Origin of the sequence: Stenotrophomonas sp. JAG2, assembly GCF_041080745.1 — a bacterium.
GTDB classification, from domain to species: domain Bacteria; phylum Pseudomonadota; class Gammaproteobacteria; order Xanthomonadales; family Xanthomonadaceae; genus Stenotrophomonas; species Stenotrophomonas maltophilia_AA.
This window is the reverse complement of sequence record NZ_JBEUMH010000009.1, coordinates 54,260-108,675: the sequence shown is the minus strand read 5'-3', so window position 1 is coordinate 108,675 and position 54,416 is coordinate 54,260. Positions and strand designations below refer to the sequence as shown.

General features: G+C 67.1%; 59 protein-coding genes and 1 other RNA gene (2 of these 60 running past the window's edge). 25 read left to right on the top strand and 35 right to left on the bottom strand.

The annotated features are described in order from the left end of the window. The 6 genes from fabV to queA form a co-directional block, all read right to left on the bottom strand. Window positions 1–275: the beginning of an enoyl-ACP reductase FabV gene (gene fabV, locus AB9O74_RS13300; protein ID WP_369349579.1), read on the bottom strand. 985 nt of this gene lie to the left of the window's left edge; the window shows 275 of its 1,260 coding nt (coding positions 1–275); it begins with the start codon at window positions 273–275; the stop codon falls past the left edge of the window. Window positions 276–504: 229 nt separating this feature from the next. Next, entirely contained in the window at window positions 505–1,479 is a 975-nt protein-coding gene (gene secF / locus AB9O74_RS13295; RefSeq protein WP_369349578.1) for a protein translocase subunit SecF, read from the bottom strand. Window positions 1,480–1,498: 19 nt separating this feature from the next. Then, on the bottom strand, window positions 1,499–3,352 hold the full coding sequence (gene secD / locus AB9O74_RS13290; protein WP_369349577.1) for a protein translocase subunit SecD: 1,854 nt from the start codon (window positions 3,350–3,352) through the stop codon (window positions 1,499–1,501). A gap of 58 nt (window positions 3,353–3,410) precedes the next feature. Beyond that, window positions 3,411–3,755: a preprotein translocase subunit YajC gene (yajC, locus tag AB9O74_RS13285; protein ID WP_019183141.1), complete on the bottom strand. Its 345-nt coding sequence runs from the start codon at window positions 3,753–3,755 to the stop codon at window positions 3,411–3,413. Between the two features lie 155 nt (window positions 3,756–3,910). After that, entirely contained in the window at window positions 3,911–5,041 is a 1,131-nt protein-coding gene (gene tgt / locus AB9O74_RS13280) for a tRNA guanosine(34) transglycosylase Tgt (RefSeq protein ID WP_369349576.1), read from the bottom strand. 66 nt (window positions 5,042–5,107) lie between these two features. Then, the gene (gene queA, locus AB9O74_RS13275) at window positions 5,108–6,139 is read right to left on the bottom strand and encodes a tRNA preQ1(34) S-adenosylmethionine ribosyltransferase-isomerase QueA (RefSeq protein WP_369349575.1); all 1,032 of its coding nucleotides are present in this window, start codon (window positions 6,137–6,139) and stop codon (window positions 5,108–5,110) included. Window positions 6,140–6,386: 247 nt separating this feature from the next. Between queA and AB9O74_RS13270 the strand changes: the two genes are divergently transcribed. Then, entirely contained in the window at window positions 6,387–7,883 is a 1,497-nt protein-coding gene (locus tag AB9O74_RS13270) for an aminotransferase class III-fold pyridoxal phosphate-dependent enzyme (RefSeq protein WP_369349574.1), read from the top strand. Window positions 7,884–8,120: 237 nt separating this feature from the next. Beyond that, window positions 8,121–8,714 (top strand): TIGR00730 family Rossman fold protein, encoded by a 594-nt coding sequence (locus tag AB9O74_RS13265; RefSeq protein ID WP_123729018.1) that lies wholly within the window; start codon window positions 8,121–8,123, stop codon window positions 8,712–8,714. 21 nt (window positions 8,715–8,735) lie between these two features. Here AB9O74_RS13265 and AB9O74_RS13260 read toward each other — a convergent pair whose 3' ends face one another. Further along, entirely contained in the window at window positions 8,736–11,585 is a 2,850-nt protein-coding gene (locus AB9O74_RS13260; RefSeq protein WP_369349573.1) for an EAL domain-containing protein, read from the bottom strand. Window positions 11,586–11,788: 203 nt separating this feature from the next. On the opposite strand from AB9O74_RS13260, the gene AB9O74_RS13255 reads away from it, so the two are divergent. The 5 genes from AB9O74_RS13255 (at window position 11,789) to AB9O74_RS13235 (ending at window position 15,937) form a co-directional block, all read left to right on the top strand. Continuing rightward, window positions 11,789–12,343, top strand: a complete 555-nt coding sequence (locus tag AB9O74_RS13255; RefSeq protein WP_369349612.1) for an RNA polymerase sigma factor — start codon at window positions 11,789–11,791, stop codon at window positions 12,341–12,343. Beyond that, the gene (locus tag AB9O74_RS13250) at window positions 12,340–13,263 is read left to right on the top strand and encodes a hypothetical protein (RefSeq protein ID WP_369349572.1); all 924 of its coding nucleotides are present in this window, start codon (window positions 12,340–12,342) and stop codon (window positions 13,261–13,263) included. The genes AB9O74_RS13255 and AB9O74_RS13250 overlap by 4 nt, the downstream gene beginning before the upstream one ends. Window positions 13,264–13,307: 44 nt before the next feature. Beyond that, window positions 13,308–13,916, top strand: a complete 609-nt coding sequence (locus AB9O74_RS13245; RefSeq protein WP_369349571.1) for a YigZ family protein — start codon at window positions 13,308–13,310, stop codon at window positions 13,914–13,916. Continuing rightward, window positions 13,909–15,675, top strand: coding sequence for an ABC transporter transmembrane domain-containing protein (locus AB9O74_RS13240; RefSeq protein WP_369349570.1), 1,767 nt, complete (start codon window positions 13,909–13,911; stop codon window positions 15,673–15,675). Before AB9O74_RS13245 ends, AB9O74_RS13240 begins: the two co-directional genes overlap by 8 nt. A 67-nt stretch (window positions 15,676–15,742) precedes the next feature. Further along, on the top strand, window positions 15,743–15,937 hold the full coding sequence (locus tag AB9O74_RS13235) for a hypothetical protein (RefSeq protein WP_176989748.1): 195 nt from the start codon (window positions 15,743–15,745) through the stop codon (window positions 15,935–15,937). A gap of 147 nt (window positions 15,938–16,084) precedes the next feature. Here AB9O74_RS13235 and AB9O74_RS13230 read toward each other — a convergent pair whose 3' ends face one another. The 6 genes from AB9O74_RS13230 to hrcA all read right to left on the bottom strand — a co-directional run bounded on the left by AB9O74_RS13230 (window position 16,085) and on the right by hrcA (window position 23,280). Continuing rightward, a complete protein-coding gene (locus AB9O74_RS13230; protein WP_369349569.1) occupies window positions 16,085–17,197 on the bottom strand; it encodes a prephenate dehydrogenase in 1,113 nt (370 codons plus the stop codon). Continuing rightward, the gene (pdxY, locus tag AB9O74_RS13225) at window positions 17,194–18,102 is read right to left on the bottom strand and encodes a pyridoxal kinase (RefSeq protein ID WP_019183153.1); all 909 of its coding nucleotides are present in this window, start codon (window positions 18,100–18,102) and stop codon (window positions 17,194–17,196) included. Before pdxY ends, AB9O74_RS13230 begins: the two co-directional genes overlap by 4 nt. 108 nt (window positions 18,103–18,210) lie before the next feature. Further along, entirely contained in the window at window positions 18,211–19,347 is a 1,137-nt protein-coding gene (gene dnaJ, locus AB9O74_RS13220; RefSeq protein WP_121042065.1) for a molecular chaperone DnaJ, read from the bottom strand. A gap of 164 nt (window positions 19,348–19,511) precedes the next feature. Next, on the bottom strand, window positions 19,512–21,440 hold the full coding sequence (dnaK, locus tag AB9O74_RS13215) for a molecular chaperone DnaK (RefSeq protein ID WP_369349568.1): 1,929 nt from the start codon (window positions 21,438–21,440) through the stop codon (window positions 19,512–19,514). Window positions 21,441–21,614: 174 nt separating this feature from the next. Next, complete coding sequence (gene grpE / locus AB9O74_RS13210; RefSeq protein WP_369349567.1) at window positions 21,615–22,130, bottom strand: nucleotide exchange factor GrpE; 516 nt, start codon at window positions 22,128–22,130, stop codon at window positions 21,615–21,617. Between the two features lie 82 nt (window positions 22,131–22,212). Beyond that, window positions 22,213–23,280 carry a heat-inducible transcriptional repressor HrcA gene (hrcA, locus tag AB9O74_RS13205; protein ID WP_019183158.1) on the bottom strand — a complete coding sequence of 356 codons (1,068 nt, stop codon included), beginning with the start codon at window positions 23,278–23,280 and terminating at the stop codon, window positions 22,213–22,215. Window positions 23,281–23,405: 125 nt separating this feature from the next. Here hrcA and recN point away from each other — a divergent pair, with 125 nt between their 5' ends. Further along, complete coding sequence (recN, locus tag AB9O74_RS13200) at window positions 23,406–25,067, top strand: DNA repair protein RecN (protein WP_176989743.1); 1,662 nt, start codon at window positions 23,406–23,408, stop codon at window positions 25,065–25,067. A 70-nt stretch (window positions 25,068–25,137) separates the two neighbouring features. Here the strand turns inward: recN and AB9O74_RS13195 are convergent, their stop codons facing one another. Together AB9O74_RS13195 and fur are read right to left on the bottom strand one after the other, a co-directional pair. Then, window positions 25,138–25,647, bottom strand: coding sequence for a CPCC family cysteine-rich protein (locus AB9O74_RS13195; protein WP_369349566.1), 510 nt, complete (start codon window positions 25,645–25,647; stop codon window positions 25,138–25,140). Between the two features lie 110 nt (window positions 25,648–25,757). Continuing rightward, on the bottom strand, window positions 25,758–26,165 hold the full coding sequence (gene fur, locus AB9O74_RS13190) for a ferric iron uptake transcriptional regulator (RefSeq protein WP_070470227.1): 408 nt from the start codon (window positions 26,163–26,165) through the stop codon (window positions 25,758–25,760). A gap of 104 nt (window positions 26,166–26,269) precedes the next feature. Between fur and AB9O74_RS13185 the strand changes: the two genes are divergently transcribed. Then, window positions 26,270–26,662, top strand: coding sequence for an outer membrane protein assembly factor BamE (locus tag AB9O74_RS13185; protein WP_121042056.1), 393 nt, complete (start codon window positions 26,270–26,272; stop codon window positions 26,660–26,662). A gap of 16 nt (window positions 26,663–26,678) precedes the next feature. On the opposite strand, the gene AB9O74_RS13180 is transcribed toward AB9O74_RS13185, so the two are convergent. Together AB9O74_RS13180 and AB9O74_RS13175 are read right to left on the bottom strand one after the other, a co-directional pair. Beyond that, window positions 26,679–26,939: an RnfH family protein gene (locus AB9O74_RS13180; RefSeq protein ID WP_176989740.1), complete on the bottom strand. Its 261-nt coding sequence runs from the start codon at window positions 26,937–26,939 to the stop codon at window positions 26,679–26,681. A 3-nt stretch (window positions 26,940–26,942) separates the two neighbouring features. Beyond that, complete coding sequence (locus tag AB9O74_RS13175; RefSeq protein ID WP_176989739.1) at window positions 26,943–27,371, bottom strand: type II toxin-antitoxin system RatA family toxin; 429 nt, start codon at window positions 27,369–27,371, stop codon at window positions 26,943–26,945. 57 nt (window positions 27,372–27,428) lie between these two features. On the opposite strand from AB9O74_RS13175, the gene smpB reads away from it, so the two are divergent. Both smpB and AB9O74_RS13165 read left to right on the top strand, forming a co-directional pair. Next, window positions 27,429–27,932, top strand: a complete 504-nt coding sequence (smpB, locus tag AB9O74_RS13170) for an SsrA-binding protein SmpB (RefSeq protein ID WP_179459174.1) — start codon at window positions 27,429–27,431, stop codon at window positions 27,930–27,932. Then, window positions 27,932–28,360 (top strand): GNAT family N-acetyltransferase, encoded by a 429-nt coding sequence (locus tag AB9O74_RS13165; RefSeq protein WP_369349565.1) that lies wholly within the window; start codon window positions 27,932–27,934, stop codon window positions 28,358–28,360. Before smpB ends, AB9O74_RS13165 begins: the two co-directional genes overlap by 1 nt. 5 nt (window positions 28,361–28,365) lie before the next feature. Here the strand turns inward: AB9O74_RS13165 and AB9O74_RS13160 are convergent, their stop codons facing one another. Next, on the bottom strand, window positions 28,366–28,665 hold the full coding sequence (locus AB9O74_RS13160; protein ID WP_369349564.1) for an ArsR/SmtB family transcription factor: 300 nt from the start codon (window positions 28,663–28,665) through the stop codon (window positions 28,366–28,368). A gap of 155 nt (window positions 28,666–28,820) precedes the next feature. Between AB9O74_RS13160 and AB9O74_RS13155 the strand changes: the two genes are divergently transcribed. Both AB9O74_RS13155 and AB9O74_RS13150 read left to right on the top strand, forming a co-directional pair. After that, entirely contained in the window at window positions 28,821–29,246 is a 426-nt protein-coding gene (locus AB9O74_RS13155; protein ID WP_346477949.1) for a YeeE/YedE family protein, read from the top strand. Beyond that, window positions 29,243–29,680, top strand: coding sequence for a YeeE/YedE family protein (locus AB9O74_RS13150; protein ID WP_346489170.1), 438 nt, complete (start codon window positions 29,243–29,245; stop codon window positions 29,678–29,680). The genes AB9O74_RS13155 and AB9O74_RS13150 overlap by 4 nt, the downstream gene beginning before the upstream one ends. Here the strand turns inward: AB9O74_RS13150 and AB9O74_RS13145 are convergent. Then, a complete protein-coding gene (locus AB9O74_RS13145; RefSeq protein ID WP_369349563.1) occupies window positions 29,659–30,399 on the bottom strand; it encodes a hypothetical protein in 741 nt (246 codons plus the stop codon). The genes AB9O74_RS13150 and AB9O74_RS13145 overlap by 22 nt on opposite strands. Window positions 30,400–30,566: 167 nt before the next feature. Here AB9O74_RS13145 and AB9O74_RS13140 point away from each other — a divergent pair, with 167 nt between their 5' ends. Both AB9O74_RS13140 and ssrA read left to right on the top strand, forming a co-directional pair. Next, the gene (locus tag AB9O74_RS13140; RefSeq protein WP_121042052.1) at window positions 30,567–30,920 is read left to right on the top strand and encodes a hypothetical protein; all 354 of its coding nucleotides are present in this window, start codon (window positions 30,567–30,569) and stop codon (window positions 30,918–30,920) included. Between the two features lie 106 nt (window positions 30,921–31,026). Beyond that, window positions 31,027–31,429, top strand: a transfer-messenger RNA (tmRNA) gene (ssrA, locus tag AB9O74_RS13135). A 90-nt stretch (window positions 31,430–31,519) separates the two neighbouring features. On the opposite strand, the gene AB9O74_RS13130 is transcribed toward ssrA, so the two are convergent. From AB9O74_RS13130 to AB9O74_RS13115, 4 genes are all read right to left on the bottom strand, one after another. Beyond that, the gene (locus AB9O74_RS13130; protein ID WP_369349562.1) at window positions 31,520–32,362 is read right to left on the bottom strand and encodes an alpha/beta hydrolase; all 843 of its coding nucleotides are present in this window, start codon (window positions 32,360–32,362) and stop codon (window positions 31,520–31,522) included. A 97-nt stretch (window positions 32,363–32,459) separates the two neighbouring features. Then, window positions 32,460–32,771, bottom strand: coding sequence for a hypothetical protein (locus AB9O74_RS13125; protein WP_369349561.1), 312 nt, complete (start codon window positions 32,769–32,771; stop codon window positions 32,460–32,462). Window positions 32,772–32,826: 55 nt separating this feature from the next. Further along, a complete protein-coding gene (locus tag AB9O74_RS13120) occupies window positions 32,827–33,378 on the bottom strand; it encodes a TetR family transcriptional regulator (protein ID WP_369349560.1) in 552 nt (183 codons plus the stop codon). A gap of 4 nt (window positions 33,379–33,382) precedes the next feature. After that, the gene (locus AB9O74_RS13115) at window positions 33,383–34,888 is read right to left on the bottom strand and encodes an MFS transporter (RefSeq protein WP_369349559.1); all 1,506 of its coding nucleotides are present in this window, start codon (window positions 34,886–34,888) and stop codon (window positions 33,383–33,385) included. 213 nt (window positions 34,889–35,101) lie between these two features. Between AB9O74_RS13115 and AB9O74_RS13110 the strand changes: the two genes are divergently transcribed. Beyond that, window positions 35,102–35,374, top strand: a complete 273-nt coding sequence (locus tag AB9O74_RS13110) for a hypothetical protein (protein WP_369349558.1) — start codon at window positions 35,102–35,104, stop codon at window positions 35,372–35,374. 4 nt (window positions 35,375–35,378) lie between these two features. Here the strand turns inward: AB9O74_RS13110 and AB9O74_RS13105 are convergent, their stop codons facing one another. Next, window positions 35,379–35,714 carry a hypothetical protein gene (locus AB9O74_RS13105; protein WP_194243709.1) on the bottom strand — a complete coding sequence of 112 codons (336 nt, stop codon included), beginning with the start codon at window positions 35,712–35,714 and terminating at the stop codon, window positions 35,379–35,381. A 126-nt stretch (window positions 35,715–35,840) separates the two neighbouring features. Next, the gene (locus AB9O74_RS13100; RefSeq protein WP_369349557.1) at window positions 35,841–36,017 is read right to left on the bottom strand and encodes a hypothetical protein; all 177 of its coding nucleotides are present in this window, start codon (window positions 36,015–36,017) and stop codon (window positions 35,841–35,843) included. Window positions 36,018–36,288: 271 nt separating this feature from the next. Here AB9O74_RS13100 and AB9O74_RS13095 point away from each other — a divergent pair, with 271 nt between their 5' ends. Beyond that, on the top strand, window positions 36,289–36,699 hold the full coding sequence (locus AB9O74_RS13095) for a g-type lysozyme inhibitor (protein ID WP_369349556.1): 411 nt from the start codon (window positions 36,289–36,291) through the stop codon (window positions 36,697–36,699). A 55-nt stretch (window positions 36,700–36,754) separates the two neighbouring features. Beyond that, a complete protein-coding gene (locus tag AB9O74_RS13090; RefSeq protein ID WP_369349555.1) occupies window positions 36,755–37,423 on the top strand; it encodes a hypothetical protein in 669 nt (222 codons plus the stop codon). On the opposite strand, the gene AB9O74_RS13085 is transcribed toward AB9O74_RS13090, so the two are convergent. Further along, window positions 37,404–37,973 (bottom strand): GNAT family N-acetyltransferase, encoded by a 570-nt coding sequence (locus AB9O74_RS13085; protein WP_369349554.1) that lies wholly within the window; start codon window positions 37,971–37,973, stop codon window positions 37,404–37,406. The genes AB9O74_RS13090 and AB9O74_RS13085 overlap by 20 nt on opposite strands. A gap of 122 nt (window positions 37,974–38,095) precedes the next feature. Between AB9O74_RS13085 and AB9O74_RS13080 the strand changes: the two genes are divergently transcribed. Together AB9O74_RS13080 and AB9O74_RS13075 are read left to right on the top strand one after the other, a co-directional pair. Further along, complete coding sequence (locus AB9O74_RS13080; RefSeq protein ID WP_346477932.1) at window positions 38,096–38,332, top strand: hypothetical protein; 237 nt, start codon at window positions 38,096–38,098, stop codon at window positions 38,330–38,332. A 133-nt stretch (window positions 38,333–38,465) separates the two neighbouring features. Next, complete coding sequence (locus tag AB9O74_RS13075) at window positions 38,466–39,341, top strand: endonuclease/exonuclease/phosphatase family protein (RefSeq protein ID WP_369349553.1); 876 nt, start codon at window positions 38,466–38,468, stop codon at window positions 39,339–39,341. A gap of 90 nt (window positions 39,342–39,431) precedes the next feature. Here the strand turns inward: AB9O74_RS13075 and AB9O74_RS13070 are convergent, their stop codons facing one another. The 5 genes from AB9O74_RS13070 to AB9O74_RS13050 form a co-directional block, all read right to left on the bottom strand. Continuing rightward, a complete protein-coding gene (locus AB9O74_RS13070) occupies window positions 39,432–40,862 on the bottom strand; it encodes an efflux transporter outer membrane subunit (protein ID WP_354274232.1) in 1,431 nt (476 codons plus the stop codon). Next, entirely contained in the window at window positions 40,856–41,593 is a 738-nt protein-coding gene (locus tag AB9O74_RS13065) for an SDR family oxidoreductase (RefSeq protein ID WP_369349552.1), read from the bottom strand. The genes AB9O74_RS13070 and AB9O74_RS13065 overlap by 7 nt, the downstream gene beginning before the upstream one ends. A gap of 25 nt (window positions 41,594–41,618) precedes the next feature. Next, window positions 41,619–44,789, bottom strand: coding sequence for an efflux RND transporter permease subunit (locus AB9O74_RS13060; protein ID WP_176989719.1), 3,171 nt, complete (start codon window positions 44,787–44,789; stop codon window positions 41,619–41,621). Window positions 44,790–44,895: 106 nt separating this feature from the next. Beyond that, window positions 44,896–46,110, bottom strand: a complete 1,215-nt coding sequence (locus tag AB9O74_RS13055; RefSeq protein WP_176989718.1) for an efflux RND transporter periplasmic adaptor subunit — start codon at window positions 46,108–46,110, stop codon at window positions 44,896–44,898. Window positions 46,111–46,201: 91 nt separating this feature from the next. Next, the gene (locus tag AB9O74_RS13050; RefSeq protein ID WP_346489144.1) at window positions 46,202–46,975 is read right to left on the bottom strand and encodes an SDR family NAD(P)-dependent oxidoreductase; all 774 of its coding nucleotides are present in this window, start codon (window positions 46,973–46,975) and stop codon (window positions 46,202–46,204) included. A 367-nt stretch (window positions 46,976–47,342) separates the two neighbouring features. On the opposite strand from AB9O74_RS13050, the gene AB9O74_RS13045 reads away from it, so the two are divergent. Continuing rightward, window positions 47,343–48,365: a LysR family transcriptional regulator gene (locus AB9O74_RS13045; protein ID WP_346477925.1), complete on the top strand. Its 1,023-nt coding sequence runs from the start codon at window positions 47,343–47,345 to the stop codon at window positions 48,363–48,365. Window positions 48,366–49,103: 738 nt separating this feature from the next. Next, a complete protein-coding gene (locus tag AB9O74_RS13040) occupies window positions 49,104–49,364 on the top strand; it encodes a hypothetical protein (protein ID WP_354274231.1) in 261 nt (86 codons plus the stop codon). A 255-nt stretch (window positions 49,365–49,619) separates the two neighbouring features. Here the strand turns inward: AB9O74_RS13040 and AB9O74_RS13035 are convergent, their stop codons facing one another. Further along, complete coding sequence (locus AB9O74_RS13035) at window positions 49,620–50,315, bottom strand: OmpA family protein (protein WP_176989714.1); 696 nt, start codon at window positions 50,313–50,315, stop codon at window positions 49,620–49,622. A gap of 151 nt (window positions 50,316–50,466) precedes the next feature. Continuing rightward, window positions 50,467–51,882, bottom strand: coding sequence for a deoxyribodipyrimidine photo-lyase (locus AB9O74_RS13030; RefSeq protein WP_369349551.1), 1,416 nt, complete (start codon window positions 51,880–51,882; stop codon window positions 50,467–50,469). Window positions 51,883–52,050: 168 nt separating this feature from the next. On the opposite strand from AB9O74_RS13030, the gene AB9O74_RS13025 reads away from it, so the two are divergent. From AB9O74_RS13025 to AB9O74_RS13015, 3 genes are read left to right on the top strand one after another with little or no spacing between them, the layout of a single operon-like run. After that, a complete protein-coding gene (locus AB9O74_RS13025) occupies window positions 52,051–52,680 on the top strand; it encodes a superoxide dismutase (RefSeq protein WP_369349550.1) in 630 nt (209 codons plus the stop codon). Beyond that, entirely contained in the window at window positions 52,680–53,234 is a 555-nt protein-coding gene (locus tag AB9O74_RS13020) for a flavin reductase family protein (protein ID WP_369349549.1), read from the top strand. Before AB9O74_RS13025 ends, AB9O74_RS13020 begins: the two co-directional genes overlap by 1 nt. An 11-nt stretch (window positions 53,235–53,245) precedes the next feature. Next, on the top strand, window positions 53,246–53,572 hold the full coding sequence (locus AB9O74_RS13015; RefSeq protein WP_369349548.1) for a tetratricopeptide repeat protein: 327 nt from the start codon (window positions 53,246–53,248) through the stop codon (window positions 53,570–53,572). A 25-nt stretch (window positions 53,573–53,597) separates the two neighbouring features. Here the strand turns inward: AB9O74_RS13015 and AB9O74_RS13010 are convergent, their stop codons facing one another. Both AB9O74_RS13010 and AB9O74_RS13005 read right to left on the bottom strand, forming a co-directional pair. Continuing rightward, complete coding sequence (locus AB9O74_RS13010) at window positions 53,598–54,233, bottom strand: inorganic diphosphatase (protein ID WP_369349547.1); 636 nt, start codon at window positions 54,231–54,233, stop codon at window positions 53,598–53,600. A 49-nt stretch (window positions 54,234–54,282) separates the two neighbouring features. Beyond that, window positions 54,283–54,416 carry the 3' portion of a metallophosphoesterase gene (locus AB9O74_RS13005; protein WP_369349611.1) on the bottom strand. It continues 1,216 nt past the right edge of the window, so only the last 134 of its 1,350 coding nucleotides appear in the window; its start codon lies off the right edge, out of view; the stop codon is at window positions 54,283–54,285.

The following is a 54,416-nucleotide window of genomic DNA, read 5'->3' as shown; positions in this document are numbered from 1 at the left end:
GCGGTGTTGTACCAGCCAGCCGTGCCCGGCTTGGTCTCGGTGCCCGGGCGCTCGAAGAACACCCCCAGCGTCGCCGCATCGCTGCCGAAGGCGGCGGTGATGCGCGCAGCGAGGCCGTAGCCGGTGGAGGCGCCAAGCACCAGCACCTTCTTCGGGCCGTTGGCGATCTTCCGCTTGGACTGGATGTAATCGATCTGCTGCTTGACGGCCGCATCGCAGCCGACGGGATGGGTAGTGACGCAGATGAAGCCGCGCACACGCGGTTTGATGACCATGTAAACCTCGAGGGGGACTGGCGCAGGGCGGACCGGCGCGATGAAAGGGAGGTCGCGCGCCACCGGAGCGGCTGCGCGGAACGCAAGGGATCGTAGTGCGCAGCGCTGCGGAGTACAACCGACGGGGGTGTATGTTCCTTGTGGCCTGGGACCGGTGAGGGCGGGAGAGCAGCCAAAAGAAAGGCCGCGCAATGCGCGGCCTTTCAGCTGTTTCAAACCACCAGAACCCTTACGGACGACGCTCCAGCGCTTCCACGTCCTTGGCCTTCGGCAGCAGATCCTGCTTGCTCACCGCCAGCGCGCCCATCGTCAGCAGCGGGCAGGCAATGAAGATCGACGACAGCGTACCGATCACCGCACCGATCATCTGGCTCAGCGCCAGCCCTTCCAGCGAACCACCGCCGTACAGGTACAGCGCCAGCACCGACAGGAAGAACACCAGCGAGGTGATGATCGTGCGCGACAGCGTCTGGTTGATCGACCGGTTCATCACTTCCAGCGGCTCGACACGCAGGCTGCGGAAGTTTTCACGCACACGGTCGAACACCACGATGGTGTCGTTGATCGAGAAGCCCATCACCGACAGCAGGCCGGCCAGCACGGTCAGATCGAACTCGCGGCCACTCAGCGAGAAGTAACCGGCCACCACCAGCACGTCGAACAGCGTGGTGATGATCGCCACCATCGCGAACTTCCACTCGAAGCGGAAACCGATGTAGATCAGGAAGCCGATCAGCACGAACAGCGCCGCGTACAGGCCGTTCAGGGCCAGCTCCTTGCCGACCTGCGGGCCCACGAACTCGGCACCCACGATGGCGGCCTGGTTGCCCTCCACCGAGATCGCCTTCTGCACGGCTTCCGCGGTGCGGTTGTTGGCTTCGCCGGCATTCTCGCCAGCGGCCATCTCCTGCGGCTGCAGACGGATCAGCAGGTTGCTGCCGCTGCCGAAGCTCTGCACCTGGGCACCGGCATAGCCGGCACCTTCCAGGTGCTCGCGGACGGCATCGACGTCAGCGGGCTTGTCGAAGCGTACTTCGACCACGGTGCCGCCGGTGAAGTCCAGCGCGTAGTTGAAGCCCTTGAAGGCAATGCAGCCGATGGCGGCAATGAACACCAGTGCCGCCAGACCGATGGCCACCCAGCGGGTGCGCATGAAGTCGAACTTGGTGTCGTTCGGGATCAGATGCAACGGGAAAAGTTTCATGGTTTCTATTCGCTTCCCGTCAGATGGCCAGGGTCTTGAGCTTCTTGCGGCGGCTGTAAAGCAGCACGGCAAGGGCACGCGAGACGGTGATTGCAGTGAACATGGAGGCCAGGATGCCGACGATCATGGTCACGGCGAAGCCCTTCAGCGGGCCGGTACCGAACGCATACAACGCCACACCCGCCAGGATGCCGGTGAGGTTGGCGTCCAGGATGGTCCCGGAAGCCTTCTCGTAACCGGCGACGATGGCCGACTTGGGCGGCATGCCGGCCCGCAGCTCTTCACGGATACGCTCGTTGATCAGCACGTTGGCGTCGACCGACAGGCCGATCGACAGCGCCAGACCGGCGAAGCCCGGCAGCGTCATCGTCGCACCGAACAGCGACATCACCGCCACCACGATCAGCAGGTTGAACAGCATGGCTACCGAAGTGATCACGCCGAACATGCGGTAGTACACGGTGAAGAAGATCAGGGTGAACAGGAACGCGAAGCCGACCGCGGTCACGCCGCGCTCGACGTTCTCCGCACCCAGGCTCGGGCCGACGATGCGCTCTTCGACGAAGTCCATCGGCGCGGCCAGCGAGCCGGATTTCAGCAGCTTGGCGAGGTTGTCCGCTTCAAGCTTGTCCAGGCCGGTGGTCTGGAAGTTCTTGCCGAACACGCCGTTGATGTTGGCGACCGAGATCACCTCTTCCTTGACGCGGAAGCTGCGCACTTCCTTGCCGTCAACCACGTTCACGGTCGGGATGCGCTCGGTGTAGACCACCGCCATCGGCTTGTTCACGTTCGCGCTGGTGAAGTCGAACATGCGCTGACCGCCGACGTTGTTCAGCGTCACGCTGACCGCCGCCGAACCGTTCTGGTCGGTGGTGGCCTGCGCGGCGACCATCTGGTCACCGGTCACGATCACGCGCTTGTTGAGCAGGATCGGGCCGCGGTTGTCGCGCTGCTGGTAGACCTTGGCCTCCGGCGGGATGCGGCCGCTGGTGATCGCATCCTGGGCATTGCCCTCGACCACGGCGCGGTACTCCAGCGTCGCGGTGGCACCGATCATGCGCTTGGCTTCGGCGGTGTCCTGCACGCCCGGGAGCTGCACGACCACGCGGTCGGCACCCTGGCGCTGGATGATCGGCTCGGCCACGCCGAGCTGGTTGACGCGGTTGCGCAGGGTGTTGACGTTCTGCTCGATGGCGCCATTGGCGATCGCGGTCAGTTCGGCCTCGGGCATGCTCACGGTGATGCGGTTGCCCGCCACTTCGTAGCCCAGCGTCGGCTGCGCCTTGACCATCACTTCGCGGGCACGCGCCGCCGCATCGGCACCGGCGGACGGGCTGATGGTGGCCACGATGGTGTTGTCACCACGACGCTCGACCGACTGGTAGGCGATGCGGGCATCACGCAGGCTGGTCCGCACGTCTTCGGCGTAGGCATCCAGACGCTTGTCCAGTGCCGCCTTCTGGTCGACCTGCAGCACGAAGTGCACGCCGCCCTGAAGATCCAGGCCCAGCACCATCGGCTTGGCGCCGAGGTCGCTCAGCCAGTCCGGCACGGTGGAGGCCAGGTTCAGGGCGACCACGTAGTCCTCGCCCATCTCGTCGCGCAGGGCGTCGTTGGCGGCGGTCTGCGCCTGCAGCGTCGGCAGGCGCACGATCAGGCTGTCGCCTTCCTTGGCCACCGACAGCGGCTCCACGCCGGCCTGCTTGAGGTCACCCAGCACGCGGTCGCGCAGGGCGTCGTCGATCTGCCCGCCACGGTTGGCGGTGATCTGCACGGCAGGGTCCTTCTGGTAGATGTTGGGCAGTGCATACAACGCACTGACCGCCAGCACGATCAGGATGAGGAAATACTTCCAGCGTGGAAATTCGAGCATTGCTTGGGTCCCGCGCGGTGCCCGTCCCGGCACCGCGGTTGAACGGAAAGGGAGTGGATCAGTTGGCCGACTTCAGCGTGCCGGTCGGCAGCACATTGCCCACGGCGCCCTTCTGCACGCGGATGCGCACGTTCTCGGCCACTTCGATGGTGATGAAGTTGTCGCCGATGTCGGTGACCACGCCGGCGATGCCGCCGTTGGTCAGCACTTCGTCACCGCGCTTGACCTTCTCCAGCATGGCCTTGTGTTCCTTCTGGCGCTTCATCTGCGGGCGGATCATCAGGAAGTACATGATCGCGATCAGAATGATCGGGAACAGCAGGGTGGTCAGACCCATGCCCTGCGGCTGGCCACCGGCGGCCTGGGCGTTGGCGGTGGGAATCAGGAAGGCGAGCAGGTTCATAGTGTGTCCTTGGGTTGGGAGGCGCCCTGCCCCCTTTGAGGGTCAGGGAGTCGCCGCGAAACGGGGGTCAGCCTCGAAGTATGCCATGGCCCCGGGAGTTCGTCCTTGGGCCGTTTGGCAGGGTCGGCGCGCCGGAGCGGCCGGCCGGGGTCACTTTACAGCGCGGGCGTGACCGCACCACGGGCCGCGTAGAAAGACTCGCGGAAGGCGGTAAAGGTTCCCGCCGCGATCGCCTCGCGCATGTCGGCCATCAACTTCTCGTAGTAATAGAGGTTGTGGATGGTGCCCAGCATGGGCGCCAGCATCTCGTTGCAGCGGTCCAGGTGGCGCAGGTACGAGCGCGTGTAACCGCTGGTGCAGGCATGGCAGCCGCAGCCGGGCTCGATGGTGTCCATGTCGCGCTCGTAGCGGGCGTTACGGATGCGCACCGTGCCGAACGAGGTGAAATAGTGGCCGTTGCGGGCGTTGCGGGTCGGCATCACGCAGTCGAACATGTCCACCCCACGGGCGACGCCTTCGACCAGATCTTCCGGGCGGCCCACGCCCATCAGGTAGCGCGGGCGGTCGGCCGGCAGGATCGGATGCATGTGGTCGAGCATGGCGTTGCGCTCGTGTTCGGGCTCGCCCACGGCCAGCCCGCCGATGGCATAGCCGTCGAAGCCGATCTGCTGCAGGCCCTCGGCCGAGCGGCTGCGCAGGTCGTGATGGACACCGCCCTGGACGATGCCGAACAGCGCCGCGTCGTTGCCCAGCTCATCGTGCGCGTTGCGGCTGCGCTGGGCCCAGCGCAGGCTCAGCTCCATCGAGGCGCGCGCGACCGGCTCGGTGGCCGGGTACGGAGTGCACTCGTCGAAGATCATCACCACGTCCGAGTCGAGCACCTTCTGGATGCGCATGCTCTCTTCCGGGCCCAGGAACACGCGGGCGCCGTCGGTCGGCGAGGAGAAGGTCACGCCCTGCTCGGTGATCTTGCGGCGGTGCGCCAGCGAGAACACCTGGAAGCCGCCGGAGTCGGTCAGGATCGGGCCGTTCCAGCGCGCGAAGCCGTGCAGGCCGCCGTGGTCGGCGATCACGTCCAGGCCCGGGCGCAGGTACAGATGGAAGGTGTTGCCGAGGATGATCTCCGCACCCAGCGCGCGGATCTGCTCCGGCAGGATGCCCTTCACCGAGCCATAGGTGCCCACCGGCATGAAGGCCGGGGTTTCCACGGTCCCGCGCGGGAAGGTCAGGCGGCCGCGGCGGGCGCGACCGTCGGTGGTCTGGAGCTGGAACTGGAGTCGGGACATGGAGCGGTCATTCGGGCAAATAGTCTGCCATTGTCGCCGAAAACGGCCCCGCCTGCCCCGCCAGCCTCATTCCCCCTGCGGGAACAGCAGCATCGCATCGCCGTAGCTGAAGAACCGGTACTTCTCCGCGATCGCAGCCTGGTAGGCCTCAAACACCCGGGCCTGGCCGGCAAACGCCGAGATCATCATCAGCAGCGTGCTTTCCGGCAGATGGAAGTTGGTCACCATCGCGTCCACGCTGCGGATGCGGTAGCCCGGGGTGATGAAAATCTGGGTTTCCCCGGCGTACGGCAGCAGCTCGCCCTCGCGCATGGCGCTTTCCAGCGCCCGCACCACGGTGGTGCCGACCCCGATCACCCGGCCGCCGGCGGCGCGCGTGCGGCGCACCTGCTGGACCAGCTCGGCGCCGACGTTCAGCCATTCGCGGTGCATCACGTGTTCCTTCAGGTCGTCCACGCGGACCGGCTGGAACGTGCCCGCGCCCACGTGCAGGGTCACATGGCCGAAGTCGACGCCGGTGTCCTTCAAGGTGGCCAGCAGGGCCTCATCGAAGTGCAGCCCGGCGGTCGGGGCGGCCACCGCGCCGATCTCGCGGGCGAACACCGTCTGATAGCGCTCGCGGTCGTCCACCCCCGGCTCGCGCTGGATGTAGGGCGGCAACGGCAGCCGGCCGGCGTGCAGCAGCCACTGCTCCAGCGCCTCGGGCACATGGAACTGCAGCACATAGAACTCGCCATCGCGGCCCAGCACCTCGGCCTCGCCACCCGCATCCAGGGCGATGCGGCTGCCCGGCTTGGGCGACTTGCTGGCGCCGACCTGGGCGCGCGCCTGCTGCCCGCCGAGCAGGCGCTCGATCAGGATCTCGACCCGGCCGCCGCTGGCCTTCTGGCCGAACAGGCGGGCCGGGATCACGCGGGTATCGTTAAACACCAGCAGGTCGCCCGCACGCAGCAGCTGCGGCAGGTCGCGCACCTGGCGGTGCTCGAAGGGGGCCGGGGCCGGCGGGACCACCATCAGGCGGCTGGCCGAGCGCTCCGCGAGCGGGGCCTGGGCGATCAGTTCGGGCGGCAGGTCGTAGTTGAAATCGGACTTCTTCAAGGGAGCGCACGGCAACGTGTAGGCAATGTCGGCCATTGTACGACTGGCCCTCGGTGGCAATGCAGCTTTGAGCGAACGTCGCGCAAAATGCTGCTCTGCAACAGTTTTTAACGGGGTTATCGCGCGAAAAACCGCGTGCTAGCATCGAGCCGGAAGTCTGATGCACGAGCAGGAATGCCCGAAGCGCGCGCGAATAGACGCGCGTTTTGCTTTTCCGCCGTGCCGCCATCGTTTCAGGAGATCTGCAATGAGCTTCATCGAACGTCTCGCCCCGCTTCGCGCCCAGCCCGGCACCCGCCTCACCACCGGCCTGGATGACGCCACCCTCGAACGCCTGGCCGCCGGCCACCCCGCCCTGGTCGCCGCCATCGATGCCGCCGCCGCTGAATTCGAGCGCGTGCGCGCCGATCTGGGCGACCTGCTGGCCCTGGACGAGCGCGCCCAGATCGATGCGATGCAGGAGGGGTTCGTCAATTTCTATGCCGATGATGCGGTCACCCCGTATGTCGCCCTCGCCGCCCGTGGCGCGTGGGTCGTCACCCTGAAGGGTGCGGTGCTGTACGACGCGGGCGGCTACGGCATGCTCGGCTTCGGCCACACCCCCGAGGCGGTGATGGAGGCGATGGCCGCCCCGCAGGTGATGGCCAATGTGATGACCCCCAGCCTGTCCCAGCAGCGCTTCATCCAGGCGCTGCGCAAGGAGATCGGCCACCGGCGCGGCGGCTGCCCGTACAGCCACTTCATGTGCCTGAATTCCGGCTCCGAAGCGGTCGGCCTGGCCGCCCGCATCGCCGACGTCAACGCCAAGCTGCAGACCGACCCGGGCGCCCGCCACGCCGGTGCGAAGATCAAGCGCGTGGTGGTCAAGGGCAGTTTTCACGGCCGCACCGACCGTCCGGGCCTGTATTCCGACTCCAGCCGCAAAACCTACATGCAGCACCTGGCCAGCTACCGGGGCGAGGACACGGTCATCGCGATCGCGCCGTATGACGAAGACGCGCTCAAGCGCGTGTTCGCCGAGGCCGAGCAGAACCGCTGGTTCATCGAGGCCGTGTTCCTGGAGCCGGTGATGGGCGAAGGCGATCCGGGCCGTTCGGTGCCGCCGACGTTCTATGCGCTGGCCCGCGAGCTGACCCGCCAGCACGGCAGCCTCCTGCTGCTGGATTCGATCCAGGCCGGCCTGCGCGCGCACGGCGTGCTCTCGATCGTGGATTACCCGGGCTTCGAAGGCCTGGACGTGCCGGACATGGAGACGTATTCCAAGGCGCTCAACGCCGCCCAGTTCCCGCTCTCGGTGCTGGCCGTGACCGGGCATGCCGCGCAGCTCTACCGCAAGGGCATCTACGGCAACACGATGACCTCCAACCCGCGGGCGCTGGACGTGGCCTGCGCCACGCTGTCGCTGCTGACGCCGCAAGTGCGCGAGAACATCCGCGTGCGCGGTGCCGAAGCGGTGCGCAAGCTGGAGCAGCTGAAGACCGAGCTGGGCGGGCTGATCACCAAGGTGCAGGGCACCGGCCTGCTGTTCTCCTGCGAACTGGCCCCGCAGTTCAAGTGCTACGGCACCGGTTCCACCGAGGAATGGCTGCGCAACCACGGCATCAACGTCATCCATGGGGGCGAGAACTCGCTGCGCTTCACCCCGCACTTCGGGATGGATGGCGAGGAGCTGGACCTGCTGGTCGGCCTGGTCGGCCGCGCCCTGAAGGAAGGCCCGCGCAAGGAGCAGTCGCAGGCGGCCTGAGTTCGGCGGCCGTGCGGGTGTGAGCCCGCACGGTGGGTAGCCGACCGACGGAAGGAGAAAAGGCAGACGACCAACGGTCGGCTCTATCCCGGTGGGCGATTGGCCCCGGCGGCGCAAACGCGCGATAATCCGGCACCGCACCTGCGGAACGACACCCCGTCACGAGACCAGCGCACCGGTCATCGGCGGGGCTTTTTCGTTTCCGGTCGCTACAGATACGAACAACAGGAAGATCCAATGAAGTCGATTTGCGTTTACTGTGGTTCCAACCCCGGCAGCAAGCCGGTCTATACCGAGCGCGCCATCGCGCTGGGTGACCGCATCGCCCGGGACGGCCTGCGCCTAGTCTACGGCGGGGGCAACGTCGGCCTGATGGGCACCGTGGCCAATGCCGTGCTGGAAGGCGGCGGTGAAGTCACCGGCGTGATCCCGCAGCAGCTGGCGGACTGGGAAGTGGCCCACCGCGGCCTGACCGAGCTGGAAATCGTCGGTTCGATGCACGAGCGCAAGTCGCGTATGTTCGACCTCTCCGATGCGTTCGTGGCCCTGCCCGGCGGCTTCGGCACCATGGAAGAAATCTTCGAGATGCTGACCTGGCGCCAGCTGGGGATCGGCAACAAGCCGTGCGCGTTCCTGGATGTGGACGGCTTCTACGCCCCGCTGATCGGCATGATCGACCGCATGGTCGAAGAGCGCTTCCTGCACCCGGCCCAGCGCGCGGACCTGTGGTACGGCTCGGACATCGATGAAATGCTCGCCTGGATGCGCGCCTACGAGCCGGCGCAGGCGTCCAAGTGGATCGATGAGAAGCGGGCCAACGCGCTGCGTTGATCCACCCGCTGCCGCGACGGTTCAGGCCGTCGCGGTCGCCGCCATCGGGGCCGGCCGGCCGAGCAGGTAGCCCTGTCCGTAATCGCAGCCCAGCTGCAGCAGCGTGTCGTGCTGGGCCTGGGTCTCGATGCCCTCGCCCACGGTTTCGATGCCCAGCGTGCGCGCCAGCGACAGCACGCCCTGCACCAGCGCGTGCGTGCTCTGCATGTCCTGCCCGTGCAGGCCGGCAATGAACGATTGATCGATCTTCAGCGTCGAGATCGGGAACCGGTGCAGGTAGGACAGCGCCGAGAATCCGGTGCCGAAATCATCCAGCTGCACCAGCACGCCGCGGTCGCGCAGGGTCTGCAGGATGCGCAGCGTGCGCGGGCCATCATCGAGCAGCGCCACTTCGGTGATTTCCAGGCGCAACCGGTGCGGATCGGCGCCGGCCGCTTCGATCAGCCCGAACAGGCGGGCGCTGAAGTCGGCCGAGCGGAAGTGTCGCGGCGACACGTTCACCGACAGATAGCCGCGGCCGCCGCGCGCGAGCTGGGTGATCACCTGCTCGTACAGCAGCCAGTCCACCTGCTCGATCAGGCCGCTCTCCTCGCCCAGGTCCAGGAACGCACTGGGCAGCAGCAGCCCGCGACGCTCGTGCTGCCAGCGCAGCAGGGCCTCGTGCCCGACCAGCTCACCATCGCTGAGTCGCATGATCGGCTGGTAGAACGGCACGAAATCGCGGTTGATGATGGCCCGGCGCAGGTCCGCTTCCAGGTCCAGGCTGCGCAGCGCCTGCTCGCGCATCGCCTCATCGAACACGGCGCAGCGGTCATTGCCCTGCGCCTTGGCCCGGTACATCGCCGCATCCGCATCGCGCACCAGTTCTTCGCCGTTGCGGTAGCGCGGATTCCACATGGCGATGCCCAGGCTGCCGGACGGGAACAGCTCGCGCCCCTTCACCCACATCGATTCCTCCAGCGCCACCAGCATGCGCTGCGAGAACTCCAGCGCCGAGGCCAGGCCATCGCCACACTGGAGCAGGATCGCGAACTCGTCGCCCCCGAGCCGGGCGACCACGTCCTGTGCGGAAATCATCGAGACGATGCGTTTGGCCACCTCCACCAGCATCTGATCGCCGGCGGCATGGCCGATGCTGTCGTTGACCAGCTTGAACCGGTCCAGGTCCAGGAACAGCACCGCAAAGCCCTGCCCTTCGCTGCCACGCGCACGCGCGATCGCATCTTCCAGCCGATCCAGCAGGTGCAGGCGGTTGGGCAAACCGGTCAGCGCGTCGTGCATGGCCTGGTGGGTCAGGCGCTGTTCGGCGCGCAGGCGCTCGCCGATCTGGCCGAGCAGTTTGTCGTTGACGTCGGCCAGCTCGCGGGTTCGCTCGTCCACGCGCTTTTCCAGGTCGGCATGCGCGTTGCGCAGCCGCTCCTGGTCGCGCTGGCGGGACAGGCCGTTGCCGATGTTCTGCGCGACGAACGTCAGCAGGCGCTGGTCGTGGACGGTGAACACCACCTCCGGCGAATAGCTCTGCACCACGATCACGCCGACCACATCGTCATCGCTCAGCAGCGGCACCCCGAGCCAGCAGTTCGACCGGGCGCCGAACTCACGGACCACGCCGCTGTCGCGCAGCGCGTCGATGCGCTCGCGGGTCGCCAGCAGTGGTTGCCGGTTGCGCACGATGAACTCGGTCAGTCCTTCGCTGAAGGGGCGCGGCGCGCGCGACGGGTTGTACTCGTCCACCGAGTACACGAATTCCAGCCCATCGCCCTTTTCGTTGACCAGCGCGATGTAGAAATTGCGTGCGTCCAGCAGCGTACCGACGACGCCATGCACCTGGCCGTAATACTGCGACAGCGACTCGGCGCTCATCGCCAGTTCGGCGATGTTGAACAGGGCCAGCTGCAGTTTCTCGGCGCGGCGGCGCTCGACCACCTCCTCCTGCAGGTTTCGGTTGGCGCGCTGCAGCTCCACCGTGCGGCGCTCGACCTGGCGCTCCAGCTGCACCTGCGCCTGGCGCCGGTCCATCGCGGTGAGAATATGCTGGGCGACATAGCCCAGCAGGGTGCGGTCGGCCTCGTCATAGCGCGCGCGGTGTTCGTAGCTCTGGACCACGATCGCGCCGCACACGCGCCCATCGCGCAGCATCGGGACGCCGAGCCAGTCCAGGCTTTCCGGCCCGCGCTGCGGATCGTGCTCGTCATCGAGGATCGCCAGCAGCTCGCGCGAGGGGCCGCTCAGCGGCTCGCCGTGCCGCAGCAGCGCGAAGGTCAGGCTGCGCGGCATTTCGTGTTCTTCGTAGCTGCGGTCCGGGTCGGCGACGAAGTCGTCTTTCTGGTCGGCGAAGTACAGGAAGCGCACCCGGTGCCGGATGTCGTCGTACTCGACGATGAAACAGTTCTGCGCGTACATCAGCGAATTGAGCACGCGGTGGAAGTGGCGCAGCATCTCGGCCATTTCCAGATCCGCGCCGGCCAGATCGGCGATCTCGTACAACGCCTGCTGCAGGCGCTTGGATTCCTCCAGCGAGGCGATCTCGCGACGCTGCCGGGCCAGCGACAAGGTGCTCTGGAACAACAGGCGCGCGGCCGTCCACCAGCTGTCCGGCGGCGGGCCGGCAGCCAGCGTCACGCTCACGCTCAACCCGGCACCGTCGTGGGTCCAGCGCTGCTGCCATGGCGGCCCGCCCTGCATCGCCGCGCCGCTGCCCTCCGGATGGGCCTGGCTGCCCTCGCCCAGCAGCGGATCCGACCAGGCCAGTGCGACCGCTGCCCCGGCCGGCAACAGGGCGCACAACGCCGTGGCGACTGCGGCAGGGATCACCGCATCACCGTCCCGTTGCACTGAAGAGGTCACCATCTGGCTGGACACGTCGCTCATCTCTCGGGTGCCGGCTGCCCGGCACCTCCCCTGTCCTGCGAGCATAACGCGCGAACCGGGGGGCAGTGGAAGAGCCCCAACCCCTTCCGGCACGGCGGGACGTTCTTACTGCCATGCCCCAGGTCATCGCCATGCCAGCCCGTTCCGCCACCCGGCACGCCATCGACTATGCGAACACCCCCGCAGCGCTTACTCTGTGCGGCGTGGATGCCCTCGCCCTGCCGACCGACGAAGCACTGATGCTGGCCTGGGCCGGCGGCGACCTGCGTGCGTTCGAGGCGCTGTATGGCCGCCATCGCAGCCGCCTGTACAGTTTTCTGCTGCGCCAGCTGCGTGACGGCGCGCTGGCCGATGAGATGTTCCAGGATGTCTGGCAGCGGGTGATCGCGGCCCGTGCCGGCTGGCAGCCCGAGGCGGCCTTCACCACCTGGCTGTTCCGGATCGCCCACAACCGCCTCAACGACCATTGGCGCGCCGCCAGGCATCGTCCCTCGGCACCGATCGACGCCGACGAGCGCGTCGCGGCGATCACCGATGCACAGACCCCGGAAACCCAGCTGTCCGACTTCGAACAGCGCCGCCAGCTGCAGTTGGCGATGGAGCAGCTGCCGCCGGAACAGCGCGAAGTCCTGCAGCTGCGCCTGGAACAGGAACTGAGTCTGGAAGAGATTGCCGAGATCACCGGTGTCGGCCGTGAGACGGTCAAGTCACGGCTGCGCTATGCCATGGACAAACTGCGTGCGGGGTTGAGCGGATGAATCGCCCGGATCCGCTGACGCCCGAAGAACGCGAGCTGGCCCGGCTGCTGGGTCGGCCAAACACGACCGGCCCGGCGCCGTCGATCGACGAGGCCGTGCTGGCCGCCGCACGTACCGCGGTGGAAGCACCGGCCGCGGACGCGGCCACCTGGAAGCTGCCACCGGACGCCCCGGCACGTTCGCGGCGCCCGCGCTCGCGGCTGCCGGCGGTGTTCGGGCTGGCCGCCTCGGTGATCTTCGCCGTCGGCATCGCCTGGCAGCTCAAGCCCGAAGACCCGCCCGCGCCTCCGCTGGCCGAACCAGTCGCCGCACCCGCATCGAGCGCCGCCGTGACGGAGGCTGCGCCGGCGATGGACGCCGCGCCGTTGCCGGCCCCGGCCGCTGCACCACCGCCCGTCCCGCAGCAGCGCGCGGCGAAGGCGGCAGTAGAGACGCCGGCACTGGCCAGTACGACCGCTGCGCCGACGCGTGCGCGCGCCGTGTCTGCGCCGCGCCCCGAACCCATTGCCGCACCTGCGCCGCCCGCACCGGCACCGGCACCGATGATGTCCGCCCCCGCACCCGAAGCGGCGGCGTCCTATGCCATGGATGCAGGCGAACCGGCGCTGGACGCCGTCGCGGTGACCGGCTCGACGATCGAGCGCTCGGCGCCGGCCAAGCCCGCCCCGGGTGCTCCCGGCGTGATGCGTCGCGCCGCCGCGCCGATGGCCGCACCTGCCTCGGCAGACGATGCCGTGCGTGCACTGCACCAGGCCGTTGCCGCCGATGCCGGCCTGCCCCGCAAGCAGTGGCTCAAGCGCATCCGCGAACGCCGCGACGCCGGTGATGTGGACACCGCGCGCGCCAGCCTGGAGCGCTATCTGCAGCAATACCCGGAAGTACGCATCCCTCGCGACCTGCGCCAGCTGCTCGAGAACTGATGCTGCGCGTACGGTGACCGGGCATCCCCACTAGAATGAGGGGAATGCCCGATACGCTCGCCACCCCTGTCAGCCACAGCCTGGAGATCAAGCACAGCCGCTTCGTCGCCCATGCCGCGCCAATCCCGCATGCGGCCGCCGCGCTGGAGTTCCTGCAGCAGGTTGCCATCGTGGATGCCACCCACAACTGCTGGGCCTATCGCTACGGCAACGAATACCGCTCCAGCGATGACGGCGAGCCCTCCGGCACCGCCGGCCGTCCGATCCTGGCCGCGATCGATGGCCAGGGCTTCGATCGGGTGATGGTGGTGGTGACCCGCTGGTATGGCGGCATCAAGCTGGGCGCCGGCGGCCTCGTACGCGCCTATGGCGGCACCGCCGCCGAATGCCTGCGGGTCGCGCCGCGGCTGCCGCTGATCGCCATGGCCGAGCTGGACGTGCACGCCGGCTTCGAGGATCTGGGCCCACTGCACGCCGCGCTGGGCATGCATCTGGCCGAGAAAGTGGACGAAGGGTTCACCGCCGACGGCGTGAACCTGCACCTGCGCTTGCCGGCCGATCAGGTCGAGCCGTTGAAAAACCGCCTCCGCGACGCCACTCGTGATCGTGTCCGTATTGAATCCCGCACCGAACCAGGCCCATCGAATGACTGACGCACCCGCTCCGCACGACACGCCGATGCGCCGCCTGGGCAGCTTGAACACCCTGTGGCCGTTCGTACGCCGGCATGTCGGGCTGTTCAGTGCCTGGCTGGTGGCCCTGGCGGTGTCCTCGGTCGCCACCCTGAGCCTGCCGGTCGCGGTGCGCCAAATGATCGACCACGGCTTCACCAGTGGCGGCCAGATCAACAAGGCCTTCGCGCTGCTGTTCCTGGTCGCGGTGGTGCTGGCCCTGGCCACCGCCGCGCGCTTCTTCTTCGTCTCCCTGCTGGGGGAAAAGGTGGTCGCCGATCTGCGCAGCCGCCTGTATGCCCACCTGATCACGCTCGGCGCCGGCTTCCACGACCGCAGCCGCAGCGGCGAACTGGTCTCGCGCCTGACCGCCGACAGCGAACTGCTGCGCAGCGTGATCGGCTCGACCATGTCGGTGGCGCTGCGCAGCACCGTCACCGTGATCGGCAGCCTGGTGATGCTGTTCGTCACCAGCCCGCATCTGGCGGCGTGGTCGCTGGTCGGCATTCCGCTGGCGGTACTGCCGATCATCATCGGCGCCCGCCGCCTGCGCAACATCGCACGCGCCAGCCAGGACCGCATCGCCGACGCCAACAGCCTGGCCTCGGAAACCCTGGGCGCAGTGCGTACCGTGCAGGCCCACGCGCGTGAGCCGTATGAGCGCGGCCGCTTCAACGCCGCCCTCGGCGATGCCATCGGTGCCGCGCGTCGCCGCATCCGCGCCCAGTCGATCGTCACGGCCAGCGCCATCGTGCTGGTGTTCGGCGCCATCGTCGGCGTGCTGTGGCTAGGCGCGCACGAGGTGATCGACGGCAACATGAGCGCCGGCACGCTGGGCCAGTTCGTGCTGTATGCGCTGATCGGCGGCGGGTCGGTCGGTGCCTTGGCCGAAGTCTGGAATGAACTGCAGCGCGCGTCGGGTGGCATGGGCCGGATCGCCGAGCTGCTGCAGGAGGACGTGGAGATCACCGCCCCCGCCCATCCGACCCCGTTGCCGCAGCCGCTGCGTGGCGAAATCCGCTTCGAGGATGTGGTGTTCCACTACCCGCAGCGCCCGGATACCGCCGCGCTGGACCACGTGGACCTGCACGTGCGCCCGGGCGAGACCGTGGCACTGGTCGGTCCGTCCGGTGCCGGCAAGAGCACCATCCTGTCGATGCTGCTGCGTTTCCACGATCCCGCGGCCGGCCGCATCCTGGTCGACGGCGTGGACCTGCGCGAGGTCGATCCGGCGCAGCTGCGCGAGCAGCTGGCACTGGTGCCGCAGCAGCCCACGTTGTTCGCGAGCAGCGCGTTCGAGAACATCCGCTACGGTCGCCTGGAAGCGACCGATGAAGAGGTGCAGCGCGCGGCCGAAGCCGCCGAGGCCGATGAGTTCCTGCAGGCCCTGCCCGAGGGCTATGCCAGCGAGCTGGGCGAGCGCGGTGCGCGCCTCTCCGGCGGCCAGCAGCAGCGCATCGCGATCGCCCGCGCCCTGCTCAAGGACGCACCGATCCTGCTGCTCGACGAAGCCACCAGCGCCTTGGACGCCCAGAGCGAGCGCGCCGTACAGCAGGCCCTGGAGCGTTTGATGGCCGGCCGCACCACGCTGGTGATCGCGCACCGCCTGGCCACCGTGCTCAAGGCCGACCGCATCGTGGTCATGGACCACGGCCGCATCGTCGCCCAGGGCACGCATGCCGAGCTGCTCGCCGAGGGTGGTCTCTACGCCGAACTGGCACGCCTGCAATTCATCGATTGATGACGGGCCGGTAACACCGGCCATCGCATCCTGCAGCCCTCACTGGATGCGCTGCAGGAGGTGTTTCATGTCGTTCCGACAGTTCCCCGCCACCGACGCCAACGGCGACGATTACGTCATCATCGAGTTCAAGGATGAGCAGCCCGATGCTTCAGCGGGCAACGGCCAGAGTGCGCGCTACGAGCTGGCCGATGGCCGCCATCTGATCCGCGACGGCCGCGAGTTCCGCACGGCGGGTGGCGAGCTCACCCTCGTCACCTGAGGCGTTGAAAAAAAGTTACGCGGATGTTGGTCAATTTTTGACCAAGCATCTTGACAGCCTTTGCCCGCAAGGCGCGTACGCACTTATCCACACGTTTGTGCGCAGATCATCCACACCCCCTGTGGATGAATGCTGCAGCGCACCGTGTCAGCGGACCAGCACGCGGCCGATGCCCGAGGCATCGATCTCGATGGCCGCCGCCTGCAGCGCGAGGGCATCGCTGCCCGCCACGAAGCCCACCCGGAAGTGCACCTCACCGGCCGGGGTACGCGAGGAATGGATCGAAGCCAGGCTGACCCCATGCCGCTCGAACACATGCAGCAGCTCGCGCAGCGAACCGGGCCGGTCTTCGGGCAGATGCACGCTGATCGCGTTGCGCTCGGTCAGGTCGGCCAGCAGGTAGCCGACCCGCTCGAAGGTGTAGTTGCCATCGGCCAGCACCTCCGTCCCCATGCTGTCACGGTTGTCCAGCAGCAACTGCTGGCGGAAGGCGGTGCGCGCTGCGTCATCGCCCTGCTCCAGCTGTGCCCGCAGCTGCTGCAGCTGGGCCAGCAGGCGATCCAGCATCGGTGCCACGTGCGGATTGCCGAACTGGATGTCTTCGTAGATCGCCGGATTGAGCGAGAGGATGCGCGCGATGATCGCGGTATCCAGCTCGAACGAGGCCGACCGGTACGGCATCAGCGCCGGCAACGCGCCCAGGATCGGCGCGTACTCGCGCAGCACGCCCGCCTGCGCCAGATGCGTGGCATGCACCATCGCCTGCACCAGCGCCATGACCTGGTCGTGATGTTCGGGCGTGGCGCGCACGCACTCCGCCTCCAATGCGTCGCACAGCTGCTGCACGAACGGCTGCCACTGCGCCAGGCGCGCCTCGCAGACCACCATCACCCTGCCCTTCAGCGTGGGTGCCTTGGGCGGGGCCGTCATCGGATGCAGGCCCACCACCTCGGCCTGCGAGGCAAGCATCGCCTCCACCGGTGCGGATTTGACCGAGGTGACATCCAGCCACAGGCGACCGGCCTCACGACCCGCCGATCGCGCGACGTAGTCGGCGATCAGCGCGGGCGTGTGCCGGATCGGTGCCGAGAAGATCAGCACCTGCGCGCGCTCGAGCAGGGTCTCCGGGCTGTCCGACTGCGGATCGGCTGGATCGTGGCCGATCACCTCCAGACCCAGGCGCTGCGCCAGGAACCGGCGCAGCCAGCGCCCGTAGGCACCGTCGCTGCCGACGATGCCGACCACCGGCGTCAGGCTCACGCCAGTCGCTCGGGGACGAAGCGATCCGGCAGGGCCAGCGCTGCCGGCGCCGCCGCCAGCACATCGAACTCTTCATGGCCGTTGGCCAGGGTGGTCTCCAGCGCGACGTGCACGCCGGCGATGGCGCGCGAGATCGCCTGTTCGAAGGTTTCCCCACGCAGCAGGAAGGCGACCAGCAACGACATCAGCACGTCGCCCGTGCCCGCCACGTCCACCGGCAAATGCGGCGAGGACCAGCGCCAGATCGCGTCGCGGCTGACCGCCAGCGTGACCAGCTGGCCCGGATCGCCACCGACGCTGTGCGCCAGCACCCACTCCGGGCCACGCGCCAGCAGCGCCTGTGAGGCGGCGATCGCATCGTCCTGGGCCAGGCTGGGCATCCCGGTCAGGCGGCCGAGTTCAAAGGCATTCGGCGTGACCAGCCAGGCATGCGGCAGCAGCCGTTCGGCGAAGACCTTTTCCAGGCCCGGCTCGACATAAGGGCCGGTGTGGGTGTCGCCGATGACCGGGTCCAGGCAGTAACGCAGCTGCGGCGAGGACGGCAGCACCGCATCGAGCCAGTCGGCGAAGGCCGCACCGTTGCCAACGCTGCCGAAGTAGCCCGACACCAGCATCCGCGCCCGCTGTGGCAGGCCGCGCTCACCGGCGCCGAGCAGCAGATCGGCGAACCAGTCCGAGGGCAGCACGCGACCGCGCGTCGTTTCGTAGAACGGCGCGTTGCTGAGCAGCGTGGTGGGGATTTCGGCCACGCGCACGCCCAACGCGCGCAGCGGCGGCACGGCAGCGCTGTTGCCGGCATAGCCGTACACCAGCTGGGACTGCACCGAGATGACGTCGACCGGCGACGGACCGTCCGGGCGCTGGCGGCGGCCGTGGACCAGGTGGCTTTCGAGGGATTCGTTCATGCCGACATTTTACGCCCGGTGCCGCCCGGTAGAGGTAGAGCCGTCTGCGCACAAAAAAAGCCCCCTGTTTCCAGGGGGCCTTCGGTAGTTCACAGGAACCCGTGACGCTTACGACGTCATGCGGTCCCAGAAGCCCTTCACGCCATCGATGAAGGTCGCCGACTTCGGCGAGTGCTTTCGCGCTTCCTCACCGGTGAAGGTGGTCTCGAACTGTTCCAGCAGCTTGCGCTGCTCCGGGGTGAGGTTGACCGGGGTCTCCACCACCACGCGGCAGTACAGGTCGCCTTCGCTGCGGCTGCGCACCGAGCGCACGCCCTTGCCGCGCATGCGGAACAGCTTGCCGGTCTGGGTCTCGGCCGGAATGCGGATTTCCGCATAGCCACCCAACGTGGCCACACGGACGGTATCGCCCAGCGCGGCCTGCGAGATGCGGATCGGCACTTCGCAGTGCAGGTCGTCGCCATCGCGCTGGAAGATCGCGTGCTCGCGCACCCGCACTTCCACGTACAGATCGCCTGCCGGGGTGCCTGCCGGACCGGCCTCGCCTTCACCGGACAGCCGGATGCGGTCGCCGGTGTCGACGCCCGCAGGCACCTTGACCGACAACACCTTGTCTTCCTCGACACGGCCATTGCCGTGACAGGTCTTGCAGGGGTTCTGGATGATCTGGCCACGGCCGTTGCAGTGGTGGCAGGCCTGCTGCATCGCGAAGATGCCGCGCTGGATGCGCACCTGGCCCTGGCCACGGCAGACCGAGCAGGTCTCGACCTTGCCATCTTCCGAACCGCTGGCGTTGCAGTCATCGCACTCGACCAGACTCGGAATCTCGATGCGGCGTTCCACGCCCATCACCGCTTCTTCCAGGTCCAGCTCCATCACGTAACCGATATCGGCACCGCGACGGGCCTGGCGCGGACCACCACCGCCGGCGCCACCGCCGAAGATGTTGCCGAAGATGTCCCCGAAGATATCGCCCATGTCCGGGCCACCCGGACCACCGCCACCGCCGCCCATGCCGTGCTCGAACGCCGCGTGGCCGTGGGCATCGTACATACGGCGTTTGTTGCCGTCGGACAGGGTTTCGTAGGCTTCCTTGCATTCCTTGAACGCGGCCTCGGCCTCGTTGTCACCCGGATTGCGGTCCGGATGGAACTTCATCGCGCAACGGCGATAGGCCTTCTTCAGTTCTTCGTCGCTGGCGGTGCGGGACACGCTCAGCACTTCGTAGTAATCGCGCTTGCTCATAGCTTGAATCGGTTTCCGGAAGTCGGGATTCGTCAAAGCGGAAGAGCGGCACCAGGTCCGCTCTTTCGCCGGGCGCCCCGACAGGCCGGGATACGGCTGTCAGGACCAGAAGGGGGATACGACAACGGGACGTTGCCTGCGCAACGTCCCGTGTCATGGCCGGATCAGGACTTCTTGTCGTCCTTGACTTCGGTGAACTCGGCGTCGACCACATCGTCGTGCGCGCCGTTGTTGCCACCGGCATCCGGACCCGGCGCGGCGCCACCCTGCTCGGCCGCCGCGGAGGCCGCGAACAGGGCCTGGCCGGCTTCCTCCAGCACCTTCGACTTGGCTTCGATCTGGGCCTTGTCGTCGCTCTTCATCGCGGTTTCCAGATCGGCCAGGGCCGACTCGACCTTGCCGATCACATCGCCACCGACCTTGCTGCCGTGCTCGGTGATCGCGGTACGGGTACCGTGGATCAGCGCGTCAGCCTGGTTGCGGGCCTGGACCAGCTCATGGAACTTCTTGTCTTCTTCGCGGTTGGCTTCCGCGTCGGCGACCATGCGCGCGATCTCGTCCTCGGACAGACCCGAACCGGCCTTGATCTCGACCTTCTGTTCCTTGTTGGTCTTCTTGTCCTTGGCCGACACGTGCAGGATGCCGTTGGCGTCGATGTCGAAGGACACTTCCACCTGCGGCAGGCCGCGCGGCGACGGCTCGATGCCGGAGAGGTCGAACTTGGCCAGCGACTTGTTGAAGCGGGCCTGCTCGCGCTCACCCTGCAGCACGTGCACGGTCACGGCCGACTGGTTGTCCTCGGCGGTGGAGAACACCTGCGAGGCCTTGGTCGGGATGGTGGTGTTCTTCTCGATGATCTTGGTGAACACGCCACCCAGGGTCTCGATGCCCAGCGACAGCGGGGTCACGTCCAGCAGCAGCACGTCCTTGACGTCGCCGCCCAGCACGCCGCCCTGGATCGCGGCACCCAGTGCCACGGCTTCGTCCGGGTTGACGTCCTTGCGCGGTTCCTTGCCGAAGAACTCGGTCACGGCCTGCTGCACCTTCGGCATGCGGGTCTGGCCGCCGACCAGGATCACTTCACCGATGTCGCTCGAACGCAGGCCGGCATCGTTCAGCGCGATGCGGCACGGCTCGATCGACTTCTTGATCAGGTCTTCCACCAGCGCTTCCAGCTTGGCGCGGGTCAGCTTGATGTTCAGGTGCTTCGGGCCCGACGCGTCAGCGGTGACGTACGGCAGGTTCACTTCGGTCTGCTGGCTGGTCGACAGCTCGATCTTGGCGCGCTCGGCGGCGTCCTTCAGGCGCTGCAGGGCGAGCGGATCCTTGCGCAGGTCGATGCCCTGGTCCTTGTTGAACTCGTCGACGAGGTACTCGATGACGCGGTTGTCGAAGTCTTCGCCGCCCAGGAAGGTGTCGCCGTTGGTGGCCAGCACTTCGAACTGCTTCTCGCCGTCGACGTTGGCGATCTCGATGATCGACACGTCGAAGGTGCCGCCGCCCAGATCGTACACAACGATCTTGCGGTCACGGCCGTCGCCCTTGTCCAGGCCATAGGCCAGGGCAGCCGCGGTCGGCTCGTTGATGATGCGCTTGACTTCCAGGCCGGCGATGCGGCCGGCGTCCTTGGTCGCCTGGCGCTGGCTGTCGTTGAAGTAGGCCGGCACGGTGATCACGGCCTCGGTGACGGTCTCACCCAGGAACGCTTCGGCGGTCTTCTTCATCTTCTCCAGCACGCGGGCGGAGATTTCCTGCGGGGCCATCTTCTTGCCGTCGCTGGTCTGAACCCAGGCGTCGCCGTTGTCATGGGCCAGGATGCCGTAGGGCACGTGCGCGATGTCCTTCTGGACTTCAGCGTCGGTGAACTTGCGGCCGATCAGGCGCTTGACAGCGTAGAAGGTGTTCTTGGGGTTGGTCACCGCCTGGCGCTTGGCCGAGGCGCCGACCAGGACTTCGCCGTCCTTGGTGTAGGCGACGATGGAGGGCGTGGTGCGATCGCCTTCCGAATTTTCGATGACGCGGGCCTTGCCGCCGTCCATGATCGCCACACACGAGTTGGTGGTGCCGAGGTCGATACCAATGATCTTGCCCATGAGGGAGACTCCTGAAGTTCTGGGTACATCCGGCAGCTGCCGGGTTATGAATGGGATGTGTGGGACGCTGCGGACACTTTCAAGCCGTCCATCAAACACAGTGTTCGATGGCGACCCAACGCGTTCAGCGTCCGGTCGAGCCGCCGGGCCAGGCCCGGCAGACCGGGATGCGGGTCAGTCGCGGGCCACCACGACCAGCGCCGGACGCAGCAGGCGGTCGTTGAGCAGGTAGCCCTTCTGGAACACCTGGACCACGCTGCCCGGCACCGCGCCGGGCGCGTCGACCTGGCTGATCGCCTGGTGGTGGTCCGGGTTGAAGGTCTGGCCGGTCGGGTCGAGCAGGGTCAGGCCATTGTCGGCGGCGACCTTGAGCAGCTGCTTGTAGGTCAGTTCGAGACCTTCGCGCAGCGGGCTCGGTTCACTGCCGGCGGCATTGAGGCCGGCATCGAGGCTATCGAACACCGGCAGCAGCTCGCCGAGCAGCTTTTCATTGGCGAAGCGGCGCGCCTGCTCCACGTCGCGGGCAACGCGCTTGCGCTGGTTGTCCAGGTCGGCGCGTTCGCGCAGCGACTCCGAACGCAGCAGGGCCAGCTCGTTGTGCAGGCTGTCCAGCTGCTGCTGCAGGGACGGCTCAGCGGCCGGCTCGCCGGCGGGATTCTGGGATGCGATATCTGACTGATCTTGGTTCATTTCCGGATCCTTGGCGGTGACTCTCCGCCTCCACCCACCCCTATGTGGGCGCGGCAACGGGATTCAAGAGTCCAGGGCTGGTTTATGCGCGATCGCGGGACAATCCGCCGCCGCCGGGCGAGCCCAGCGCGGCCCCCAGTACCTGGGCGGTGGCTTCCACCAGCGGGATCATGCGGTCGTAGGCCATCCGCTTCGGGCCGATCACCCCCAGCACGCCCAGCACCTGGCCATCGGCCGAGTACGGGGCGGTGACCAGCGAGACGCTCTCCAGCGGCATCACCCCGGTCTCTTCGCCGATGAAGATGCGCACCCCGGGGGCCTGGATGGTGCGCTCGAGCAGTTGCAAGATCTCGCGCTTGCTGGCGAACACGTCGAACAGCTCGCGCAGCCGCTCCAGGTCGGAGAGGTCCTGCACGCCCATCAGCCGGGTCTGCCCGGCCAGCACCATGTCATCGGCCGGCGGCACCATCGCCTGTTCGGCCAGCTCGATGCTGTGCGCCAGCAGCTGCTCCATCTCCGACTGCGCATCGCGCAGCTCCAGCAGCAGCCGGGCCCGGATCTCGGCCAGCGGGCGCCCGGCGCAGTTCGCATTGAGATAGTTGGCGACCTGCTCCAGCTCGCCCGGGTCGAAGCTGCGCCGCGGCTCGATCACCCGGTTCTGCACTTCGTTGTCGGCGAACACCAGGATCGCCAGTACCCGGCGCGCGTCCAGCGCCACGAAATCGATATGCCGGAACGCGAACTGCTCCCGGCGTGGGGCACTGACCACCCCGACGAAGTGACTCATCGCCGACAGCAGCTCCGAGGCACTGCCGAGCAGGGCCTGGGTGCCCGTGCCCGTGGCCAGCTCGGTACGCAGGCGGCTGAGCTCGCCCTCGCCCGGCGGCTGCATCTTGACCAGGCTGTCCACGAACACCCGGTAGCCGTGCGCGGTCGGCACCCGGCCGGCGGAGGTATGCGGCGAGCTGAGCAGGCCCAGGTCTTCCAGGTCGCCCAGGATGTTGCGGATCGTGGCCGGGCTGACGTCCAGGCCGGCATGCCGGGCAAGCGTCTGCGAGCCGACCGGCTCGCCATCCTGGATGTGGCGGGCGATCAGCGTCCGCAGCAGATGGCGGGCGCGTGGCGCGAGATGTGACGCGGAAGGATGCATGGAATCAGCCTGTGAGACGCCCACTTAGATAATGGCTGCACGGGGCGTTGGCAAGTCATTGGAGACGCCCCCGGCCCATGCTAGCGTGCGCGGCTTGGAGACACCCCTCGTGTACAACGTAGACCATGCTTAGACATCTATCGATCAAGGATTTCGCGGTCGTCCGCGCCACCGAGCTGGAATTCGGCGCCGGCATGACCGTGGTCTCGGGTGAAACCGGCGCGGGCAAGTCGCTGATGGTGGACGCGCTGGGCTTTTTGTCCGGGCTGCGCGCCGACAGCGGCGTGGTCCGCCACGGTGCCGCGCGCGCCGAGCTCTCGGCCGAATTCGCGCCGCTGGCCGACGCCCCGGCGCGCCAATGGCTGCGCGACAACGAGCTCGACGACGAAGAACAGTGCCAACTGCGACGCGTGATCCGCGCCGACGGTGGCTCGCGCGCCTTCATCAATGGCCGCCCGGTGACGCTCTCCCAGCTGACCGAGCTGGCCGGCATGCTGGTGGAAATCCACGGCCAGCACGAACAGCAGGCCCTGCTCTCGCGCCCCTCGCAGCTCTCGCTGCTGGATGCCTTCGCCCGCAACGACGCCGAGCGCGCCCAGGTCCGCCAGACCGCGGCACGCTGGCAGGCGCTGGTCGATGAAGCCGAGGCCTTGTCGCGCCAGGGCGACGTGAGCGACCGGATCGGCTACCTGGAGCACCAGCTCGGCGAGCTCAAGCGCGAAGACCTCGACCCGGCCTCGATCGCCACCCTGGGCAGCAGCCACCGCCGCCAGGCCCATGCCAGCGCGCTAATCAGCGCCTGCGACGTGGCCGTCAGCCGCCTCAACGGCGACGACGAGGTCTCGGTGCTGCAACTGCTGCAGCAGACCCGCCACGATCTGACCCGCGTGGCCGAACACGACAGCCGTCTCGGCGAGGTCGACGCCCTGCTCGACAGCGCCGCCATCCAGCTGGACGAAGCGCTGTCCCTGCTCGATCGGGTCCACGACGACCTGGATGCCGACCCGGAGCAGTTCGAGGATATCGAACGCCGCTTGGGCCGCCTGCACGACCTCGCCCGCAAGCACCGCGTGCCGATGGAAGCGCTGGGCGAGCACCGCGACGCGATGGAGGCCGAAGTCGAGCAGTTGCGCGGCGCCGATGAGCGCCTGCAGGCCCTGGCCGGTGAGATCGACCGCGCCGCCGGGCAGTGGAAGACCGTGGCCGAGGTGCTCAGCGCCAGCCGCCGGAAGGCTGCCAAGGCGCTGTCGGACACCACCACCACCCTGATCGGCGAACTGGGCATGGGTGGCGGTCAGTTCCTGATCGATATCGAGCCGCAGACCGTGGCCAAGCCGGACCCGAACGGCGCCGAGCGGGTCGAGTTCCTGGTCGCCGCCAACGCCGGCCAGCCACCGCGTGCCCTGCGCAAGGTGGCTTCGGGCGGTGAGCTGTCCCGGATTTCGCTGGCGATCGAAGTGGCCGCGCTGGGCCTGGATGCAGTGCCGACCATGGTCTTCGACGAAGTCGACTCGGGCATCGGCGGCGCCGTGGCCGATATCGTCGGGCAGAAACTGCGCGCCTTGGGCGAGAAGCGTCAGGTGCTGTGCGTCACCCATCTGCCGCAGGTCGCTTCCAAGGGCCACGCCCACTACCGGGTCAGCAAGGCCCCGGTGGACGGCATGACCCAGAGCGCGGTCGAGAAGCTCGATGCCAAGGCCCGCGAAGAAGAGCTCGCCCGGATGCTGGGCGGCGTGGAAGTCAGCAAGGAAGCCCGCGCCGCAGCGCGCAAGCTGCTCCAGGTCTGACCGGTAGTGCCGGCCGCTGGCCGGCTCCTCCAGATGCCGGACCGCCCTGCCATCACCGGCCGCTGGCCGGCTATCCCGGCAACCCGACGCCGCACCCGGTCGCGCGGCGATAGCCCCTCCCCGCCAACGCGATCCGGTCGCCGCGCGCGCCGCGATACGCCGCCAGGGTGCTGCGGTTGACGCTGCTGTAGGTGTCAGCCGGCTGGTCGCCCGCGTCTTCCCAGCCGCAGACCGGGCAGATGTCGTAGTCCCCACGCGCCGGCAATGTCATGTGAAAGCAGCACGGACAGGCCGCCAGATCGGGCTCCGGGCCCACTACGGTGACCGGCCGGCCGAGAATCCCGGATACGTGGCCCTGGAGGAAGTCATTGGAGACCCCCGCCAATACGACCTCGGCGAAGTGCCGCAGCAGGAACCGTTGCGCGGCAGGGTCATGCGCCCCGGTATACGCCAATGGCTCGCCGGTGGCGGCGTCGACGTAGTCGGCCCGCAGGTGATCCTCCCGCGCCGCGTCAGACAGCCGAGACACCCGATCCACCGCCAGCGCGGCCAACGCTGCCGCCCGCTGCATCTCGTTCATGCCTGCCCTCCCTCGGTGCCGATGACGGTTCCGCTGCTCCCCCCTGTCCGGAAACGAAAACCCCGGGCGAGCCCGGGGTCTTTGATCGCATCCGGGCGGCCGGCAGGCCGTTACCGGCGCTTCTTCCGCACGTAGAGCACCAGCGAGTGCTCTTCCAGCTCGTAGCCGTGGTCCGCGGCGATCTTGCGCTGCAGCTCCTCGATCTCGTGGCTCTCGAACTCGATGATCTTGCCGCTGTCCACATCGACCATGTGATCGTGATGACCACCGCGGTCCAGTTCGTAAACGGCCTGGCCGCCTTCGAAGTTGTGTTTCAGCACCAGGCCGGCGGCCTCGAACTGGGTCAGCACCCGGTACACCGTGGCCAGGCCGATCTCGTCGCCGTGCTCCAGGAGCTGGCGGTAGATGTCTTCGGCGGTCATGTGGTGGCTGGCATTGCGCTGCTCGAGCAGCGCCAGGATCCGCATACGCGGATGGGTCACCTTCAGGCCGACTTTGCGCAGGTCGTGGGTTTCCATAGTTCTCCGTTCATTGGCGATTTAGCGCCAGCTGCCTCGGATTGGGTCGCGGCGACACGTCAGGAGTGTATCATCGACTCGATTTCCCCAAACGCCATTCCCCGATGCGCAATCTCCTGCTGGTCGCCGCCGTTGCCCTGTCCACCACGGGCTGCGGCATCATTTACAAGCAACCCATCTATCAGGGCAACCTGATCCGGGAGCAGGCCGTCGGTCAGCTGCAGGTGGGCCAGAGCAAGCAGCAGGTCAGTGCCCTGCTCGGCACGCCCTCCGTCGCGGACCCGTTCCACGCCCAGCGCTGGGACTACACCGCCAGCCAGCGCGTGAACCGCGTCGGCAAGACGGACGTGAAGAACTTCACCGTCTACTTCGAGAACGACGCGGTCACCCGCTGGGACGGCGAGTACTTCGCCAGCGATGATGCCCAGCTGGCCCGCAGCACGGTGCGCCAGTTCGGCCGCAACCTGCCCAAGGACAAGAAGAAGCGCGGCCGCTGAGGCCCGCTTTCTTCACTCAGCTGCCGGCGCGTGCGCGTCGGCGGCGATTGTCTTTCGGGTCGGCCAGCAGCGGACGCAGCAGCTCGACCCGGTCGCCCTCGCGCAGCCCCTGATCCGCCTTGGCGAGCAGGCCGTGCACGGCCACGGCCGGGCATCGGTCACTGCCTTCGATGGCGGCCAGCGCGACGGCGTCGGCAACGGTGGCCCCCTCGGCCAGCGTCAGCACCCGCGACTCGACCCGGTCAGGCCAGGCCAGCACCACCTCGACCGTGATCACGGCTCACTCCTGGGCGTCGGCGACGCGGACGAAATCATTCACCATGCGATCGGCCAGACCCTGGAAGCCCAGCGCCAAGGCCGGACCGAGCAGGCGTGAGGTCGGCTCGAACTCCAGCGTCAGCGTGACCTTGCAGGCGTCCTCGGCCAGCGCATGGAACTCCCAGCGCCCGTGCAGGCGCTTGAACGGCCCGTCCTTGAGCTGCATATCGATGCTGTGCGGGCGCTGCAGCGTGTTCTCGGTCATGAACCAGGTCGAGAACGAACCGAAGCCCAGATCCAGGCGCGCGACCAGGCGGTCCGGGCCGGACTCCAGGATCTGCGAGGCCGAACACCAGCGGAAGCGGCGCGGATAGGCGTCAATATCATTGACCAGGTCGAACATGCGGGCAGCCGAATGTTCGACCAGGGCACTACGGCGGATAGTTGGCATGCGATACAGATGTCTGATGAATCGACCGGGCGTGCCCGAATCGGAGACAATAGGGAAATGAGCAAGAACAGCGGCAAGGATAAAGCAAAGGACGCGACGGCCAACAAAACCATCGCGCTCAACAAGCGTGCCCGTCACGAGTACCACATCGAAGATCGCTTCGAAGCCGGCCTGGCCCTGCAGGGCTGGGAGGTCAAGTCGATCCGCGCCGGGCGCGGCAACATCATCGATGCGTACGCCTACGTGCGTGATGGCGAGATCTACCTGATCGGTGCGCAGATCACCCCGTTGATCCAGGCCTCCACCCACGTGGTGGCCAACGACCGCCGGGAGCGCAAGCTGCTCCTGCATCGCAACGAGATCGACAAGCTGATCGGCAAGGTCCAGCGCGACGGCTACACGATCGTGCCCACCGCGATGTACTGGAGCAAGAACAAGATCAAGCTCGAGATCGCGCTGGCCAAGGGCAAGCAGACCCACGACAAGCGCGATGCCGAGAAGGACCGCGACTGGGCGCGCGAGAAGTCGCGCACGATGCGCCGCCACAACCGCGACGCCTGATGACGCGCACGGTGCCCGCAGCGGGCATCCAGCCGGCCAGCGCCGAGGACACCCGCGCGGTGTTCGCCGGTCTGCTGGCCTTCAACCAGGCCGCCAGTGGCGATGCCCTGGACGACCAGCCGGTCAACCGCGTGATCCACGACGACGCCGGCCAGGTGGTGGCCGGGATCGCCGCCGATGTCTGCGGGGGCTGGCTGATGGTGCATGCGCTGTGGGTCGACGACACCCGTCGCGGCGAAGGCCTGGGCCAAGCCCTGCTGGCCGATGCCGAACAACAGGCCCGCACGCTCGGCGCACACGCCGTGACGCTGGATACCTTCTCCTGGCAGGCCGAGGGCTTCTACCTCAAGCAGGGCTATGAGGTGTTCGGCCGGCTGCATGAGTTTCCGCCCGGCCATCAGCGGCTGTATCTGCGCAAGCGGTTGTAGGGCCCCTACGCAGCGCCGGCATCGCCGTCCGGGCAGTAGGCGTCATGCAACGCCGCCAGCACGCGCAGTGCCGGCGACTCGGCCAGCGCATAGAAGATCGTCTGCGCCTCGCGCCGGGTGGTGACCAACGCCATTCCCCGCAGCACCGCCAGGTGCTGGGACAGCGCCGACAGACCCAGCCCACTGAGCGGCTGCAACTCCCCCACCGACGCCTCGCCTTCCACCAACCGACACAACACCCGCAGCCGTGCCGGATGTGCCAGCGCCTTCAACAGGGCAGCGGCCTGGTCCGCTTGGGCGGCCATCTCTGCAGCACGGGAGGTCACAAGGGAATGTCGAGTCGGGTTCGAATCACGCATGACTTGCACTTTACCTGAGACAACCCTAATTTAGATTTATCTGAATTACAGGGCGAGCCCATGTCGCATCCAGACTTTTCTACCGCTGCCGTTGATCGCCCATGACGCCGGGCTGGGTGACCGCCCTGGCGGGCGGTGTATTGATTGGCCTTGCCGCCACCGCCCTGCTCTGGCTCAACGGCCGCATCGCCGGCATCAGCGGCATCACCGCCGGCGCCTTGTTCCCGAAACGTGGCGAGACGGCGTGGCGCTATGCATTTCTGCTGGGGTTGATCGCGGCCGGTGCACTTGCGCTGCACTGGCTGCCCTCCGCCGCGCCCTCACGCACCGGCTTTCCGCCGGTACTGCTGATCGCAGGCGGCCTGCTCGTGGGCTTCGGCACCCGGCTGGGCGGCGGCTGCACCAGCGGCCATGGCGTCTGCGGCCTGGGTCGCCTGTCATTGCGCTCGCTCGTCGCCGTCGGGGTGTTCATGGTCACCGCGATACTGACCACCTTCATCGTGCGCCACGTCGCGGGGATCGCATGAACCGACAGAGTCTGGCCGCGCTCTGTGCGGGCGCCTTGTTCGGTCTCGGCCTGGCAGTCTCGGGCATGACCGATCCGCTGCGCATCCTCGGTTTCCTGGATGTCACCGGCGCGTTCGACCCGTCCCTGCTGTTCGTTCTCGGCGGCGCCGTCGCGACCACCGCGCTGCTGTTCCGGTTCGTGCTGCGCGCGCCGCGGCCGCGCCTGGCCGATCACTTCCATCTCAGCGACAGCCAACGGATCGACACCCGCCTGCTCGGCGGCGCAGCGTTGTTCGGCATCGGCTGGGGCTTGGCGGGCTATTGCCCCGGGCCGGCGCTGGTCGGTCTCGGCTATGGGGCCCACGAAGCCCTTTGGTTCGTGCCGGCGATGCTCGTTGGCATGGCAGTGCACCGGGGGTGGGAACGTCAGGCTCAGCGCGCGTCGTCCACCTGATACGGTCGCATCTCCACCGGCGGCGGGTCCACGCCGTGCTTCTGGCGGTACAATGCATTGAGATGCAGATTCAGATGCAGCGCCTCGGCCTCGGCCAGCAGGCGTTGCTCGCCGCTAAGCCGTGCCCCCAGCATCATTTCCCGGTGCAGCGCCGTGGTCAGATCGCCGCGCATCTCGGCCACGCGGGATATCGCGTAGGCCTCGGGAATCCCTGCCGTATCGGCACCCGCCTTCCAGGACGACAGCAGGCTCAGCGCGAACAGATCGCCTTCCGCGCCGGCGGCCAGCAGACGACTTTCGGCCTTCGGATCCGCGCCCAGCCGCCGCGCATCGCGCATCGTTGCCGCCACCGTGTCGCCTGCTCGTGCCGCCTGGTCGAGCTCGGCGTCGGAGGCCAGCTGATAGCGGCTCCACTGCGCGCCATTGGGGAAGCCGTGCTGGTCGAGCCAGCGCCGCTCCTCCGGGTGACCGGTGCTGAAGGGGTCCTGGGCGATATCCAGGCCCTCCCCCGAGCGGGGGAGATCGGGGAAGGGATGGCGCGGCTTGGTCGAGAGGGTCGGCGCCACTTCAACCGAAGGCGTGGCCGCCTGTACGGCCGGTTTCGACGCCTGCCCTGCCCTGCCAGGCGCCTGCGCACCCGACGTCGACCGCCAAACGCTGGCAGCTCCGATCACCGCCACCACCAGCACCGCCACTGCAATCCACACCTGCTTCTTCAACGCCTCGTCCCTGTCAGCAACCACTCTTCCGGGGCCGGATTGTAGTCCGCCGGTGCACCCGGGTGCCCACCCCGCCTGACCCGCGGACGCCAGCGGGACAACGATCTTTCCCCGCCAACCCCGCACAACTGTCAGAATCCCCGCATTGATACGGAAAGGATCCGCGCGTGACTCTCGAAACTACCCCGGCACCCGCACTGGCGGCGGACGAACTGACCACCCTGCGCGCCGACGTGGCGGCGCTGGAGTTCATCTTTGACGAACTCGCCCGCGCCATGGACCCGGCCGCGCTGCTCAAGGTGCTGACCTACCTGATCCGCAACGCCAAGCGCGTCGCCTCGGAGACGCAGAGCTACGACAGCCTGGAGCACCGCCGCCTGGTGGCCCAGGTGGAGTCGCTGATGGCCCGGGTCGAACCGCAGGCCAAGAAGCAGGCGATGACCGTGCGCAACGAGCACAACCGCCTGAAGAAGGAAAAGGCCCGCCACAAGGCCGACAGCCGCCGCCAGCTCCAGAAGTAAGTACCTGGCGGGTAAGGTGACTGTTCAGCTCGATTGGAGTAGCATCCAACCCGTCAAGTAGACGTCCGGTGCTGTTTCCGGATGAAGTGCGGTTCTTGAAGAAACCGGGGGTGCATTGGTTTCGACGGGGGTTGTGAAGTTACTTGGTGCATGCCGAGGGGGCAGCTTTCCTCGTTAATCCAGCAGCAAACTTTTAGTTGCCAACGACGACAACTACGGTTCGAACGACTTCGCAATCGCTGCCTAAAAACAGCTTTAGCGTTTAGTTCTACAGCCGCCTTAGGCGAACCCCCGAACCTACTTGTGCCCGTGCTCGTAGATGTAGGGTCATTATCACGGAACCGGTTGTGATGGCTGCCTGTCAGTCACGACTTAACTAAAGCAGGCTGGTCCTGGGGTGCGCTTTGCACACCGTGCTGCCACAGGATGAGATTTAACGGTGAGCTAAGCATGTAGTACCGGGGATGGAGTGCCTTCGGACGGCGGTTCAATTCCGCCCACCTCCACCATTAGACGGTCCCACAAGGACCACAGAAAGCCGGAACCTCCCGTCAAACAAGGGGTTCCGGCTTTTTTGTTGTCCGGTGCCAGGCCACTGCTTATGGCGAGGCAGACGCTGGCGCCGGAAACATCGTGCGCAACGCCTGCAGGGCCGCCGGGTGATAGATCGTGGCGTGGGTCTCGTCCGGCATCGGCTGGTACTTCACCAACAGCGAGGGCGAAGCCTGCTGCAGCAGCGCCGAGAACTGCAGCGTGGTGGCCGCCAGTTGCGGCTGACCGCTGCTGGCCAGGAACACCCGCGGCTGCGCTTGGCGGGCCGCCGCCAGTTGCTTCGGTGCATCGGCCAGCAACTGCCCCCGGTTCCACCACAGGCTCGGGTCGAGCGCGATGTAGCTGCTGAACAGCGTGGGTTCCTGCAGCAGCGTCTCCACCACGAACAGGCCCGCCAGCGATTCTCCCATCAGTACCCGTTCGTCGGTGGTCGCATAGCGCTGGCGCACTTCCGGCATCAGCTCATCGCGCAGGAACGCACGGTACGCAGCTGACCCACCGATGCGCGGGGCGATTTTCCTGTCCTCGGGATCGCTACTGGGGCCGGTCATATCACGGCGACGCTCGGTGTTCTCGATGCCGACCAGCAGGAAGGGACGGATGCTGCCATTGCCGGACAACACCTGCACCAGGCCCGCCACGTGCAGGAAATCCTCCTCGATGCCGCCGTCGGGCATGTAGATCACCGGAAGCGGCTCTTTGGGGTCCAGTCCCCATGGCCGCGGACGGTACACGTTGATGCGGCGGGTCTCACCCAGCACCTTCGACTGCACCGTGAACGTTTCACCGATGACCAGCGGCGAGCTGGGTGCGGACGAGGCCAGCTCAGCGGCCAGCGAGGGTGCAACGAACCCGGTAAGCAGCAACAAGGACAGCACGAACAGGCGCATGGAGCGATCCATCGATGGCAGGAAGCGAGCATAGCCGCCAGCGAACCGGAAGCGAATCAACCGGATTGACGGGAACGCCAGGATCGACAAGAACCCCTCACGGCAACGTAAACTTCCGCGCCATCCGCAGCGGCCACACCGAGGTGAACTGCGCGCCGCCCACCAGCCGGTACGCCGCAGACACACTGTGCAGCACTCCCAACCTCTCCAGCACATCCTTGGTCTTCCGGAACGTCGGGCGCGGATCCGCGGTGAACATGAAAAGGTTGATCTCCTTTGCACTCACGTCATAGCCATCCAGCGTCGCTGTCTTGCCGAGCGCGGCGGTCAGCTCAGCCTCCAGCGTCGCCAGGAAGGCCTCATCGTCCAGCGACTTGCGCCAGAACTTGATCACAAGCTGGTAATCCATCAGGCGGGCCCGTCATTCAAGAAGTGAACCGCCAAGGTTACCCGCATGGCGGGCATCACGCTGTCGTCGAGGCCGCCGCGATCGTCTGCGCCAGCCGGTCGGCGATGACCTGCCGCACCTCGGGCGCCAGCCGCGAGCGCGACAGCGCTTCGAACACCCACATGCCGTCGGCGGCGAGCTTGGCGATGAACAGGTCCAGCGCGGCCGGATCGCTCAGGTCCTGCGGCGTGGGCGGCGACCAGCGCTCCACCACCGTGGTCCAGGGCTGCATGTTCTCGTCGGTGGCGGCCGCATCGAACATCAGCTGCAGCTCGGCCCGGCTGGCGGTCTGGGCACAGGTGAGTGCGTAGGCCTGGTAGCGTTCGGTTGCCGCCGCGGCCTCGGCCGGCTTGCCGGCGGCATCGGTCATGCTTGCCTCCCACACGCTGGCCAGGTGCTGGTGGATGCCCTGCAGCAGCGCATCGCGCGAGGGGAAGTGGTACAGCAACCCGCCCCGGGCGATGCCGGATTCCGTGGCGACCGCTTCGAAGGTCAGCGCGGTGATGCCGTCGCGTTCGATCACGCGAACGGCGGCATCGAGGATGTTGGTTCGGTTGCTCGGGCGCATGGGCTCAGTGGGCGTGGGAGACGGTGGTGGCCGTGCCGGGGCCATGGCGGCGCAGCAGCACGCCAGTGATGACCGTGCCGACCAGCAGCACGGCGGCAATTACATACAGTACCCAAACATAGCTGGCGTCGTAGGCGCTGGCAGCGGCAGCGAGCCACCCCGCGTCAGCGCCCGGCCGGGCCGCCAAGGCGAATGCCTGCTGGATGCTCTCACCGGCACCGGCATCCACGCCGTCCGGCAGCGACACGGTGGCCGAGTACAGCGCGGCGATCAGGCTGCCCAGCAGCGAAACCGCGAACAGGCTGCCGAACTCATAGGAGACCTCCTCCACCGACGACGCCATGCCGGCGCGGTGCGGCGGCACGTTGCCGATGATCGCGGTGGAGGCGACCGAAATCGTCGCGCCCATGCCCAGCCCGGTGAGCAGCAGCCCGGCAACGGTCCATCCCAGGTCGCCACCGAAGGTCATCGCCACCAACAGCACGCCCGCGGTGCCGACGCCGAGGCCGCCGGTGATCAAGGGCAGCAGCCCGACGCGATGCAGGAACGCACCACCGAAGATCGCGCTGGGCAGGCAGCCGAGCGCGACCACCGAGACCAGCAGACCGGCCTGCAGCGGCGTGTACTCCGCCACCAGCTGGAAACGCTGGGTGGTCAGCAGCTGCAAGCCCGCGATGGCGAACATCGCGAACGCGGCCGAGAGCACGCCGGCCAGGAACGGCGCGTTGCGGAAGATGGCCACGTCGAGCATCGGGTACGGCAGGCGACGCTGGCGACGCAGGAACAGCACCAGGCCGACAACGAAGGTCAGCGCGGCCCCACCGGCCAGCGGCCAGTTCGGCGGTGCATGCGCGATCTCCTTGATCGCCACCACCAGGCCGGACAAGGCCACCAGGCTGAGCAGCGAGGAGAACATATCCCACGGCCTGCTCGCATCGGGCGTGCCGTGCGGCGCGAACAGCACCGCACCGACCAGGGCCAGCAGCACGATCGGCACGTTGATCAGGAACACCGAGCCCCACCAGAAATGCGCCAACAGCACGCCGCCGACGATCGGGCCGAGTGCCGCGCCGATGATGGAGATGCAGCCCCAGACCGCGATCGCCAGGTTGCGCTCGCGCTCGTCTTCGAAGGTCAGGCTGATCAGCGCCAGGGTGGCCGGCATCATCGCCGCGGCGCCCACCGCGAGCAGCGCGCGGGCCCCGATCAGCAGGTTGGCATCCGGGGCGAACGCGGCGAGCAGCGAGGCGATGCCGAAGATCACCAGGCCGATCAGGAACATCCGGCGATGACCCAGGCGGTCCCCCAGGGTGCCCGCCCCCAGCAGCAGGCCCGCCATCACCAGCGGGTAGGCGTTGATGATCCACAGGCCCTGCAGCGGCGTGGCGCCGAGCTCGGCAGTCAGGGTCGGCAAGGCGGTGTACAGCACCGAATTGTCGAGCGTGATCAGCAGCAGGCCGGCGGCGACGGTGAGGAGCAGGCTCCAGCGCTGGGTCTTGGTCGGGGTCATGGGGGAGGCAAACGGATCGGGCGGGGTCGTAACTATACAGGACGTCCTGTTTTGTTAAGAACCCTCTGCAGCTCGGGTGTTCAGGCTGCGGAGGGCGCGTTGGTGCGCCGCCCGGACGTGGCCGCCCGGCCCGTCCATTCGCGTTTGTTGGATGGCAGGGGGGCTAACCCGGGCAGGCACGCCTGTCCGGTCCGCACGGTGTCGGGGATGGCTATGGACGGACAGAAAGAGGCGTTTCGGCAGGCACACGCCGAGCTGGAACAGTGCTGGACAGGCGGCCGGTCGGCCGCCCAGCGTTGGGCGGTATACGACCAGATCCACGATCGGCTGGTCACGCAGTGGCCGGCCGATGCCAACCGTATCGTCGGGATGATGGTGATGTGGGTGACCGAAATCCGCGGCAGCTGCCCGTCCCCCTGCCCCGCCACCGGGTCAGCCGGGAAGAGCAGTACGCTGCGGCTGCGCCCCTGCCGCATCGATTCCTGACCGCCTACGGCGCGGGCGGCTGGAAGGGCTCGTTGTGCCCGGCCACTTCCATGTTGATGGCATTGATCAGTGCCGATACGGCGGACGCCAGGCGGCGGCTGTCGGCGATGGAGCCGAAAAACAGGATCGAGGTGCCGTCCAGTTCGACGCCGGCCAGGCCGAGCTCGCCCTTCAGCGCGGCGACGCGCTCGTCGAACAGTTTCAACCAGTGCGCATCGGGAATGACATCGAGCATCGCTACGATGGCTTCGTCCGCACCATGATCGACCCGGGTCTGCAGTGTCGGGACGTCGAAACCCAGCAGTCTTGGCACGCTGCTGTCCGGTACGGGGATGCTCATGCGCGCATGGTAGCCGGTAACCCGAGGCAGTGCGGGAAGGCGTCCGGAAACGGCTGAAGCGTTGTCGTTCGTGGAAACACAGAGGCCCGGCCGATTGGGCCGGGCCATGGTGCGTAACGGCCCGCCTTATTCTTCCTGGTCGCTCTGCTGGCCCGAGCGCTGGCCCTGCTGTTCCTGGTCCTGCTGTTGCTGCTGCTTCTGGGCGTCGCGGTCGCGCTGATCCTGCTGCTCCTGCTGACCCTGCTGCGGGGCGTTGCGCTGTGGATCGTTCTGACCCTGCTGCGGGTTCGGGGTGTTGGCCATTGCCGTATCTCCGGTGTCCGGCATCGAAGTGGTGCCGGTGAATCCACGCTAGGCCTGCCGGCGTTACCCATGTGTGCGTAGCAGGCGCTTGTGCATGCACGCGCCGGGCACCTGCGTAAACAATTCAGAACGCATCGGAAGCCGGCGTGGATAGAGCACGCTGCGTTCATAGCACCGAGATGCGGCAAGCCACGAAGCATCCACAGTCCCTTGATCGGCGCGCGATCATGCTCGGCACGACACGCCCCTGCCGGGCTACCGAGGACCTGCCATGACACCGTTCCGTTCACTGCTGTTGACCACCCTGCTCGCCGTGACACCGATGCTGGCCACCGCGGCGGACAAGGTCACCACCACGCCCGTGCACTTCACCAAAGGTGCCAGCAGCGCCACGCTGCGCGGCACGCTGTCCGGCTATGAGACCGTCCGTTACACGATCGCGGCGCGCGCCGGCCAGACCATGGCGGTGACGATCGATGGCAGTCCGAATGCCAGCTTCAACGTGTTCGCCCCCGGCGTGGTGCCCGGCCAGGGTGAGGCGCTGGGCGGCAACGATGAGAAGCGGCGCTGGAGCGGCACCTTGCCGACCTCAGGCACCTATGTCGTGCAGGTCTACCAGATGCGCGCGCAGGCGCGCCGTGGCGAAAAAGCGCCGCACAGCCTGACGGTCGCCATCCGCTGAGCCCATCCCCGGGTATCCTCGGCGTTGTCGGCTGCCTCCTCGCAAGGACCCCGGGATGGACTTCCTCAAACTGCTGCGGTCGCTGGAAGAGTTTCTCTACGAGCTGTGTACCTGGTTCCTGTTCTTCCCGCGCACGCTGTATCGGGTGATCGTGCATCCGCGGCGGATGGCGCATTACGTGGATACCGAACTGAAGGAAAAACTGGAGCATCAGTTCGACGATGCGATCAGTCCGCCGATGTTCCTGATGCTGGCGGTGCTGGTCGCACACGGCGTCGAGCTGATGCTGCACCAGCAGATCGTCGGCACCGGAGCGCTGTCGCGCTCGATCTTCGGCAATGAGGAAAGCCTGCTGCTGTACCGCTCGATCACTTTCGCGATCTGGCCCCTGGTGACCACCACGCACCTGCTGCGGCGCAAACACGTGGCGCTGACCCGCGAGTCCCTGCGCCGGCCGTTTTTCATGCAGTGCTACCTGACCGCACCCTTCGCGGTGACGCTGTCCACGAGCATGGTGTTCGTGCGGCTCCCGGGCGAGCTGTCGACCGTGCTCGGAATCACCGTCGGCGTGATCGCCGCGCTCTGGTACGCCGCGGTGCAGGCCCGCTGGTTGAAGGTCGCACTGCAGCGTTCCTGGCTCAACACGATCCTCTCCACGGCGTGGGTGCTGGTGCTGGGCGCGCTGATCAACCTCACGCTCGGGATCATCCTGCTGTCGAACTGATCACATCGCCGGAAGGCTCCGTGAGGCGGGAGTAGACGTCGAAATCACGCGACACGCCCGCCACCCGGCGGTAAAGGCGCAGGCGGCCTTCCAGGTTGAAGCCACACCGGCGCAGCACGCCTGCCGAGGCGGCATTGGTATCCAGCACCGACGCCTGGATCCGCTGCCAGCCGAAGCGCTGCCAGGCCCACGCGACCACTTCATTGCACACGGCACTGGCGATGCCCCGTCGCCAGTAGTGCGGTGCAAGTTCGTAGGCGATCTCGGCCGTGCCATGCTGCGAGTTGATGCTGTGGAAACCGATGCTGCCCGCCAACGCACCCTCGGTGTCGACGATGGCCAGCCGCACCTGGGAGGCTGACGCATACTGGCCGCAGGCAGCGAGGATGGGCTTCAGATCCTCGGCGGAGGCCAGCGACCAGCTGGTCTGGGCGGTCACCTCCGGCAGCCGCAGCACCGCATACCACGCGTGCGCGTCTTCGGGTCGCAACCAGCGCAGCGACACATCAGGGTGGCCGGCGGGCGGCACGGCAACAGGCGAACGGGGCACAGCGATCTCCAGCAAGGCGTAGCGTCATTCAAGCGGAGTGCCGCAACGTGTACAAGCCTGGTGCCCCCGTGATAGATATCCAGTGCGCATGTGCGCGACTGCAGAGAGCAAGGATCATGCTGATGAAACTGCATTTGGCCACGACGGCCGCACTGGTCATGGCGTTGGGTGGCATCGGGGCGGCCGTGACGGCCGACGCGGCGGGACCTGGGACGTCCACCACCGATTGCGTTCGCCTGTCCAATGGCCCCTACGCCCATCAACGCTGCACCGTCACGCATATCGAGGACGACGGCAGCGTGTGGACGTCGGTGTACTACATCGACCACAACGGCCAGTGGTATCTGCCGGCCGACTGAGTCTCGTCTTCCGGCAGGGGGACGGGCCGTGCAACCGGCCCGTCCCCCGATCAACCGCCATGTCGCGCATAGCCTTGCCCCGCCCTTCCATGCGACCCTCTGGGAACGTTTTCATGGAATGGAGGGATTCCACATGCTGTCTCGTTTCCATCGGCCCGCGCTGCTGGCCCTGATGATGTTCGCGGCCCCGCTGGGTACCGCCTGGGCGCAGGCACCGGCTGCGTTGAAGGTGATGTCCTTCAACGTCCGCACGCCGGCCGATACCGACCCCGGCAAGCGCTGGGAAGACCGCCGCGATGCGATGGTCACGCTGATCCGTGAGCAGAAGCCCGAGGTGATCGGCACGCAGGAACTGGTGGAGAAACAGGGCGCGTACCTGGTTGAGCACCTGCCCGGGTATGCGCTGTTCGGCAAGGACCGCCGCGGCGGCCACGGCGACGAACACATGGGCGTGCTGTACGACACGGAGCGTCTGAAAGTGCTGGAATCGGGGGACTTCTGGTTGTCCGATACGCCGGACGTGCCGGGCAGCATCACCTGGGGCAACCTGTTCCCGCGCATGGTGACCTGGGCGCTGTTCCAGCGGCAGGCCGACGGCCAGCGCTTCTATCTGTTCAACACCCACCTGCCCTACCGCGATGAGGATGAGCCGCGTCGCGTGCTCGGTGCGAAATTGATCGTCTCGCGCCTGGCGGCGCTGCCCAAGGACATCCCGGTGGTGGTCACCGGCGATTTCAACAGTGAGCCCGGCAGTGACACCTACAAGGCGTTCACCGCCGCGCTGGGCGATGCACGCACGCTGGCCGGCAGGGTCGACGGCCCGCGCCTGACCTTCCACGATTTCACCGGTACGCCCACGGTGGAACTGGACTGGATCCTGGTGCGCGGCTTCAGCGTGGACCGCTTCAGCACGCTGGACCAGAAACCCGGTGGCGTGTTGCCGTCGGACCATTATCCGGTCCAGGCCGAGCTGCGTTTTGCTGCACCGGCTGCTGCCGCAGGCAGATAAGCGCCTGTCCGCTGGACGGCCGGGAGCCGTCCAGCGGCATCACACCGCCGCGATGGCGGTGCGATAGCGGGGTCGTCACCGGCGCTGTGGTCAGCGCTGGGTGACCGCCACCGGGGTATTGGCCGCGTCCTGCTGCTGGCCCCAGCCACCCAAGGCCTTGTACACACCGACCACGCTGACGTTGACCGTGGATTCGGCCTCGGCCAGCGCGTCATCCGCAGCGAGCTGCGTGCGCTGTGCATCCAGCAGGGTCAGGAAGTCTTCCGAGCCCTCGCGGAAGCGGATCTGCGCCAACTCCTCGGCACGCCCTGCCGCCTGGGCCTGCTCGGCGACGATCGCCAGGCGGGCCTGCTGCTTGGCGTAACGCGTCAGTGCGTTCTCGGTGTCTTCCAGTGCCAGCAGCACGGCCTTTTCGTACTCGGCCGCGGCACCGTCGGCCTGTGCCTTGCTCGCGCGCAGACGGGCTTTCACCGTGCCGAAATCGAACGCGGCCCAGCTGATCGACGGGGTCACCGACCATGCCTTGTTGCTGCCGTTGACCAGCCCACTGGCATCGCCGGACAGGAAGCCGACGAAGCCGCTCAGGCTGATCCGCGGGAACAGATCGGCCGTGGCCACGCCAACGCGCGCGGTCGCCGCTGCCAGGCGGCGCTCGGCCACGCGTACGTCGGCACGCTGACGCAGCAGATCGGTGGTGTCACCCAGCGGCAATGCCTTGGCGTACGGCCGCATCTCGCGCGGCTGCAGCAGGCTGTCCAGCGCGTCCGGGCGCTGGCCCAGCAGTACCGCCAGACGATGACGTGACTGCACTTCGGCCACTTCCAGCAGCGGGATGTCGGCCTCGATCGCCTTCAGTCGGGCACGGCTGCTCTGCACGTCCAGCTCGCTGCCGGCGCCCAGTTCCCACCGGGTTTCGGTGAGCTTCTGGGTGTCGCGCAGATTGACCAGGGTGCGTTTGGCCACCGCGATGCGCTTCTGGGTACCGCGCAGCTCGAAGTAGTTGCGGGCCACTTCGGCGGCGACGGTAACCTGTGCATCGGCGAGGTTGTCCTGCTCGGCACCCAGGTCCGCGCGCGCCGCTTCGGCGGCACGGCGCTGGCGGCCGAACAGATCCAGCTCCCAGCCGGCATCGAAGCCGAGCTGGTAGGTCTCACTAAAGACGCGCTCGCCACCGACGGTCGCATCCGGCTGCTTGCGGCGGTCGTAGCTGCCGCCACTGGTGACGTGCGGCAACTGGTCCAGGCGCTGCTCGACGAACACCGCGCGGGCCTCGCGCACACGCGACATCGCGATGCGCAGGTCCAGGTTGGTGCCCAGTGCGTCATGCACCAGCTGCTCCAGTACCGGGTCATCGAACTGGGCCCACCAGCTCGCCACTGGCGAGGTGGTGGTGAACACCGGCGCGGCGGCGCCCTGCAGGGTCACCGGCTGGGCCGGTGGCGCCTGGTAGTTGGGGCCGACGCTGACGCAGCCGGCCAGCAGCGCGCTGGTCACGGCCACGGTCAACAGGCGGATCACCATGGCAGCACCTCGCCGAGGTAGGTGAAGCTGCCGTTCGGGCCGTCGGCATCGATCAGCGCCATGCCGACGCTGGAACGCGCGCCTTCGCTGATTTCGATTTCGCCCTCGCCACCGTTCATATCGGTTTTGACGTAGCCCGGATGCACGGTGTTGACCTTGGTGGTGCTCTCGCGCAGCTCGTAGGCCAGCTGTACGGTCCAGGCATTCACCGCGCTCTTGGAGGCGTTGTAGGCCGGCACCGCGAAACCGTAGATCGGCGAACCCGGCTGGCTGTGCAGGGTCAGCGAGCCCAGGATGCTGGACACGTTGACGATGCGGCCGGCCGGCGACGCGTTGAGCAGCGGCAGGAAGGCCTGGGTGACGGCGATCACCGCGAACACATTGGTGTCGAAGGTATCGCGCCAGGTCTGCAGGGTCTGCGCCGAGGGGGCCAGCTTGATGTCGTCCAGCAGGATGCCGGCGTTGTTGACCAGAATGTCCAGGCGGCCGTGACGCTCGGTCACGGTCTGCACGGCGGCGGCGATGCTGGCGGCATCGCCCACGTCGAGCTGGATCGCCTCGACCGGCAGGCCCTCGGCCTGCAGCTTCAGCACCTCGGCCACGGCGACGTCGCGCTTGCGCCCGGCCAGCAGCGTATGCACGCCGGCCTGGGCCAGCTGACGGACGGTTTCCAGGCCGATGCCGCGGGTGGCACCGGTGACCAGGGCGATCTTTTGGGTAGCGGTATTCATGTGAAAAACCTCGCGGGGGAAGGAATCAATGGTGGATGGTCGGTTCGCCGTGGGTCACCAGCTGCCCGCCGCCGTTACGGCTGACGAACTTGCGCAGGGCCACGTAGAACACCGGGGTCAGGAACAGACCGAACAGGGTGACGCCCAGCATGCCGGCGAACACCGTGATACCGGTCACCGAGCGGACTTCCGCGCCGGCGCCATGCGAGATCACCAGCGGGATGGTGCCGGCAATGAACGCGATGGAGGTCATCACGATCGGGCGCAGACGCAGGCGGCACGCTTCCAGTGCAGCCTCCACGATGCCCTTGCCGCCCATTTCCAGTTCGCGGGCGAACTCGACGATCAGGATCGCGTTCTTGCATGCCAGGCCCATCAGCACCACCAGGCCGACCTGCACGAACACGTTGTTGTCGCCACCGGTCATCCATACGCCGAACAACGCGGACAGCAGGGTCATGGGGACAATCAGGATCACCGCCAGCGGCAGCGACCAGCTTTCATACAGCGCGGCCAGCACCAGGAACGCCAGCAGGATCGCCACCGGGAACACGATGAAGGCGGCCTTGCCCTGGGTGGCCTGCTGGTAGCTCAGGTCGGTCCACTCGGTCTGCATGCCCACTGGCAGGACCTGCCCGGCGATCTCGGTCAGCTTGGCCATGGCCTCGGCCGAGGACAGCATGCGCGGGTCGGCTTCGCCGGCCAGATCGGCCGCCGGGTAACCGTTGAAGCGCAGCACCGGGTCGGGACCGTAGGTCTCCTTCACGGTGACCATCGAGCCGATCGGCACCATCTCGCCACGGTTGTTGCGGGTACGCAGGCGACCGATGTCTTCCACGCTGTCACGGAACTGGCCGTCGGCCTGGGCGATCACCTGCCAGGTACGCCCGAACTGGTTGAAGTCGTTCACGTACGCCGAGCCCAGGTAGGTCTGCAGCGTGTCGAACAACTCGGTCAGCTCCACGCCCTGGGCCTTGGCCTTGACGCGGTCCACTTCGGCATCCAGCTGCGGCACGTTGGCCTGGTAGCTGGTGATCGGGAACGCCATGCCCGGCGTCTGCGCGACCGCACCCTGCATCGTGCTTACTGCAGTCTGCAGTGCGCCGTAGCCGAGATTGCCACGGTCCTGGATGAACATCTGGTAGCCGTTGCCGTTGCCCAGGCCGAGGATCGGCGGCGGCATCATGGAGAACGCGAAGCCCTCCTGCAGCCCGGCGATCTTGGCGTTGATCTCGGCATTGATCTGCGCTGCGGTACGGCCCTTGCGCTCACTGAACGGCTTGAGCGGAACGAACGCTACACCGGTGTTGGGCGTATTGGTGAACTGCAGCGCGTTCAGACCCGGGAACTGGATCGTGTGCGCCACGCCATCGGTGTTGCGCGCGATCTCGGCGACCTTGGCCAGCATGGCGTCGGTACGTGCGATCGAGGAACCCTCCGGCAGTTTCACACCGGCGATCAGGTACAGCTTGTCCTGGGTCGGAATGAAGCCGGCCGGCACCGCCTTGAACATCAGGCCGGTGGCCAGCAGCAGGCCGGCGTAGACCACGAACACCAGGCCACGACGGCCCAGCAGGCGGCCGACCGAACCGTGGTACTTCTCCGAACTGGTCTTGAAGAAGCGGTTGAACGGACGGAAGATCCAGCCGAACAGACGGTCGATCAGACGGGTCAGGCCATCTTTAGGTGCACCGTGCGGCTTGAGCAGGCGTGCGGCCAGGGCCGGCGACAGGGTCAGCGAGTTGATCGCCGAGATCACGGTCGAGATGGCGATGGTGACGGCGAACTGCTTGTAGAACGCACCGGTCACGCCCGACAGGAACGCCATCGGCACGAACACGGCGCACAGCACCAGCGCGATCGCCACGATCGGGCCGGAGACTTCACGCATCGCCTGGTGGGCCGCAGCCAGCGGGGTCAGGCCTTCTTCGATGTTGCGCTCGACGTTCTCCACCACCACGATCGCGTCATCGACCACGATGCCGATCGCCAGCACCAGCCCGAACAGGGTCAAGGTGTTGATCGAGAAGCCCAGCACGTACAGCGCCGCAAACGTACCCACGATGGACACCGGCACGGCGATCAACGGAATGATCGAGGCGCGCCAGGTCTGCAGGAACAGGATCACCACCAGCACCACCAGCGCGATCGCCTCCAGCAGGGTGGAGACCACGGCCTTGACCGAGTCGCGCACGAAGATGGTGGTGTCGTACACCGCTTCGTACTTCACGCCGGCCGGGAACTGCTTGGTCAGCTCATCCATGGTGTGGATGACCGAGTCGCGGATTTCCAGCGCGTTGGCGCCCGGGGCCTGGAAGATACCGATACCGACCGCGTTCTTGCCGTCCAGCTGCGAGCGCAGCGTGTAGTCACCGGCACCCAGTTCCAGGCGGGCGACATCGGACAGGCGCACCACTTCACCGTCGTCACCGGCCTTGAGCACGATGTCGCGGAATTCCTGCTCGCTGCGCAGGCGACCCTGGGCGTTGATCAGGGTCAGGAAGTCGCTGCTCGGCATCGGCTCGGCGCCGAGCTGGCCGGCCGAGACCTGCACGTTCTGCTCGCGCATCGCACGCACCACGTCGCTGGCGGTCAGGCCGCGCGCAGCGATCTTGTCCGGGTCCAGCCACGCACGCATGGCGTAGTCGCCGCCGCCGAACATCTGCGCATCACCGACGCCCTGCAGGCGTGCCAGGGCATCCTTGACGTGCAGGCGGGCGTAGTTGCGCAGGTACAGCGAGTCGTACTTGCCGTCCGGCGAGGTCAGGTGGACCACCATCAGGAAGGTCGGCGACTGCTTCTGGGTGGAGACACCCTGGCGGCGCACGTCTTCAGGCAGGCGCGCCTGCGCCTGGGCGACGCGGTTCTGCACCTTGACCGCCGCCTCGTCCGGATCGGTACCCGGGCGGAAGGTCACGGTCATCTGCAGCACGCCGTCGGAGCCGGCGACGGACTTGATGTACATCATGTCCTCGACGCCGTTGATCGCTTCTTCCAGTGGCGTGGCCACGGTTTCAGCGATCACCTTGGGGTTGGCGCCCGGGTACACCGTGCGCACCACCACCGATGGCGGCACCACTTCGGGGTACTCGCTGATCGGCAGCATGGGGATCGCGATCAGGCCTGCGGCGAAGATCACGATCGACAGCACCGCCGCGAAGATCGGCCTGTCAATGAAAAAACGGGAAAAGTCCATGGGTGGATTCCTGGGTGTTCGCCGACACCGGCGTGCAGGACCCCTGCCGCTGTCGCGGACGACAGCGGAGACGGGCAGCCCCGCACGGGGCATCAGCGAGGGAAGATCAGTTCAGAGCGGCGGTGGCTTTCGGCGCAACGGTGCCGCCGGCCGGCTGCATCGCGACGGCCTTGGCCTGGACCGGCATGCCCGGCATGAAGACTTTCTGCACGCCGTCGATGATCACGCGGTCACCGGCCTTCAGGCCCTGCTCGACGATGCGCAGGCCGTCGGCGGTGCGGCCGAGTTCGATATCACGGCGCTGTGCCTTGTTGTCCTTGTCGACCACGTAGACGAACTTGCGGTCCTGGTCGGTCAGCACGGCTTTGTCATCGATCAGCATGGCCTGGAACTGGCCGCTGCCGAGCAGCTGCACGCGCGCGAACAGGCCCGGGGTGAAGGCGCGGTCGGCGTTGTCCAGCAGCGCGCGGACCCGGATGGTGCCGGTGCTGCGGGTGACCTGGTTGTCCAGGAAGTCGACCTTGCCTTCATGCGGGTAGCCGGTCTCGCCGGACAGGCCGACCTTCACCGGCAGTTCGCTGTCGCGCTCGCTCGGGCGTTCACCCTTGCGGGCCATCTGGGCGTAGCGCAGGAAGGTCCCTTCATCGGCATCGAAGTACACATGCACCTTGTCCAGCGAGACCAGCGTGGTCAGCACGCTGGCACTGTCGCCGGCGGTCACCAGGTTGCCGGCGGTCACCATCGCGCGGCCGGCACGGCCGTTGATCGGGGCGCGCACCTGGGTGAACTCCATGTTCAACCGCGCCGCATCCACCGCCGCCTGTGCGGCCTGGACCTGCGCCAGTGCCTGTTCGGACACCGCGCGGCGCTGCTCCCAGGTCTCGGTGGAGATCGCCTGCTGGTCGGACAGGCGGCGGGCACGGTCGGCTTCGCTGCGGCTCACCTGGGCCTGGGTGCGCGCGCGGTTGAGCTCGGCGGTGGCGCGGTCCAGCTCGGCGCGGTAGCTGCGTGCGTCGATGGTGAACAGCACGTCGCCCTTCTTGACCTCCTGGCCTTCGACGTAGTTGACCTTGTCGATGTAGCCGGAGACGCGCGGGCGCAGCTCAACGCTTTCGACCGCTTCGACGCGGCCACTGAAGTCGTCCCACTGGCTGACCTGCTTGACCAGCACCGGGGCGGCACTGACCGACGGCGGCGGCGGCATGCCGGCTTCTTCAGCGTGGCTGCCACTGCAGGCGGTCAGCACCGCGGCGGCGAGGATCGAGACGCCGGCCATGGCCAGCCGTCGGGTGAAACGATGCGGGGAGGAGTTGGAAGTCATGTCATGCATCCGTACGTAGGGGTGGTGATACAGAATCGAAAACGTGGGGCGACGTGGGGGGCGTAGCCTGGGACCTGAACCTTGGTAGAGGTCAAGCCGTGCCGGCCGTGTTGCGCGACATCGGAGGGGGACGGTCCAGATGCAGCAGCCCGCGCGGCAACTCGGCATCGCGCGCGTCGCAGCGCACGATCGCGCGGTTGTCGGTGCAGTTGTCCAGCAACGAGACCACGCGACGGCCGACCAGCAGCGCGCTCGGCCATTCGATGCAGGCCTTGGCCGCATTGGCCGGGGTACACACCGGATCGCACACTTCCAGCATCTGCGCGCGCACACCGAGGGCCTGGGCCTCCTGGTGAAGCACCTGCGCGTACATGCGCGTGGCGGACATGGTGATGGAGGATTCCCCATGCCCGGCCCACGGCTTGAAACCGGCGGGGCCGCCGACCAGTACGTAGCGCCGTGCCTGCCCGCCACCGCGCAGCAGCGGCAGCAGATGCCGCCCCGCATGCACGTGCGGCATCACGTCGGCCTGCAGCGCCTGCAACAGTGCATCGCCACTGCGATCGGTCACCCGACCGCGGTTGTACGGGCCGCCCATTGCATCGACCACGGCCGCCAGCGCGCGGCGACGCCCGCCGATCCGCTCGGCCACGGTGCGCGCAGAGCCGTCATCGCCCAACGAGCCCAGCAGGACTTCCAGCCCCGGCTCATCGGCGAACTGCTCCTGCAGCGCGGCCAGCCGCGTGGGATCGCGGCCGACCACCAGGACCGGGCTGCCGGCCTCCAGCAAAGCGGCCACGATGCCCTGGCCCACGCTGCCGGTGCCACCGAGCACCAGCACCTCGGGGGCCAATGTCCCATTCATGGGACTTTCACTCCCGTCGCCGGGATAATCCCAATTCGACCCAGTCGGTCGTTGCCACGGGCACCCAGGCGAAGGCTGCCACCGCGCTGCATGTTGGCAGGCGGAGTGAATTCCCGGAAAGCCTTGCGGGACAAGGAACCCAGACGGGGTTCCACGGTCATCGCGAGGTCCAGCGGGGCGTTGGGGCCGCTACGCAGGCGGCCAAGAATGTTCCGCAACCACATGGTTGTCGTCCTTCATATCTGGAATGGCGCCAGATTAGTCCTCAAACTCCCCCTTGATTAGTCCGGATTTAGGGGAATAATCATCCCGTGCCCGGCACAATCATTTGCGGCACTCTTCCCCTCCCCCGACTTTGGATCCCGTCATGGCCCACGATCTCAACGACACGCTGATCTTCGTCAAAGTGGTCGAACAAGGCAGTTTCATCGCCGCCGCCACTGCACTGGGGCTCCCCAAGACGACGGTGAGCCGCAAAGTGCAGGAACTGGAAACGCGTCTCGGCGCACGCCTGCTGCACCGGACCACCCGCCGCCTCGGCCTCACCGAGGCCGGCTCGGTCTATCACGAGCACTGCCAGCGCATCGCACGCGAACTGGAAGAAGCCGAAGGTGCGGTCAACCAGCTGCAGTCCGGCCCGCGCGGCTGGTTGCGCTTCACCGTGCCGTATTCGATCGGCATCACCTGGATCGCGCCGCTGCTCGGCCAGTTCCATGCGCAATACCCGGAAATCCAGCTGGACATGCACCTGGGTAACGAGAAGCTCGACCTGATCGCCGGTGAAGCGGATCTGGCGCTGCGCGTGGGCACCCTGCCCGACTCCAACCTGGTGGCGCGCAAACTCGGCAGCCTGCGCACGCAGGTGTTCGCCAGCCCGGCCTACATCGAGCGCTACGGCGAGCCGCTGCATCCGGATGAGCTGCAGTTCCACCGCATCCTGGCGATGCGCAAGGCACGCAACCTCAACAACAATCGATTCTTCTGGCAGCTGGGCGAGAACGGCGGCGAGCTGCTCGATTTCCCGGTCAATCCGCTGCTGGTCGCCAATGATCCCTCCGCGTTGAACGGCGCACTGGTGTGCGGCGAAGGCCTGCTGCTGACCGGTGACGTGATGGCCAAGCCCTTCGTCGAATCGGGCATGGTGCGCCGCGTGCTGGCCGGCTGGACTGGCCCGGAAGTGGACTTCAACGCGGTGTTCGCCGGCGGCCGGCTGGTCTCGCCGAAGGTGCGCGCGTTCGTGGATTTCCTGGTCGAGAAGATGAACTTCGACGCCAACTACATGCTCGCCCAGTGCCCGGCGGCGAAGCTGGCCAAGCAGCAGCAGACCCAGGTGGAAACGGAGATGCAGGCGGCCGGGAAGCGGATTCTGGAGACGGTGACCGCGGGGTGATGCTGACAGTACGCCGGGCTGGCGACCTACGCCATGCCGTCGCTTTGCGCTCTTGCCGGGTAGGAGGTAGTGACCGCAATCTCGTTCCACCGTCACACGGGAACGGATGTTGGACACCTTACCTGCACGCAAGGTTGCGGAAACGCGGCACCTCCGGTTGCGGGAAGAAGCCTGTGCCGTTGTCGTAAACGAACTAAAGCCCCTTTATCCGCATCTGCATCTGTCTGACATCGACGGTGATGCGGTTGACCAGGCGCGACGTTGGGCAGAGGCCCCGGACACCACGACGCGCCCGCGGGCCCATGTTCCATGGGACTGGCGGGAACTCTGGAAGCGCTTCCGAAATCATGCGTGCAGAGTGGATCTTGCGATTCGGGATGCGGAAGTGCTGTGTGCTCTGGCCGTCGGTCGAGTCAGTAAGGGGCGGATGGTGGCAAGCATCCACTATCTTCAGTCGAATCCCGCGTCACATGGTTTGGAAGGTGAAATCGGGCGTATTGCGACTGCCTATTTGCTTGCACTTGCCACTCAGCTGCGGTGCAGCGAGATCGCGCTGAATCGTCCGGTACCGGAGTTGGTGAGGTACTACGAGAGGCTAGGCTTTACCAGGCATGTCCATCGCAGAGGCGTGCTCTCGCGCCTTGTTCATGACATTACGGTTGATGGCCATGATTTGACAGCCGCCGTAGACCGCAGTAGTAGACTTCCGTCAGGACCGACCCACTCAGGGGGCCAGCGATGAAACGCTCCACTCAATTGAAGCCAGGCAAGCGCGCCGCCCCCCCCGTGGACATCGCCAAGGTCAGACGTCATCTGTCTGGAGGCATTGCCACGAGGCCTGGCGAGACGTTGACCAAGGGCGAGCTGAAAGCAGTGTTTGATTCGGACAAGGCGGTTCTTGCCCGGGCATCCCGAAGGGCGGGTGAGGATGTACTGGTCAAGTACAACGGGGTGATGGCCGGCGCAATGAACCCGCGCAAGCGTTCCAAGCCTGTCTAGACTGATGCTGCGCCCGGTTGGTCGGTGACCGGTAAGCGGGCAGCGTCATCTGGGAAGAGCAGCCGGCCAGTGGCCGGCACTTTGGCGGCGCTGTCGTTTGGGCGTTGCGGGTGTGCAGACGTGCGAGCGGACGGCGTTGTTCCGGGTGTACCGGCCAACGGCCGGTACCTACAAAAAATGCCGCCTGTAAGGGCGGCATTTTTGTGTTGCGAACCTGCGGCTCGCAACACGCAATAACAGCGCGCTAGCGCGCTGTTATTGCTGCAACGGAATCACACGGATCTCGACGCGGCGGTTCTGCGCGCGGCCGGCATCGGTGTTGTTGTCGGCGATCGGGTAGGCCTTGCCGGCACCCAGGGTTTCGATGCGGGCGCGCTGCACGCCCTGGCCAGCCAGGTAAGCGGCGACCGAGTCGGCGCGTTCCTTGGACAGGCGGTTGTTGACCGCATCGCTGCCGATGCTGTCGGTATGGCCGACCACTTCGATCATCGTCTGGTTGTACTCGGCCAGCGTGCTCGCCACGCCGTTGAGCGACCCGTAGAACTGCGGCTTCAGCGTGGACTTGCCGAAGTCGAAGGTGATGCCGTCCGGCAGGTTCAGCACGAGGTTGTCGCCATTGCGGGAGACATCGATACCGGTGTTGGCGGTGCGCTCGCGCAGGGCGCGTTCCTGGCGGTCCTGATACTGGCCGACGGCCGCGCCGCTCAGTGCGCCGATACCGGCACCGATCATGGCGTGCTGGCGGCGTTCGGTGGCGCTGTTGCCGCTGAGCAGGCCCGCGGCGACGCCGACGGCGGTACCGATCAGGGCGTTGCGGCCGGTGCGGTTCTGCTGCTCGACGGGATTGCCGTACTGGTCACTCTGCACGTAGGAGCCACCGGTGGCGCAGGCCGTCAGGGCGGCAGCAGTCATCAGGGCCAGGGCCACGTTGCGGGTTGCGGGTCGAATCATGAGGTTTCTCCTTGGTTACCGGTCGGCGCCGGCGTGCGGGCCGTGAAGAGCATAAACAGCCCAACGCGATGCCGGCATGATGAATGGCACGCTCGGCAGCTCCCTGTTCAGGTAATCGTTTACGGCTGCGGCGCTCGATCCGGGGTGCGGGTCACGCTCCGCCGGTGTGGCGATACGCGGCCAAGGCGGCATCCCGGCCCTCGGACAGATCCACCAGCGGCAAGGCCGGATAGCCTGGTGCACACTCGGCCAGCAGCTGCGGGGACTGCCACGGAGCAAAGCGCGCCTTGACCGGCAATGCGGCCAGTTCCGGCACCCACCGCGAGATGTACCGCGCCTGCGGGTCGAACTTCTGCGACTGCGTCACCGGATTGAAAATCCGGAAGTACGGCGCGGCGTCCGCCCCGGTGCCGGCAACCCACTGCCAGCCCATCGTGTTGTTGGCCAGGTCCGCATCGACCAGCGTGTCCCAGAACCAGCGCGCGCCTTCGCGCCAGTGCTGGCGCATGTGCTTGCAAAGGTAGCTGGCGACGATCATGCGCACGCGGTTGTGCATGTAACCGGTGGCCCACAGCTCACGCAGGCCCGCATCGACGATCGGAATGCCGGTGCGGCCCTGCTGCCATGCACGCAGCGCGTCCGCATCGGGCTTGGCCCATTGGAACTGATCGAAGCGCGGGTTGAGGTTGTGATCCGGCGTCTGCGGGAAGTGATGCAGAAGGTGATACGAAAACTCGCGCCAGCCCAGTTCGCGGATGTAGCCGTCGATGTCGGCATCCCGGCTGGCACTGCGCTCGCCCTGCAGGCGGCGGACGATCTGCCACGGGGCGATCTCGCCGAAATGCAGGTGCGGCGACAGCAGCGAGGTGCCGACCCGGTCCGGCAGATCACGTTGCTCGCGATAGCCGTTGAGGGCACCGTCGATGAAGACCGTCAGTGCCTCGTGGGCGCCGGCTTCGCCGGCCTGCCAATGCGTCCAGAACTGCCGGTCCCATGGGATCGCCGGCGTCAGACCCAGTGACTCCAGCGTCCCGCCGCTCGCGCTGTGCCCGGGGAACCGGTCCGGGACACCGCTCGGCGCCGGCAGCTGGAGGCGGGTCAGCGCATTCCGCCAGAACGGGGTGAACACCTTGTACGGCCCGCCCTGCTGGGTTGCCACGTCCCACGGCTCGAACATCAGGCTGCCGTTGTGGCTTTCGGCCTCGATGCCCTGCTCGCGCAGCTCCCGCTTGATCTTCGCATCGCGCGGCTGGGTGGCCGGTTCGTACTTGCGGTTCCAGTAGACCGCCACCGCACCGGTCTGCTCGATCAGTGCCTGGAGCTGCGACCGACTGTCGCCCTGGAGCAGCACCAGCGAAGAACCGCGCGCACGGAGGTCAGCGTCCAGCGCTGCCAGCGAGCGATGCAGCCACGTGTTGGACGCGCCACCGGGCGCCCAATCGCCTTCTTCGTGCGGCGCATGGATGTAGACCGGCACCGGCACATGGCCGGCATCCAGAGCGGCCTGCAGGGCCGGGTTGTCCTGCAACCGCAGGTCACGGCGAAACCACACCAACGCTACCGACACGAGACTACCCCGGAAGATTCGAGAGGCAATGATAGCCAGTGCAGGTGAAGGACAGGCAGCGATCACGCATGGGTGGCCCGCACTGTTCCACATCACCGCGCTTGACCTCAATCATGCTTGAGGTTCTATCGTGGCGTCCTCCCTCCCGCTTCCCCTCTGGAGATGCACATGGCTTACACCCTCCCCGCCCTGCCCTACGCTTACGACGCACTCGAACCGCACTTCGACGCGCGCACGATGGAAATCCATCATGCCAAGCACCACCAGGCCTACGTCACCAATCTCAATGCCGCCCTCACCGATGCCGGGATCGAGAGCACCGACATCGACGCGCTGATCGCCGATATCGGGGCTCTGCCGGAGGGTGTGCGCAACGTCGTCCGCAACAACGGCGGCGGGCATGCCAACCACAGCCTGTTCTGGACAGTGCTGACCGCCAGCGGCGGCACACCGGAAGGCGCCGTTTCCCAGGCGATCGAGCGTGACCTCGGCGGCTACGCCGCGTTCAAGGAGGCCTTCACCAAGGCCGCGCAGACCCGCTTCGGCAGTGGCTGGGCGTGGTTGACGTTGAGCCGCGACGGCAAGCTTGTGGTGGAGAGCAGCCCGAACCAGGACAACCCGTTGATGGGCGACTTCGCGGGCCTCTCCGGTGGCACGCCGATCCTGGGGCTGGATGTGTGGGAGCACGCTTACTACCTGAACTACCAGAACCGCCGCCCGGATTACATCGCCGCCTTCTTCGAGCTGATCGACTGGGCCGAAGTCGCGCGCCGTTACCAGGCCGCCGGCGGCCGTTGATGGACACGGGTCCTGCACTGGGCCTCGGCACGCAGCCCTCCGCCACGCCGTCCGAGGCTGCAGTGCTGGACCCGCCGCTGTCCGCGGCCGCGCTGCGCCATGCCTTTGGCCAGTACCCGACCGGGGTCGCCATTGTCGCCGCCCGCAGCGACGACGATGCTCTGTTCGCGATGACGATCAACTCCTTTGCTTCGTTGTCGCTGGACCCACCGCTGGTGCTGTGGAGCCTGTCGAACCGCTCGCCCGATGTGGCCGTGTATCGCACCGGCATGCCGTTCTCGATCAGTATCCTGGCCGCCCGGCAGCTCGCCTTGGCGCGGCATTTCGCCGATGGAAAACGGCGGCGCGTGCCGGTGCCCGGCACGATGATGGCGCACGCCAGTGGCGTGCCCCTGGTCCGCGATGCGGTCGCACAGCTCGTCTGCACGGTCGAACAAACCCTGCCCGCGGGTGATCATGTGCTGGTCATCGGCCAGGTGGTGCAGCTGGATACCGCCCCCGGCGACACCCTTGCCTTCCACCGCGGGCGCTACGCCCGCGTCACCGCTGCCTGAGTCCGCATCGAATGGATATCCCCGCACTGCAACGTCTTCTCGACCGGGGGCGCGACAGCGCCCTGCTTCGCTTCGGGCTCGGCAAGGCCCTGCTCGACGCGGGTGACACCGCGGAAGCGGTCATCCATCTGCAGCGCTGTGTCGCACAGGATCCGCAGTACTCGGCAGGCTGGAAATGGCTGGGTAAAGCCCATCTGGCGGCCGGCGATCCGGACGCTGCGGCACAGGCATGGCACCAAGGCCGTTCTGTCGCCGAAACCAACGGCGACAAGCAGGCGGTCAAGGAAATGGCCGTGTTCCTTCGGCGGCTGCAGAAGGCCAGCGCCGGCCCGGCGTGATGGCCCGGGAGCGCGCACTTGCAGATCAATCGCCCTTCGCCCGCCGCTGCTGCGCGTCGAAGCGCTGCATCGAAGCCCGGATCAACGCCTTGGCCTCGGCGGCATTGCCCCAGCCGTTGAGCTGGACCGGATTGCGGCCGGCCGGCAGGTCTTTGTAGACGCGGAAGAAGGCTTCGATGCGCTGCCGTTCGATCAGCGGCAGATCGTCCAGATCGCGGATGTTGGCGTAGGTGGGGTCGATCTTGTCGGTCGGCACGCCGATGACCTTTTCATCCTGCTCGCCGTCATCGACCATCTTGAGGAAGCCGATCGGACGGAACCGCACGATCACGCCGGGATGCAGCGGCTCACGGGTCAACACCAGTGCGTCCAGCGGATCGTTGTCGCCGGCCAGGGTGCGCGGCATCGAGCCGTAGTTGGCCGGGTACGCCACCGGCATCGACTGGAAGCGGTCCACATGGACCAGGCCGTCTTCCTTGATCTCGTACTTGGTGAAACTGCCGGCCGGGATCTCCACGGCCAGATGCACTTCGTCAGGCGCGTTCTTCGGCTGGGCGGCGAGGAACGGGTGCAGGACTGCGTTGCCGGCCACGCTGGCGCCGGCGAGCAGCAGCAGCGAGGCGGCCAACACGGCCCGCGCGATGGAACGGCGATGCGTCATCTCGATCTCCACGGAAGGCCGGGCGCACCGCAGTGGCCCGGTCGGTCGGTCATTCCCAGCAACGGTCGGCGCGGCCCTTGAGGGTCTGGGCGCGCGTGCAGTCGCGGGGGGCGATGCGTCCCTGCGTCAGTTCGGCCTTCTGTTTGCGGCCATCGGCAGCGCGTGTCAACTCGAAGCCGTCGT

Bases quoted from the DNA above. Each gene is read 5' to 3' on its own strand.
- AB9O74_RS13070 (WP_354274232.1), bottom strand. From the start codon at position 40,862: ATGGTGATCCGCCTGTTGACCGTGGCCGTGACCAGCGCGCTGCTGGCC.
- AB9O74_RS13040 (WP_354274231.1), top strand. From the start codon at position 49,104: ATGAAACGCTCCACTCAATTGAAGCCAGGCAAGCGCGCCGCCCCCCCC.
- AB9O74_RS13100 (WP_369349557.1), bottom strand. From the start codon at position 36,017: ATGGCCAACACCCCGAACCCGCAGCAGGGTCAGAACGATCCACAGCGC.
- AB9O74_RS13095 (WP_369349556.1), top strand. From the start codon at position 36,289: ATGACACCGTTCCGTTCACTGCTGTTGACCACCCTGCTCGCCGTGACA.
- AB9O74_RS13150 (WP_346489170.1), top strand. From the start codon at position 29,243: ATGAACCGACAGAGTCTGGCCGCGCTCTGTGCGGGCGCCTTGTTCGGT.
- hrcA (WP_019183158.1), bottom strand. From the start codon at position 23,280: ATGCATCCTTCCGCGTCACATCTCGCGCCACGCGCCCGCCATCTGCTG.
- AB9O74_RS13035 (WP_176989714.1), bottom strand. From the start codon at position 50,315: ATGATTCGACCCGCAACCCGCAACGTGGCCCTGGCCCTGATGACTGCT.
- secF (WP_369349578.1), bottom strand. From the start codon at position 1,479: ATGAAACTTTTCCCGTTGCATCTGATCCCGAACGACACCAAGTTCGAC.
- AB9O74_RS13060 (WP_176989719.1), bottom strand. From the start codon at position 44,789: ATGGACTTTTCCCGTTTTTTCATTGACAGGCCGATCTTCGCGGCGGTG.
- AB9O74_RS13185 (WP_121042056.1), top strand. From the start codon at position 26,270: ATGCGCAATCTCCTGCTGGTCGCCGCCGTTGCCCTGTCCACCACGGGC.
- smpB (WP_179459174.1), top strand. From the start codon at position 27,429: ATGAGCAAGAACAGCGGCAAGGATAAAGCAAAGGACGCGACGGCCAAC.
- AB9O74_RS13075 (WP_369349553.1), top strand. From the start codon at position 38,466: ATGCTGTCTCGTTTCCATCGGCCCGCGCTGCTGGCCCTGATGATGTTC.
- AB9O74_RS13265 (WP_123729018.1), top strand. From the start codon at position 8,121: ATGAAGTCGATTTGCGTTTACTGTGGTTCCAACCCCGGCAGCAAGCCG.
- AB9O74_RS13155 (WP_346477949.1), top strand. From the start codon at position 28,821: ATGACGCCGGGCTGGGTGACCGCCCTGGCGGGCGGTGTATTGATTGGC.
- dnaJ (WP_121042065.1), bottom strand. From the start codon at position 19,347: ATGAGCAAGCGCGATTACTACGAAGTGCTGAGCGTGTCCCGCACCGCC.
- AB9O74_RS13125 (WP_369349561.1), bottom strand. From the start codon at position 32,771: ATGGATTACCAGCTTGTGATCAAGTTCTGGCGCAAGTCGCTGGACGAT.
- tgt (WP_369349576.1), bottom strand. From the start codon at position 5,041: ATGTCCCGACTCCAGTTCCAGCTCCAGACCACCGACGGTCGCGCCCGC.
- AB9O74_RS13270 (WP_369349574.1), top strand. From the start codon at position 6,387: ATGAGCTTCATCGAACGTCTCGCCCCGCTTCGCGCCCAGCCCGGCACC.
- AB9O74_RS13250 (WP_369349572.1), top strand. From the start codon at position 12,340: ATGAATCGCCCGGATCCGCTGACGCCCGAAGAACGCGAGCTGGCCCGG.
- AB9O74_RS13105 (WP_194243709.1), bottom strand. From the start codon at position 35,714: ATGAGCATCCCCGTACCGGACAGCAGCGTGCCAAGACTGCTGGGTTTC.
- AB9O74_RS13090 (WP_369349555.1), top strand. From the start codon at position 36,755: ATGGACTTCCTCAAACTGCTGCGGTCGCTGGAAGAGTTTCTCTACGAG.
- AB9O74_RS13045 (WP_346477925.1), top strand. From the start codon at position 47,343: ATGGCCCACGATCTCAACGACACGCTGATCTTCGTCAAAGTGGTCGAA.
- AB9O74_RS13110 (WP_369349558.1), top strand. From the start codon at position 35,102: ATGGACGGACAGAAAGAGGCGTTTCGGCAGGCACACGCCGAGCTGGAA.
- recN (WP_176989743.1), top strand. From the start codon at position 23,406: ATGCTTAGACATCTATCGATCAAGGATTTCGCGGTCGTCCGCGCCACC.
- AB9O74_RS13080 (WP_346477932.1), top strand. From the start codon at position 38,096: ATGAAACTGCATTTGGCCACGACGGCCGCACTGGTCATGGCGTTGGGT.
- AB9O74_RS13240 (WP_369349570.1), top strand. From the start codon at position 13,909: ATGACTGACGCACCCGCTCCGCACGACACGCCGATGCGCCGCCTGGGC.
- AB9O74_RS13235 (WP_176989748.1), top strand. From the start codon at position 15,743: ATGTCGTTCCGACAGTTCCCCGCCACCGACGCCAACGGCGACGATTAC.
- AB9O74_RS13010 (WP_369349547.1), bottom strand. From the start codon at position 54,233: ATGACGCATCGCCGTTCCATCGCGCGGGCCGTGTTGGCCGCCTCGCTG.
- AB9O74_RS13020 (WP_369349549.1), top strand. From the start codon at position 52,680: ATGGACACGGGTCCTGCACTGGGCCTCGGCACGCAGCCCTCCGCCACG.
- grpE (WP_369349567.1), bottom strand. From the start codon at position 22,130: ATGAACCAAGATCAGTCAGATATCGCATCCCAGAATCCCGCCGGCGAG.
- dnaK (WP_369349568.1), bottom strand. From the start codon at position 21,440: ATGGGCAAGATCATTGGTATCGACCTCGGCACCACCAACTCGTGTGTG.
- AB9O74_RS13175 (WP_176989739.1), bottom strand. From the start codon at position 27,371: ATGCCAACTATCCGCCGTAGTGCCCTGGTCGAACATTCGGCTGCCCGC.
- AB9O74_RS13245 (WP_369349571.1), top strand. From the start codon at position 13,308: ATGCCCGATACGCTCGCCACCCCTGTCAGCCACAGCCTGGAGATCAAG.
- secD (WP_369349577.1), bottom strand. From the start codon at position 3,352: ATGCTCGAATTTCCACGCTGGAAGTATTTCCTCATCCTGATCGTGCTG.
- fur (WP_070470227.1), bottom strand. From the start codon at position 26,165: ATGGAAACCCACGACCTGCGCAAAGTCGGCCTGAAGGTGACCCATCCG.
- AB9O74_RS13130 (WP_369349562.1), bottom strand. From the start codon at position 32,362: ATGCGCCTGTTCGTGCTGTCCTTGTTGCTGCTTACCGGGTTCGTTGCA.
- AB9O74_RS13165 (WP_369349565.1), top strand. From the start codon at position 27,932: ATGACGCGCACGGTGCCCGCAGCGGGCATCCAGCCGGCCAGCGCCGAG.
- AB9O74_RS13120 (WP_369349560.1), bottom strand. From the start codon at position 33,378: ATGCGCCCGAGCAACCGAACCAACATCCTCGATGCCGCCGTTCGCGTG.
- AB9O74_RS13050 (WP_346489144.1), bottom strand. From the start codon at position 46,975: ATGAATGGGACATTGGCCCCCGAGGTGCTGGTGCTCGGTGGCACCGGC.
- AB9O74_RS13260 (WP_369349573.1), bottom strand. From the start codon at position 11,585: ATGAGCGACGTGTCCAGCCAGATGGTGACCTCTTCAGTGCAACGGGAC.
- AB9O74_RS13015 (WP_369349548.1), top strand. From the start codon at position 53,246: ATGGATATCCCCGCACTGCAACGTCTTCTCGACCGGGGGCGCGACAGC.
- AB9O74_RS13115 (WP_369349559.1), bottom strand. From the start codon at position 34,888: ATGACCCCGACCAAGACCCAGCGCTGGAGCCTGCTCCTCACCGTCGCC.
- pdxY (WP_019183153.1), bottom strand. From the start codon at position 18,102: ATGAACGAATCCCTCGAAAGCCACCTGGTCCACGGCCGCCGCCAGCGC.
- yajC (WP_019183141.1), bottom strand. From the start codon at position 3,755: ATGAACCTGCTCGCCTTCCTGATTCCCACCGCCAACGCCCAGGCCGCC.
- AB9O74_RS13195 (WP_369349566.1), bottom strand. From the start codon at position 25,647: ATGAACGAGATGCAGCGGGCGGCAGCGTTGGCCGCGCTGGCGGTGGAT.
- AB9O74_RS13055 (WP_176989718.1), bottom strand. From the start codon at position 46,110: ATGACTTCCAACTCCTCCCCGCATCGTTTCACCCGACGGCTGGCCATG.
- AB9O74_RS13025 (WP_369349550.1), top strand. From the start codon at position 52,051: ATGGCTTACACCCTCCCCGCCCTGCCCTACGCTTACGACGCACTCGAA.
- AB9O74_RS13160 (WP_369349564.1), bottom strand. From the start codon at position 28,665: ATGGCCGCCCAAGCGGACCAGGCCGCTGCCCTGTTGAAGGCGCTGGCA.
- AB9O74_RS13065 (WP_369349552.1), bottom strand. From the start codon at position 41,593: ATGAATACCGCTACCCAAAAGATCGCCCTGGTCACCGGTGCCACCCGC.